We start from the raw sequence: 57,671 nt of genomic DNA on the forward strand, positions 1-57,671 counted from the left end.
TCCCGCTGGCACGACCTGGTTAGAAGCGGCCTGGTAGAAACAGTTATGACCAGTTGGATTGCGGCAGACGACGTGCAACATAAAATTTCACCCTTTCAAAAAGAGTATATCATTTATCCGGTTCCGCAGTCGGAAATGGATGTAAACCAGCCATTGTTCCAACAAAACACCGGTTATTAAAACAGCAGAAAAGCATGGTAAAATTTAGTATCTTTCTTTTAGCAGCTTCACTAACGGTATTTGCTGCCTACGCACAACAGCAAGCAGCTGCCACTAAATGGTTTAAAAGCGGCGGCTGGCGGCAGGGGCTGCAACTACCCGTACACGAAAGCATTGACCAACCGGAATTTATGCGGCAGTACCAGGCGCATCCCGATTGGTGGAACAAGGCGTTTGCCTTTATGCGCGATCACAACATGGACACGCTGCCACCCGGTCATTATGTGATCGATGGCGACAATGTATATGCAGATATAACCGTAAATCCGTCAACCCCGTTTGAGGAAGCGAAGTGGCACTCGCATAAAAAATATTGTGACATTCAATATGTAATTCAGGGAAAGGAACAGGTGGGGGTGGCGCCCATCACAGGAGCGCCAATAATAACCCCTTTCAACGACAAAGGTGATTCGCAGTTTTATTCTCAGGATATGAAAGGGCATTATTATTCAGCCACCCCTGCTTCTTTCTTTATTTTCTTTCCTTCAGATGTGCACCGGCCTTTTATAAAAGTGGAAGGCGCAGGCGCCGTAAAACGGGTCCGGTTCAAAGTAAGATCGGCTTAAAACAAACAACTATAGTAAACACTCAAAACCTAATACATATGGCATCAACCAGGCGCAATTTTTTATCCAACACCATCCTTGGCGGTATGGCCGCCGCCCTGCCTGCTTTCGGTAGTCAGGCACAGACCTCAAAGAAACCAGGCGCAAAAGATCCGAGAGCAACCATCAACGCTAATTACGCCAAATTGGATGCCGTGTTGAAAAAGCCGGTGTTCAAAAAAGAATTGTTCGGCACCCCGGTCATTATCGATACGCTGGAACTGTTGCATTATAATAAAAGTTATATCTGCCGGGTACGCTCCAAAGACGGCGCAGTGGGATATTCATTTGGCCAGGACAGCCAGATGAAATCACTCTATCCCATTTTCGTAAACCGCATGCAACCTTTCTTTATTGGCAAAGACGCCCGCGACCTGGAAGCACTATTGGAGCAGGTATACGTGTATGAAAGTAATTATAAACTGCAGAGCGTGGCCATTTGGGTGCCGCTGGCCACTATTGAATTTGCCATCCTGGATATGATGGGCCGGATTGCCAATAAAACCCTCGGCGACCTGGTGGGCACGGTGCAACGAAACAAGATCTCCGTATACCAGGCAAATAGTGAACGCGACATTACCGCCGAACTCACCATCGAACACCTGAAAGACGAACTGGCAAAAACAAAAGCCAAAGCCATTAAATTCAAACTGGGCGGCAGAATGAGCCATCTTGAATACCCGGTTGGCAGAAGTGAAAAACTGATCCCGCTGGTGCGCAAAACTTTTGGCGACGACATGGTGATCAGTGCAGACGCCAATGGCAGTTACGATGTGGCCGAAGCTATTAAAATCGGCAAGATCATGGAACAATACAAATATAACTTCTATGAAGAACCGGTACCGTTCGACTGGTACGAAGAAACCAAAATGGTAGCGGATGCGGTGAACATACCTATTGCAGGGGGTGAACAGGAACCCAGCATGCATAATTTTCGCTGGCTCATAGCCAATGAAGGTTTACAGATTGTACAGGCCGATATGTTTTATTTTGGCGGTATGATCCGCTCCATGCGGGTAGCGCGAATGGCCGAAGCCCTGGGCAAACTGCATATTCCGCACGTATCGAGCATCGGGTATATTTATATGATGCATTTTATTTCCGCCATACCCAATGCCGGCCCTTATCATGAATACAAATCGTTCAAACTCGATTTCCCGTTTGAATGTAAAACTTCGTCACTGGTACCGGAGGATGGCGTGGTAACCGTACCAACCGGGCCGGGACTGGGCATTGAAATAGATCCGGATTTTATCAAAAAACACGAAGTAGTGAAAGCTTAAAGCTGGCCATGAAGAAGATACTTTTTCTTTGCTGTACCCTTTCGTCGATAATGACTTTTGCGCAACAATCGTTCACCGTGATGGATTGGAGCAGTAGTGGTTCCCTGCACGATTACCTGTTGCAAAAGGCTCACCGGCAGTATGACGAAAGAAGAACCCGGTTTAACAAGGCAACGATCTCAACACAAAGTGTGATTACATATGGCAAAGCAGCAAGGTCGGCCTGCCTTCGTTTATTAGGTCAAATGCCAGTGGGTGGCGCATTGAACCCGGTAATCACCGGGATTGTGAAGCAGGAAGGGTACAGCATTGAAAAAGTAGTATATGAAAGTTTTCCCCAGCACCATGTAACCGCCAATGTATACCGGCCGGAACGCAAAGGCGTTTATCCGGCCATTGTTTTTTTATGCGGCCATGAAGATCCGGCCAAATTCACCCCATCGTATCAGCAAACCGCCAGCCTGCTGGCTAAAAATGGTTTTGTGGTACTGGTGATAGATCCCTTAGGACAGGGTGAACGATTACAGGTAACTACAGCCGAACAAAGCCGGCACGAACGACCGGGCAAAAAAGAACATACATTGTTGAATGAAACCAGTAATCTTTTTGGCACTTCCACTCCGGCTTACCAGGTATGGGACAACAAACGCGGGCTCGATTATTTAATTACGCGGCCTGATGTCGACTCAGCCCGCATCGGTTGTATTGGCAATTCGGGCGGTGGTATGCAGGCCATTTATTTCGCCGCATTTGAAAAAAGAATAAAGGCCATCGCGGTTTGCAGCTACCTGTCGTCGCGCGAAAGAATGTATGATATCGATGGCCCCACTGATGGATGTGTGGAGTTGCCCAACGAAGGCGTTGCCTTGATGGAAATGAGCGATTACCTGGCTGCAGCCGCTCCTACGCCCCTGTTGATCCTGGCCGGGCGGTTTGACAGCATCGACTTCATAGGAACGCTATCTGCCTGTAATGAGCTGAAGCAGTTATATACGGCCATCGGAAGTCCTGAACGGTTTAAACTATTTGCCTACGATGACGGACATGGGCTTTCCTTACCAAAAAGAGAAGCCGCCGCCAGCTGGTTCAAAAAATGGTTGTACCATGATAGCACCTTCCGGCGCGAAACACCCATACCCATTCTCTCCCCGGAACAATTGCAGGCCACTTCAACCGGACAGGTCAGTACCACCTACCCCAATGAGATCAGTGTGGCGCAAAAAAACCAGGCCCTGTTCGAGGAAACCGCCCCCCACCGGAAGCAGTTTCTGCAACAACCCCGCACAAGCATAGTAAAAGGCATACAGGCATTACTGCGCCTACAAACGGTTCATACGCCCGTGCATGTAGAATACAAGCCAGCATATACGCAACAGGGTATTACCTATAATAAAGCCATCCTGAGGCGGGAAGGCCAGCTGCCCCTGCCGGTACTTATTGTACAACCAACCGTACAACCTGTTGGTACACTGATCTGGTTACATGATGGCGGCAAACGGAAAATTGCAGACAGTACCTCCTTACTACAACAATACGCCAGCCAGGGGTACATCACCCTGATATGCGATATCAGTGGCACGGGTGAACTGGAAGACCCTGCCTCCCTGAACGAAACAAGGTATTACAACAAAGAATACCGCAATGCAACCATTGCCCTGCACATTGGGTCTTCCCTGGTAGCGCAGCGGGTAACAGACATGATAAATCTGCTTGACTTTGCAACAGCCGACAGCACCATGCAATCGTTGCCGGTAACCATGCATGCAACCGGGTTGCTCACCCTACCGGCTTTGCATACCCTTGTGTTGGACAATCGCATTAAACAATTGTATCTGTATAACGGGCTGTCTTCTTACAAAGACATTTTACAAAAACCAACAGCACTTAACTGGTATTCCTATGTGATAACAGGCGTACTAAATTATTACGACATTCCAGACTTGATAACCCTGGCGCCACCAGGGACCATTCATATGAATAATTAAAACAAACAACTAACGATGGATAGAAAGAAATTCATACAACAAACAACCGGCGCCGCAGCCAGTGCCTTATTAATTCCCGGTGCGCTAAAAGCAGCCTTCACACCAACTATAAAACCCATGCGCGTAGCCATGATAGGGACCGGTCACCGCGGTACCGGCATGTGGGGCGAACCGGTAGTAGCCGAATTTCCCGAACATGTAAAATTTGTTGGCCTGTGTGATATCAATAAAGGCAGGGTGGAATACGCCAAACAGGCACTCAGGGTAGACTGCCCCACCTATACGGATTTTGATGCCATGATGAAGGAAACAAAACCCGACACGCTGATAGTAACCACGGTAGACGGCACACACAACGAGTTCATCGTAAAAGGCATGGAGTATGGCGCCAATATCATTACCGAAAAACCCATGACCACCGACGAAATGAAATGCCAGCAAATTCTGGATGCCGAAAAAAGGACCGGCAAAAAAGTACGGGTTACCTTTAACTACCGGTATTCGCCACACCGCGTAAAAATTTACGAGTTGCTACGGGCCGGCGCTGTGGGGGACATTAAATCAGTTGACTTTCACTGGTACCTCGATACCAGCCATGGGGCCGATTACTTCCGCCGCTGGCACCGGTTACGTAAAAACAGCGGTTCGCTGCTGGTACACAAGGCATCGCACCATTTCGATTTATTGAACTGGTGGATAGACAGTGACCCCAAACAGGTGTTTGCCTATGGCAACCTGGATGTTTATGGAAAGAATGGCCCCTTCCGCCATACCCATTGCAGGCCCTGCCCACACAAAAGCAAATGCAATTTTTATTTTGATCTTACGGCCAATAAAAGGCTGATGAATATTTACGCCGCCAATGAACAGTACGATGGTTATATGCGTGATGGCTGCGTGTTTAAAGAGGACATCGACATCTTTGATAAAATGGCCGTACAAATTATGTACAGCAACCAGGTGCAGGTAAGTTATTCCCTCACGGCATATTCCCCTTACGAAGGGTATCGCATTTCTTTCAATGGCACCAAAGGTAAACTCGATGCCTGGATCAAGGAAAAACAACCCTGGGAAGAAGAAGCCTTTGATGAGATCCAACTGACACACACTTTCGGTAAAAGAGAAGTATTCCGTATTCCCAATAATGAAGACGGACATGGCGGTGGTGATGTGCGGTTACGCAAACAGATCTTTATGAATGAAAGCGACCCGTTGCATCAATCGGCCGGCAGCCGGGATGGTTCGTTGGCCTGCCTGGTAGGTATTGCCGCCAGGAACAGCATCGATACCGGCAAGCCCATTGATATTGCCAGTTTAACTACGCTGGTGCCACAGGCGCAGAAGGTGGCGAATACATTGTAGAAGACAGGTTCCGGGTTCCGGGTTTCAGACTCAAGACCAATGGCCGCGCTCCCGGCTACCGGTAACCGGCACCCTGGAACCTGGAACCTGAAACTTGCAACAGCTACTTACACAACGAAAACCAAACTTATCCCGTAAACTACTCCTGTATCTCACTCTTCGCTTCCGTAACCACCCGTCTTCCTTCATCGAACATTATCTGGTGTAACACTTTTCCATCACGGTCAAAGGAAGTGGCAGGGCCGGTAGCTGTTAAACCCCACCAGGTAGACACTGATCTTTTCGCGCCGTTTGACCAATAGTTTGTCCATACCGTGGTACCATAAGGTGTATGATCGCGGGTCCATAATAGTTTTCCATCTCGATCCCAATAAGATTCCATTCCTTGCAGCACGCCTTTATTAAAAGTTGCCTCATATTGTTTGACGCCATTGTCGTAATACCAGGCTTCTTTGCCCTGCAGTACAAAACCATTTTTACCCAGGAAGCCGCCTGATGTTATCCGCGTTTTTCCATTGCTGTATTTCTCTTCTATCTGTTTTATGCCACTGCTATCGTTGCCTGGTTGCTGGTTCACTTCACCTGTAAAACCGGAAAGGATCCAGGCTTCATTCAGGGCAAAGTGCATGGAAGGTTTTCCTTTTGAGGTCATCAGGTGAATGACGCCATTGGGCGTTTGTGTAGCGGCACAATACCCCAGGGTACCAAAACCGTGTTGTGGTTTGCTGCCTCTTTTTACCACGCCATGCCAGTCGTTGTGCTCAGGTGCCATTTCGAGTTTTTTGATGGTCCAGGTTTTGCCGTCATCATCAGACAGCGCTACATAAGAACCCCGGTCAGTAATGTCTTTTGGGGGCGGATTATCCATCATTTTTATATCCTGGTAATCACCGGCAAAAAATAACCGGCCGCTTTTTAACCGCATGATCACTGGCCGCTGGTTGCTACCGAGTGCTGCAAAAGCAGATTTTGTATTACCTGACCAGGTTTTACCATTGTCGCTGGAAAAGGTTTGCGGCATATAACCTTCCACGTTGGAGTTCTTTCCGCCCATACCCAGGATGCGGTTGTCTTTCAGCATCACGAACGTGGTGTGCCGCCCTTTGGTTCTGCCCTTTGTATCGTACCAGGTTTTACCATTGTCTTTACTGGCCCATAAAAAGGAGCTGGCATCAATGGCGTCACTGCCAAAGTAGATGGTGCCATCGGGTGCCCGGAATGCGCTGTTGATAGGTTGGGGCGCAAATGGTTCTACCCCACCTTTTATCACTGGCGTTTGCAATGCACTCCACGTAGCACCGTTGTCAGTAGATTTGGTAAATACAAATGGAATGTTACCCAATCCCCTGCCGCCGCCAAAGAACCATAGCGTTCCATTGTCATTCCACAATAAGGCAGACTGGTCATTGATGTTCGATCTGTCATAAAACAACCCGGGCATTTCCCAGCCTTCAGCGCCTGCCCGTAAGCGGGTAACCACCATCGTTGTATTGTAAGCCGATTCGCTTTTTAACCGGGAAGAAGAAAAGCCAACCAGTAAAAGATCGCCATTCGGACAGGCGACAAAACCGCTGCTGTGTACTTTGCCCTGGTTGGCCGGGTGTAGTCCTGCCACTTGATTTTCCCAGGGATACGTAAGATCGGGCGGACTTGCCATCACCTGGCGCGCTTTAAAATAGGGTTGCGTGGCATCAGGACCCAGTTGTGCAAATTGCGTGGTGCTTTGCTTAACACCCTGTAATGGAAAACTGGCTGTAACAGGTAACGGCTGGGTAACTGGCAGGGCACCCTGTACTATTCTGAACCCAACAAAATGCGGCGTTACCTGGTCGGTGCCTGTGGCCGGACAATCAGGTTGCATACTGGCCCGGTTGGCAGCCCGGTAAAAAGCCGCATCGGTTATGGGATGAAAGTCTGGCGAGTTGTCTTCGAGTTCTGAAGTATGCGCTGCCCCACCCCGGATCACTTTTGACAAACCTGCCGTGTAACCAACAGGATCTGTTTGCGCCGCCTCGGAATATTCACCATACCAGTCGTAACACCATTCCGCTACGCCCGAATGCATGTTCTTTATTCCCCATGGATTGGTATCGTCAGTGGGGAGTGAATTGCCCGACCAAAACAGCGTTTGCGTGCCAGCCCGACAGGCATACTCCCATTCCGCCTCTGTGGGCAGGCGATAGGTTTTTCCTTCCTTTTTACTTAACCATTTACAGAATTCACTGGCTTCATTCCAGCTTATGCCAGACACGTACGGTTTAAAATGATCGCTGCCCTTGTATTCTTTTTTAAACCGGCTGAATTGCCCGATGGTAACTTCTGTTTCAGAAATATAAAACGGAGCGGTAATAGTAACGGCGTGCACCGGTGTCTCATCATAATAAGGCGCATCCTTGGAATAAACAGTAACCTCCCCCAACTGAAATTTAGAGGTTTCAGCTCCCATGTTAAAGGTCCCTTTCTGCACACCGATCATTTTCATACCTACACTGTTCGTAAAGGGTTTTACGGTTTGGGCCTGCGCAGTAACTGCCCACATACTTATCCCTATTGCCAATGGCCGCAATGTTGTTTTCAGCATACATCGTTATTTTCAAAAGCGTAAAAAAACAATAGTGAATTTGGCTCTCTGCCTTCTGCCCTTTGCCCTCTGCCTTTGATTACGAATATAAGGGTTAAAAACACCTTTATTAAAATTAAAATTTGATAAAAGACCACACACAGCAGGATGGTTATCATGAGCACACCTAATATATTTGATTGACACGATTCGCTTTTGCTTTCTAATTCTATTGCTGTATGAAAATGAAAACTTCCTTACTGGTAGCTGTATTATTTGCCACATCGCTTTCCGCCTCTTCACAAATTGGTAAAAGATTTCCCTCAGAACGAAAAGTAATAAAAGACCCGGTCACCGGCGTTCAACTTACCTTCCTGACAAGTACGCCCACCGGGGATGCGAAAATTTATCAAACCCATAACCAATGGACGGCCGACGGTCAATGGCTCATTTTCCGAAGCGGTCGTGTAAAGGGTGAGGTACTGGCGGTGAATGAAAAAACAGGCGACCAGGTTCAGGTGACAGAAGGTGGTTATACGGGTATGTTGTGTGTGGCCAGGAAATCGATGAAATTGTACTACATGCACCCAATAGATACCAGCAAAAGAAACGGCGTCCTGCAGGTAGTTGAGACCGACCTGGCCAGGGTATTTGCCGATAGTAAAGCGGGCCATATGCAAAAAGCATCCGTGTACCAACGTGTATGTGGAACCATTTCAGATTCCCTGAATGGCGGTGGAGATATGGGATTAGATGCAGATGAAACCCAGGTGTACTTTCGCGTTAGCCATTCCGAAGCTGCCAAACACCTGGCGCCTGGCACCAAACTGGAAAGTAATTTCGGTCCGCGTAACATGGGTGCCGGCCCATCGGGACTGGCCGGTATGAACCTTACCACCGGTGGCATCAAATATATAGTTTCCGTTCCCTTTCAAATAGGACATATTCAAACAAATCCCTGGGTGCCCGGTGAAATTGTTTTCTGCTGGGAAACCGGTGGTAAATCTCCCCAACGAACCTGGACGGTAATGGCCGACGGTACAGGGCTGCGGCCTTTGTATCCAGAATCGGAATACGAATGGGTAACGCATGAAGCCGTTATTACCAAAGATGAAGTAGCCATGGCGATCATGGGTCACCGCAACATTCCCAAAACGATCAATAACACCACAGCAGGTACAGCGTGGAATGGCGTGAATCCCGGTCAGGAAGCAGCCTGGGGCCCTTCCGGAACACGTGAAAAGCCAACGGGTTTGGCCATTGTGAATTTGAGAACAAGAGAAATGGTAATTGCCGGACAAACAAAAAGCGGCAGTGGTTTATGGCATGTACATGGCTCTGCTGATGGACGCTGGGCAGTAGGCGATGATTTCTCGCGCAGCATTTATTTGATCGACCGGCATACCGGTGAAATGATCATGCTTTCCACGGGCCACAAAGCTACTGCAGGCGATCATCCGCACCCCACGATGAGCTCGGATGGTACGCGGATAGAGATTCAATCGGCCATGTTATCGGCAGATAATAAATCAATGAATATTTGCATTATTCCGGTACCGGAAGAGTGGTTGAAGCGGAAGTATAATTAGGGAATTGAACAACTAAGTGCTTTCTTTTAATAATAGAAATAGGTATTTATATATAATTTAAAATATTTGTATCCCCGCTCAGTACCTCGTATAATTTATTGCGTACTTACGACGTATTGTAATTACTGATCTAAGTACCGAATCCATTATCCGAGATCCATGAAACTGAGTATAAAAAGAAGGATAGCCCTGAGCTTTTATTTCATGGGCTTTTTATTTATTGTCAATGGGGCCATAACCATCATTACCCTCAGGCATAACCATAAATTATCGAAAAGGATCATTGATGAGGTATTGCCATCTGTAGAAGGCATAGATGATCTTAATGCGCTGGTACTGGAATCGAAAATGTGCACTACCAACTGGGTGTTTTTGCGCTCGAATGAAAAAGACAAAGCGCTGCTCAGGAAAATCCACGATTTTAAATACATTTCTCTAAAGAAAAGGATAATTAGTCATACCACAGTTTGGGGAGAACAAGGTATAACAGACAGCCTGCAAAAGGTGTTTGTAAGATATGAACAGCTGGAGCGGGCAGAAAAGGAGATCATGAATTCCTTACAGACGTTCAAAGACTATAATGACCCGGTTGTAAAAATGGAAGCTCAACGAAAGCTGGAAGCCGAAGTGCTGCCGCAAACGGTTGCTATCATAAACTCCTTGCAGAACATACATAATCATGGCTGGAGGATTTATTTTCGCGCCAGCGAGAACCTGGAAAAAGCCAGAACAAGGCTGCGAACATTTATCATTACGCTGATCGCAACCTTTATCCTGATTGGATGGCTGCAATCTGTATACCTGATCAAAAAGATCATTTCTCCTATAAATCGCATCCGTGACATTGTGAATGACATGGGAAAAGGCATCACCTGCAAATTAACCCATCACACTACCACTGATGAAATTGGTGAAATGGTTATAGCGGTAAACAATTTATCGGAAAAACTGCAAGTGACCAGTTTATTTGCCCATGAAATAGGAAAAAGAAATTTTGAAATTCCATTCCACCCCCTTGGAGAAGAAGATACGCTGGGAAAAGCACTTATCGCTATGCGCGATAAACTGAAAACCAGTGAAGAGGAATTGACGACGGCATCTGCCAACCTGTATAAAAAAGACCAGTTGATGCAGGCAGTCACCGAGGCTACCCATGAACTTATTTCCAATGACCGCTTAGACGAAGCCGTTGGCAAAACAATTCGTTCACTGGGCAAAGGCATCGATGTTGACCAGGTTAATATTTATAAAATGCGCCACAATGAAAAAGACGGACTTATCTATGCCGACACTTTTATGCGGTGGTCGAGCTGTACCGACAGAATAGAGGCGCAGCCGCCGGTTTATTACAGTTTCAATATGATGCCTCATGTCTACAACGTGTTAAAAAATAACGGCATTTATTTTCGTTTTACCAGGCATGTAGAAGACATTACATTGAAACGGATATTTGAAAACAGGAACATTGGTTCAGTGGCAGCCATTCCCATTTTTATAAAAGACCGGTTCTGGGGGTTTGTTGCTTTAAGTAATTGTTACGAAAGATCATGGACAGAAACGGAATTCTCGATCCTTAAATCATTTGCCATTACCTTCGGAGCCGCCATCGAGCGCATTCAAATGGAGCAGCAGTTGATTTTAGCAAAAGACAATGCGGAGGCAGCCAGCAAAGCAAAAAGTGATTTCATGGCCAATATGAGCCACGAATTGCGTACGCCCATGAATGGCATTATTGGCTTCACCGAACTGGTATTGACCACAAATATGCCCAAAACACAACGTGATTATTTAAAGAACGTAAGCAAATCGGCGTACAACCTGCTGAACATCATTAACGACATTCTTGATTTTTCAAAAATTGAAGCCGGTAAGATGTTGATCGATGAATTACCTTTTGATTTGTCGGGGCTGGTAGAAGAGACCGTAGAGATGTTATCCATTAAAGCAGCAGAAAAAGAACTGGAAGTAGTCTGTTCAATAAACCCGGCACTTCCCTCGCAATTGATTGGCGATCCACTTCGCACAAAACAGGTATTGACGAATTTAATAGGTAATGCCGTTAAATTTACTTCACAAGGTGAGGTATTGATAATGGTGCAGCCGAACTATATCTACAACAGCCATGGAAATACGTATATAGACATCGATATCACCGTAAAAGATACCGGCATTGGCATTCCTGAAAACAAACTCCATGCAATTTTTGACAGCTTTACCCAGGCAGATAACTCAACTACCCGCAAGTATGGAGGCACCGGTTTGGGGCTTACTATTTCAAAACGGCTGGTAGAATTAATGGGCGGCCGTTTAACGGTAGATAGTGTTCCCGGTAAAGGCAGCAGCTTTACATTCAGTATGGCCTTCAAAGTAGCCAATACAACCTCCCCTGTTGCCTTTGAAAGCGGATATAAAGATCCTTTTCCAATGTTTGAAACCATACCAGATATAACCAGGATATTGGTGGTGGAAGATGAACCAATGAATATGTTATTGATCTCCGAAGTGCTGCGAAAAATGGGACTGGAAGTAATAAAGGCCGGAAATGGTAAAGAGGCTATTGACATGGTAACAAAGCATATGCCCGCCATGGTGTTTATGGATGTTAATTTGCCTGTAATGGACGGCTTTACTGCCACGAGGCATATCCGGGCACTAAAAACAACCCATAATAATATTCCTATTATAGCATTAACAGCCGACGCCATGGACGAAGACAAGCAGCGATGCCTGGAATCGGGCATGAATGATTATATCTCCAAGCCATTTAAGCTGGAAGAGATCCACGCAATTATCGGTAAATATGCAGGAAGTTTAGCAAAGATCAGGTAGCTATTCTATCACCAGCTCAAAAGCATCATTCAAAATCAATTTCCCTTCCTGCTCAGCGCCGGCAACTTTCCACCCTTTCGCCTTACCTGTTTTCCCCTTCGTTAACAGATCGGCGATTTGTTTATCGGTGAGTTTTTTACCAAACACTTCAAAAGGAACTTTAAAACCACAGACCTTGAAGTTGGCGCAGCCGTAAGCGGTATTGCCTTTCTTCAACGGATGCGATTTGCATTTGGGGCATTGCTGTTCATCAATGGTCACTGCTTTTTTCGGCTCCTTGGGTTTGGGTTCTTTTTTAGGTTTGTCGGCAGATTCCTTTTCCTTTTTCTCCGGCTGCGCTTCCACAACAGTAATCGATCTGTACGTAGCCGTTTTTACTTCTACCGTAAGGTCGATCACCATTTGGATCAGCTCCTGTTTGAACGTGTCTTTTGGATATTCGCCTTTTTCTATGAGGCGTAATTTACGTTCCCAGATCCCTGTGAGTTCGGGACTCTTGAGCAATTCAGTCTGGATGGTATCTATCAAATCGATACCGGTTTGCGTAGCGTAAATATTTTTCTTCTTTTTCTCTATATACTTGCGACGGAAGAGCGTTTCTATAATATTCGCGCGGGTAGAAGGACGGCCAATGCCATTGTCTTTCATCAGTTCGCGCATTTCTTCATCATCTACCTGTTTACCGGCTGTTTCCATAGCGCGCAACAGCGTAGCTTCGGTATAAGCTTTGGGTGGAGATGTTTTTCCTTTATGGATCCGCGGCGTATGCGGACCACTCTCCCCTACCACAAACAGGGGCAACACCTTTTCTTCCTCTTCTTCTTTTTCTTTCTCTGTTTTTACATCATTGGCATACACTTCCCGCCAGCCTAATTCCAGAATTTGTTTACCGGTTACTTTAAAAGGCACCTGTCCTACTTTGCCCAATACGGTGGTGTTGCTGATCTTACATTCAGGGTAGAACGCTGCAATGAACCGGCGTGCCACCAGGTCATAAATACGTTTCTCCTCAGGGGAAAGATTGGAAGGATATACGCCTGTAGGAATGATGGCATGGTGATCGGTCACCTTCTTATCGTCGAAAACTGTTTTTAATTTGGGAATGGGATTAGCCAGAATGGGCGCCGTTAAAGCCGCATAAGGCGTCAGGTCGCGCATGATGCCTTCTATTTTGGGATGCAGGTCTTCCGAGAGATAGGTGGTATCAACCCTGGGGTATGTGACCATTTTCTTCTCGTACAGGCTCTGAATATATTTCAGGGTATCATCTGCAGAATAAGCAAATTTTTTGTTGGCTTCCACCTGCAGGGCCGTCAGGTCGAACAAACGGGGATTGCCTTCTTTCCCTTCTTTCTTTTCAAATGAGGTGATCTCGAAGGGGTGTTCTTTCAAATAGGCCAGGCCTTTCTCTGCCCGGTCAAGCACCTTGATGCGGTCTATGGTAGCCGTGAATTCCACCTCGCGGTAGATTGTTTTTAACTCCCAGTATTCTTCTGAAACAAAGGCGTTGATCTCTTTCTGCCGCGCCACAATCATCGCCAGTGTGGGCGTTTGCACCCTGCCAATAGACAGAACGGTTTTACCGGAGGCAAATTTCTTGGTGAACAGGCGGGTGGCGTTCATGCCCAGCAACCAGTCGCCAATAGCACGGGCGCTGCCTGCTGCGTATAAATTATCGTATTGAGTGGAATCTTTTAGCTTATTGAAACCTTCGCGGATGGCATCTTCTGTCAGGGAGGAGATCCATAGCCTTTTAACGGGCGCATTGCATTGGGCTTTGAGCAAAACCCAGCGTTGGATCAGTTCCCCTTCCTGGCCGGCGTCACCACAGTTGATCACTTCTTCACATCCCTGTACCAGTTGTTCTATGACCTTGAATTGCTTTTGTACGCCATCGTTGGGAATGAGTTTGATGCCAAAGTTTGACGGGATCATGGGCAGGTCTTCCAGGCGCCAGTATTTCCACTGATCGGTATAATCATGGGGTTCCTTCAGGGTACAAAAATGCCCAAAGGTCCAGGTTACCTGGTACCCGTTGCCCTCTAAATAACCATCCTTTTTCTGTTTGGCGCCAATAACTGCTGCAATGTCTCTGGCCACGCTTGGCTTTTCAGCAATGCATACCTTCATAGTAATTGAAAAGGGCAAATGTCGTAAAAATTACGACAAATGACGAGCTATAACTGCCGGATCTATAGCATGATGCGAAGAGGTGTACACCACTTGTTTGTCTTTCAACACAATGATCTGGGGCGACTGATGGGTAACCTTTAACTCCTTGGCTATCAGGTTAGAAATAGGCCGAAAGCTCAGTAAATCGAGGTAATTGAAGTCAACCTTGCCTTCCAGTTGCCCGTAACCCTCTTTCAAGCGGTGTTTTGCATGGGCGCTGATGCCACAGGTAGTGCTGTCTTTGAAGATGATCTGAGGTTTTGTTGCCGAATTTTCCAAAAGGGTATAGAAATCTTCTATCTCCTCCACTCTTTTCCAACTATTCATGCTGTAAAATAAATATTTAAATTAATATGACTATGTATATAACACCCTGGGAAGCCTTTTGTTCGATGGCGCCGCCTGGCGTATTTCTTGAAGCAAAATAGGAAAAAGCTTATGAACAGCCAGCAGGAAAAACTCCCTAAAACCATTGTGATCACGGGCGCATCCAGCGGTGTTGGCAAGGCGATGGCCTGGGAACTGGCACAACAGAAGAACCGGCTGGTACTGGCGGCACCATCGAGCAGCCATTTTCTTAGCAGAATTGGAAGCCTGTATCAAATTGGCTCACGAAGAATAAAGGCATTATTATAGAAGAAAGAGGGCTCCCGCCAGTTGGCAGGGGCCCTCTTTCTTTTACTTAAAGTAGCTGTTGTGTTTTGACCATTTCAGACAAGCAAATTGACCACCCTGGTCTAACAACAGGATTGGCAGAAATGGAAATTTGCTGAAAAAAATGCATGGAAAATTTAACTAACAAGGTTATTGTAATTACAGGCGCAAGCAGCGGAATAGGAGCGGCAGCTGCAAAAAAACTATCCGGAACGGACGGGAAGAGATTAACCTCGTAGTTTCAGGCGCCATCAACCAATTTGGAAAGGTTGATGTGTTATGGAACAATGCAGCCATTATGCCTTTGTCATTTTTTGAAGAAGGAAAGGTAGATGAATGGGAACGCATGATCGACATTAATATCAAAGGAGTGCTTTATGGCATCCATGCTGTATTGCCAACCATGCTGTCAAATGGTTCTGGTCACATCGTTACAACCTCGTCAGTTGGTGGACTGAAAACATTTCCTTCCGGCGGAGTATACGGATGCACTAAATTTGCAGTAAGGGCAATAATGGATACCCTGCGACAGGAAGTAGCAGGCAAGGTCAAAGTAACGACGATCTATCCCGGATCAGTTACAACAGAACTTGGACATGACATTACCAGCGAAAAAGTATTTTCCATGCTCAGCAGCTACGGTAAATGGACAAGGCTCGATGCAGACGCCATTGCAGATGCTTTTATTTATGCCATCAGTCAGCCAGGAAACGTTGCGGTAAATGATCTGATCATCAGGCCATCAGATCAGCCCTTGTAAATAAAACAGGTATGTTGAAGTTGGACGGAGCAATAACCTATCATTCAGACACCGAATCACATCATTCGCAAGAGGAATGCATTCACGCACATGTCCTTTGTCACATCATTGACGGTGAACTGAAAATGCAGGACATCGAAGGCGAAAAAATTTATGTTAAAGGAGATACGTTTTTGATCCGAAAGAACTACCTGGTTAAGTGCGAAAAACGGCCTTCTAATAAAGGAGGCCGTTATCAAATTATCTTTGTGGTGCTTTCTCCTGAACTGTTGCAGGATTATTTAGTGTCAAAGGATCTACCCTCTTTTGTAAATGACACAGACAACCATCCATCCGTTATTGTGCTTCAACCCAAACCTGCCATGCAGGGCTTACTGGAATCATTGCTAAGCTATCACACAAACAATTATCAGCCAGGTCCTGCGCTGTTAAGAAGTAAATTAAACGAAACAATATAAGCGATTATTGAACAGGATCCGTATCATTTTAAATGGATGTTTCAGCCAGATCAATATATCAAACTTGATCTGGTTGTTTTCATGGAAAGGAATTTTAGATTCAATATTCCCATCAGTAAGTTCGCAGAATTATCGGGTCGCAGCCTCTCCACTTTCCAAAGAGATTTTAAAAAGGAATTCGGCATGACAGCCAATACCTGGCTCCGTAAAAGAAGGTTGCAGGCCGCCAGTCAATTACTGAAAGAAAATAAAAAACCCTCAGACATCTATCTCTCGCTGGGCTTCGAAGATCTGAGCCATTTTTCCAGAAGCTACAAACAGGAATTTAATGTGTCCCCCTCAAAAACCGGTTCCGGGGAAGGGCTATAAAAGAAAAAAGTCCTCTGTAGAAACAGACGACCTCTAACGATTGCTTGCCATATGAAAAAAAAGATAGATCTAATTCGTGTGAAGCTTTAAGCTTCGTGGTAGCTGCTCATTTTCTTCTTCTCTTTACTCTGCTACCGTTGTTGATGATGTAAAAGTACAGCGAGACCGGGCGCGTTCCTAACCAGCTTTTTGCCGGTTTTATGATGGCAAAGACTGCAAAAAATTTGCAAAACCGTGTCCAACAAGGGTTTAAACCCATTTTCCTATTGGTAGCCAACGCGTTTTAGCAACTAAAAAAACGCAGATTTTCACCAGTTTTCTATAATTGTCCATCCCATTCAGGTGCATCGGCCAGTTTATCGAGCAAATTTTCGGGTAAAAAGGGCCGGCCATTGGCGCCTACGCAGGTTCCGGAGAATACAGCCTTTGTTACCACTTTATTATTCAACAGAATGGTTTGTTTAAAATGCAGGACCGATTTATTGGTTTTATCTACCATGGGGCTGCAGGTAACAATGAATTCATCGCCCTTTTTCAATGACCGTACGAACTGCAGGGTGTATTTCGATAACACCATATTCACCCCGTTCTCTGCTTCCTTTATAAAATCAAAACCGAGTACTTCTTTAATGTAATCGTGCCGGCACCACTCCATATAAAATGGATAATATAATCCATCCATGATATTCTGAAAATCGATGTGTTCGTCTTTCGCCGTGTAGGTCTTTGAAAATTCCATAAGATAGTATTGTAATTAATGGCGGCAAAAGTAAATGATTCCCTGTTTACCAACATTGTTGGATTGTTAAATGAGGCAATGATGTTCAACAAACCCCGGCCTGGATAATTGATTCCACGAATTGTTGCGCCTGCAAGGCAATACCGGCTGGCATAATTAATGTGCGAAATAGCGTATAAAAATCAATATTATGGCAGGACGTGGAGATAAAAACAAACAAGGTGGACAGGCATTCGCCGACAACCGCCCAACGGAAAAGAAACCAGCAAATCGCAAATCATACGATCTGGTGGTAGATGATGTTCCCTACCTGGTAAGTGCAGAAGCATTTACATATAATGATGAACAGAGATATTACGTAACCGTTAATGGCGGGCCTCAACATGTATTTATCTGGGACACTGACTTAAAGCGACTGACTGCATTAGACACCGATGAAGATTCCGCTACCTTACCGGAAGCGCTCGAAGAGGCCCTCAGCAAAAAGCTACAACAGGAAACCGCTTGAGGATATTTAAATAAACCTGTTAAAAAAGAAACCGGCCCTTAATGTTGTAAACGACGCTTCTTTGGAAGTAGAAAAATAGGCAGTGAACGCCATCATATTGTATGGGAGATAATAAATACCTCCCCGGTAACCCGTATGTATGGTAAATATATGAGTGTGGCCATCACCAAAAATTATATGCTGGTGGCCGATGATGCCGCCAATACTATCTGGTGTGTAATACCGGCTTCAAAATAAGAAAGTGTTTAACTTGTTTTACTTTTACCTATATTCGTCATAACCCGAAGCAAGTTATATTATGAAAGCACCCGTATTTCTGATGCTGGCATTATTTACCGTAACCGCCCATGCACAAAATAATCTCAACAATTACAAATATGTAATTGTACCTGAAAAGTTCTCCTTTTCCAAGTCTGAAAATCAATATGGTTTGAACTCTTTAGTAAGAGACCTGCTGGAAGAAAAAGGCTTTACTGCGTTTATGAGCAATGGCCAGATCCCGCAGGATGTGGCTGCCAACAAGTGCAGTGCACTGATGGCCGATGTAGCCGAGAAAAAAGGGCTTTTTGTTACCAATCTTACCCTCCTGTTAAAGGATTGCCAGGGTAATGTGATTTTCAAAAGCAAAGAAGGCAAAAGCCGCGAAAAGGAATTTCCGGTTGCCTACGACGGCGCATTGAGAGATGCCTATACTACTTTGAAAGCAGCGCCCTATCAATATGATGGTACTATATTCGCACAAGCCCCCGCACAAACTGCCACAGCCATTCCGGTAGCGGTTGCTCCTGCGGCAGCAGTAGCCACTTCAGCTGCCATTACGGATGCCACGGGCACCTTATATGCCCAGGTCACCCCAAATGGATTTCAGTTGATAGATACAACGCCCAAAAAAGTGATGTCATTGCTCAAAACTTCACAACCCGATTATTACATTGCACAAAATGGTGCCGTAGCCGGTGTTGTTTTCAAGAAAAACGAAGAGTGGCTGTATGAGTATTACAAAGATGACAAACTGGTAAGCCAGAAATTGCAGATCAAGTTTTAAGCTATTCAACAATAATTGAAAAGAAAAGTCTCCCGATGCATCGGGAGACTTTTCTTTTTTTGATAACATAAACACCGTTTTAAAACGGTATTTTCTTCTTTGGGATTTACCTACCTTAGGAATATCATCTCCCCTTAAAATTTACCATTATGCCAATCGAAAAAATCGATAACCGGCTGCGCAAGCTCCTTGCCAGCATCGAAAACAACGACCAGCAACTTTCCAAAGAACTTAAAAGCAAACGAAAGGATGCCAACATACTGACCAAAGCCCGATCGCTTGCTCCCCAGATACTTGAAACTGTAAATGAATCATTTGTAGAATCAATGCCGCTGGATGATTTTACGGAAGCCGTCATCCTTCCGGTCGGGCGTCCGGTTCTAACCATCTTTCATAATGATGCAGAATTGACGTTCACGGATCCTGAAAGCGAAATATGGCGAGAACGGCTTATTAATGCCAGAAGTACACTGGCCGGAGTAATCCCTTCCGTTGGCCGCGTGGAAGTGGCCAATCACCCTATATATGACTGGCTGGGCACCGGCTGGCTGGTTGACAAAAATATTATTGTAACCAACCGGCATGTGGCAGAAATATTTGGCAAAAGCACTGGCTTTGAATTTGATTTTCGCCTGAATGCAACCGGTCAAAAGATGGGCAGCTCCATCGATCTGCTGCAAGAAGACAACAACCCGGCTAAGGCGCTTTTTAAAGTACAAAAGATATTACACATCGAGCCTGAGCCAGGGCCAGACATTGCTTTTTTGCTGGTGGATCAAACACAGGGCATTTTACCATCCGAGTTATTGCTCAGCACCGATACCATTTCTGCAGATTCGAATGTGGCGGTAATAGGCTATCCCGCAAAAGACAGCCGGATGCCCGATGTGGCACTAATGGAAAGGCTTTTTGGCAATGTTTATGATAAGAAACGGCTTGCTCCGGGCAAGATCACTGGTGTACAGCCAGCCAGGCTATTGCACGATTGTTCCACTTTAGGCGGATGTTCAGGCGGTGCAGTGGTTGACCTGGGAACAGGCGGTATTGTAGGCCTTCACTTTGCAGGGCGTTTCATGGAATCGAATTTTGCGGTACCGGCAAAAATTGTCAGGGAGGTGCTGAGCAGGGTCACCAAACTGCCGGGCAGTAACGGCAATGGAAAGCTGGCCGCCGCTTCCAATGGCAAACCGGTTAAACCTAACCAAAGCCCGGCTTCCGAAACAACTGTATCAAAAACTGATCTGCAAGCTGCCCCACCAACAAACAATAAACAGGACAACCAATGTACGTTCACGATACCCCTTCAGATCACGGTTTCCATTGGACAACCGTCCATCGTTGCCCAAACGCAGGCACCCGTTAATACAGCATCTGCAGCAACGCATGTAAAGTCGGCTGATGAAATAGACAACGATGAATTGATCATGGAAGGCCGGGCAGAAGATTTTGACGACCGGGAAGGTTATAAAGAAGATTTCCTTGGCGATGGCTTTGAAGTGCCATTACCCGAAGCTAATAGCGAACGCAGGAAAAACGATCTGCTTACCTATACCAATAAGGGTAATGAAGACCATGTGTTACGGTACGAACATTTCTCCGTTTCCATGAGCAAGGCCCGTCGCATGTGTATTTTCAGTGCCTGCAACGTAGATGGCCGTACTGCAACGGGTGGACTTGACCGGGTGCCCTGGCGACTGGACCCAAGAATTCCAAAAGAGGCGCAAATCATCAAGGAATGTTATGGAGCGCCCCCGAAGTTCAGCCGGGGACATATGACCCGCCGCGAAGACCCTGTATGGGGTAATACAACCGCAAAATCACTCGGCAATGCGGATTCCATGACGGTCACTAACGTTACCCCTCAAATGCAAACTTTCAATGCACCCGTTTGGCTGGCACTTGAAAATTATGCTTTGCAACATGCACGTGATGATAAAATGCGTATTTCTGTATTCACCGGGCCTATTCTTAAATCAAACGATCCCGTAAAATTCGGCGTGAAAGTGCCTGTTGAATTCTGGAAGGTAATTGCATTTATTCATGATGAAACCGGAGAACTGAGCGCCACCGGTTACAGGATGTCGCAGAAAGACCATTTACCAGAAGAGGAATTCGTATTTGGTGAGTTCGAAACGGCCCAGCTGTCGATAAAAAAGATCGAAAACCTGACCGGACTGTCTTTCGGGTTCCTTTCTGACCATGACCCGTTGAATAATGCCAATGAAGCATTCGAAGGAGTTGATATAAAAGATCCGCCACTGACAGACGTGCGGGAAATAAAATTCAAATAAGATCTGCCGCTTAACTAAGCGCTTTAATAAGTTAGCCTCCCATACTCCGGGAGGCTTTTTTGTTGCCGGTTAGCGCCGGGGAGTGGCTCCTGATGGACACTTCCCGATGACCCACGCAGAAACATCCCCGGCAATAACCGGCGCCAATTCATTTTTCTTTTTGGTGGTACTTAATATCAACGTGCGCAGCCATAATTATATTATTAAAACACAAAAATGTCGTATGCCCCTATTCGGTATCCCGGATTTGGAAACAACGAGCAGTAATTGAGCCACATTCCCGCCTGTGCACCGCCCTTATTTTGAGTCATCAGGCACAATGGGTTACCAACTGTTCAGTATTTTGCAGACCACCTGCATATTTCGGCTAATTATTTGAGTGATATGCTGCGCATTTCAACCAAACAAAGCGCACAGAACCATATTCAAAATAAGGTGATCGAAATGGCCAGGGCCCTGCTCAGTACCTCGAATTTGTCTGTAGCGGAGATTGCCTGCCAATTGGGGTTTGAACGCCCGCAATCGTTAAACAGGTTATTTAAAAAGAAGACGACCATTTCGCCGTTGGAGTACAGGGACTCGTTTAATTAAGGTTTCGTCTATAAAAACATCCATTTTATCTAATCTGCCAAATATTTCCAGGAAATTTTTATTTTTACAGCACACCACCCAGAAAAAACTTCCGACCAGAAACTAATGCCTTTTAAATCAGGCAAGAATGATGCGTATTAAAATTTTTCGTGGAAATATATTATTGCTTTTTTTGATCCTGCTTTGCCGCCTTTCCGTTGCCCAGGTAGTGATCAAAGGTACCGTGTATGATAAACAGGCCCGTTTTGGCGTACCCAACGTAAGCGTGCTGAGCACTTCCGGCATCGGCACCATTACTGATACACTTGGGCACTACTCGCTAAAAGTGCCCAATAGCGACTCCATTTACTTTTCGTACCTCGGGAAAAGTACCGAAAAGTTCCTGGTGAACAGATTGCAGCCCGATCAGCCGCTGGACATCAGTTTGCCCGTTTCGGTTGACATGTTGCCCTCCGTATATGTTAAACCGCCCAGTTACCACATGGACTCACTGGCCAACCGCCTGGAAAATAAAAAGATCTTTGACTATGAGTCTGAGTATCTTACCACACCTGGCGGTTTTGGCGTTGGAGTTAGTTTTGAAGCCATATTCAATGCCAAAAGGATCAAAAGACTGGAGCGTTTCCGGGGTTTCCTGATCAGACAGGAACAGGATAAATATGTTGACCATCGCTTCAACAAGGCCCTGGTAAGGCGCATAACCGGACTTACCTCACCCGCGCTGGATTCATTTATGGTGGAATACCGGCCCACGTATGAAACGATCCAGAGTTTTGAAACAGACTACGATTATTATTCTTACATCAAGTCATGTGGGCAGTCCTTTATTGCCATGTGGAAGCAGGATCACCCATTTGAAGTAAGTGATTCCACCCGTTCCGCTGTCAACACCAGTAATTGAGGAAAGAAAGGGTACCCTCACCCTATTCTTTTGTACATCCAATACGGGAGTCTTTTCATAATGAAAGCAATAAGCGCCCAGCGTTTGGTAATGTAGGCTACCCGCTTTTTTACCGCTATGGCCGCCCTGATCTGTTGTGCCGCGGTAGGAACTTCTGCCACCCAGAACTGTCCATTTCCTTTAGCCATTTTGGTTTTTACAAAACCCGGCCTGATATCCGTTACCACAATATTGGACTGTAGCTTTTGCGCTTTTATATTCAGTCCTTCGGCATAATTACTTACATAGGCTTTGCTGGCACTGTAGGCGGGCGTCCAGCTATTACCCCTAAGCGCTGCAACGGAGGAGATCACCGCCAGCTGGCCATGGCCCTGTTTCAGGAAATAATTAAACGTATAGGCGGCTGTTTTTACAAAACCCATCACATTGGTGGTGGTGGAATCTATTTCGGTTTGTGCTATCAATTCGGTGGAAGGATCACCATAACCTGCACTATAGATCAACAGATCGAGACCACCCAGCTGGTTTATCATCGATTGCAGCCTTTCTTCTATATGAGCGGTCTGTACATCAAAACAATCGGTATGCAGTGTTGGATATTGCTTTTTCAATTCCAGTAACAATTCGGCCCGCCTGCCGGTAATGGCTACGGCATGGCCCAATGACAGGTATTGCTGAGCCAGTTCCCGGCCCATGCCGGAAGTAGCGCCGATAATGATGATCTTCATATTTACACAAAGTACTACAGATCGTTTATATTTGTTTCAATGCACGAAACACTACTTTCCTATATCAGGGAACATTCCGCAACGCCGCTCACCGATACCGAGATCGAAGTGATCAAAGCAGTATTTGTTCCCAGGCAAATAAAAAAGCGGCAGTTCTTTTTGAAGGAAGGGGAAGTGTGCAAATATTCTGCCTTCATCGTAAAAGGTGCCATGCGGCAATACCGCGTTGATGACAAAGGGGTAGAACATATTTTACGCCTCTCTATTGAAAACTGGTGGGTATCTGACCGGGAAAGCTATATTATGCTTACACCTTCCCGCTACTATATAGATGCATGGGAAGATTGCGAATTGTTAACACTTACCAGGGCCGATTTCCTGGACAAATTAAGCCTGATACCTGCCATCAATGAAATGGCCAAAAAGATGGACGAAAATTTCGCCATCGCCGCCCAACGAAGGGTTTCTTCCATCAGCCTGTCGGCTGAAGAACGTTATGCAGAACTGGTTCAAACCTACCCGGAATTCCTGCAACGCTTTCCCCAGCACCTCATTGCCTCCTACCTGGGCATTACCCGGGAAACGCTCAGCCGCCTGCGCAGTCACGCTGCCAGGAAATAGCACCCCACATATTTTGTGACATAGATCATCGTTTCCCGGGCCCGTACGGTTGCAACTTTGTGGTGTAAAGAAGTTATACAATGAAAAAGAAGATCATTTTTACATCGCAAGGCCACCGGGCCGATATAGGCGAATACAAGATCAATCGCATTTTACCTAACCGCTATGCAGATGCTGTAGGGCCGTTTGTTTTTCTCGATCACCTGATGCCCGCCACGCATTCCCCCAACGCAGCTGTTAAGAAAGTAGATGGAACCGGGGCGCATCCGCACCGGGGGATCGCTACGCTTACCTATATCATTAATGGGGAAGCCGATCATTTTGACAGCGCAGGCCATCACGCCAAAGTAAGATCGGGCGGTGCGCAATGGATGAAAGCCGGTAATGGCATTATCCACGACGAAGCTGTAAATGTGGACGTGGAAGCCAATGACCTGTTAACGCATGCCATGCAATTCTGGATCAATTTGCCCGCCGCTCAAAAAGCAACAGGGCCTGCTTATTTACCAGTACAGGCAGGCGATGTACCCAAACAACTATTACCCGCCCATGCAGGCTGGATAAAAGTGATTGCCGGGGAATATGAAAACCTGGTATCAGCGATCCCTTCTTATTCCGGGCAATTATTATATCATATTCAACTGAACGCAGGCAGTCATTTTACAATTGATACAAAATCTGAATGGGAATATGCTGCTTTCTTCCCTTTACAGGGCGCCGTAGTAAATAATACGGAATATGTAGGGGGCGATTTTCTATTGTTTGATAATGAGGAAGGAGAAATTGAACTCAGCAATATGGGTCAGTCCCCTGCCGATATCATTTTATTTGGGGGTGAACCCTATCAAGAACCCATTGTTTCCTATGGCCCTTTTGTAATGAATACCCAACAAGAGATTGCAGCGGCCTACCGGGATTTTCATGCCGGGAAATATGGTGAAATAAAATATCAATAAAAAAAGAGAAGAGGTTAAAGTGTTAACGAGGCAGGAAGTAAGAAGTAGGAAGTAAGAGGTAAGAAGTAAGAAGCTCGCGAATTTCCTACTTCCTACCTCTTACTTCGTAAAGTTTTAAAAGAAGAAGGTAGTCGTTACTTAGAAGCCACCTTCTTCAAAATATAGTCACTCTTTATTTCTTACCGGCAGCTGCTTTTTCAGCTTTTACCTTAGCCACATAAGCTTTGAACAGGTCGTGCCAGTTACGGCCATTGCTGTTCAGGTACTGCTCGCATTTAGTTTTGTAGATCTCGAAAATGGCAGACACCTGTTTGATACTTTTATAGTCGATCGCCTGCTCACGGGCCTGTTTCAAATACTCCAGAATTTTGCTTTCCTCTTCTGGTTTCAGGTCGGTCACGATCGCCTTGTACCCTTTCATGGTAAAGGCCACTTTGCCAATGGTGTATTGATCTAATATGTATTCCACCTGCTCAGGAGTAAGGTCCTTGTTCAGGGCATCCATCAGGTCTTTATGCACCGAAGCAGGCAGGGCAGAATTGGCAATGATCTGGCGGTCCATATCGGACAACTTATTACCAGTGGCAGGGTTAATACCGGCAGGTACCGTACTGGCCGGATGCGAATTGTTCCAGTCGCGAATGGTTTTCAAATGGGTGGTAACTGCGGCTGTTACGCGTTTTTCTTTTTCGGCATCAGACAGTTTTAAACCGGCCGACCATTCTGCCGCTTTTTTCTCCACTTCTGTATTGGATTTGGCTAAAGCAGCTGCAGCCTTTGCGCTACTATCGGCCTGTGCCAAACAAAGGACAGGCAAGGCAAATGTCAATAAAACAATAAATGGCAGGCGTTTCATCATTTTGTAAGATTGTTTGCTAAAATAATGCATAATAGAGGGCTGGAAAAATAAAAAGGTTGCATCAGGACACCTATATTTTGAACTGTAAATGAAGGCATTAGCTTTCGTTAACCTGAACCGGCTTTTCAAAAAATACAAAGGGCTCATTCCCCACTGCATTCCCAATTGTCGTGCACGCTTTCCATGAATATTCAGGATATAAATCTGTACAAATTGCCCCGGAGGACCCAACAAATGTTAAAATGTGTGAAATTTTGGTTCCATCTTTGTGCCCTCAATCATCTATGACCAATCCATCTCTTCAGGCAGGCTCTATTCTCATCAGCGCTCCTTCGCTGGAAGACCCATATTTTGATAAAGTAGTTATTTATATAACTGAATACAACGAAAAAGGCGCGCTGGGCTTTGTGATGAACCAGGTATTTGAGCGGAAGTTTAATGAGTTGACGGAGTTTCGGCACAGCAGGTCCTTTCCCCTGTATGAAGGCGGGCCGGTAGAAAGAGAAAAGCTTTTTTTCATTCACCGCCTGCCTGGTATTATCGGGGAAGGCACCCCGGTGGCCGATGGTGTTATTATGGGGGGAAATTTTAAACAGGCCGTTCAATACCTCAACACCGCCGCCAATGCAGAAAATAATATCAGGTTGTTTATTGGTTACAGCGGCTGGGATGCGCATGAACTGGAAGCTGAAATGGAAGAAGGAAGCTGGTTACTGGTGCAGGCATCTGTGACTACCCTTTTCGAGGCATCAGAACAATCGCTTTGGGAAGAACTGCATAAAAGGAAAGTCCCCTAGCTATGCTTTTTTAAATATTTCAACAACCTCATACGCGCCCATTTCAAATTTTGCGAAGCTGAGCGCCTCTTCCAGATAGGGTGAGGCAGTCGCATTCCGCCGCATGGCTTCATACTTTTCCCGGCTTTCCCATTGGGCATACATGGTAACTTTTGTTCCGTCGATACTCCTGTGCAGCGTTGATGTAATAAACCCGTCCATGTGTTTTATCGTTTCACCTGTTGCTTTGGTAAGCAGGTCGATCAGGCGTCGCTGATCATCAGGAGTAACTGTAAAAATATTAATGAGCACAAATGGATTTTTCATGGCTTATTCTTTATGGTTACAATAAAGATAGAAAGATATATAGACTTCAAAGGTTTGCTGAAACACATTATATTTGTATCCCAGCTCCAAAATATTGGCCAATGGACCATTTAGACTAACTTACTTTCCTCTTGAAGCCGCCTTTCGTGTAAATACACGCCCACCCTATATACATAATTCTCCAACCTAAAATATTAAATGCTATGGATACATTTAATACAAGGGCTTTCGCGCACTATGGTAGCTATAAAGCAGCGCGAACCGGGATCCTGCTGATTGATCCTTATAATGATTTTTTACACCCTGATGGTAAGTCCTATAACAAATCAAAAGAGGTTATAGAGGGCGTAAAACTGCTCGAAAATATGGCCCGCATCATTCGAACAGCACGCGAGTTGCAAATAAAGATCTTCTACGTTCCGCACCATCGTTCAGAACCTACTGATTTCAACAAATGGAAATACCCTACTATGTTGCAGCTCTCCACCAAAGAGCGGCAGGTTTTTGCCAAAGACAGCTGGGGTGGACAATTCCATGAAAGCTTTCAACCGCAGCCCGATGATATCATCATCAAGGAACACTGGTCATCGAGCGGGTTTGCCAATACCGACCTCGACGAACAATTAAAACAGCTCGACATTGACCGGATCATTCTCATAGGCATGATTGCCAATACCTGTATTGAAGCTACCGGTCGGTTCGGGATGGAGCTGGGTTATCATGTGACCCTGGTGAAAGACGCTACTGCTGCCAACAACTGGGAAAACATGCATGCAGCGCATGACATCAATGGCCCTGCTTATGCGCATGCTATTCTTACCTCCGAAGAATTGATTGGCATGCTGAAGGAAACAGTATTGAAAGTTCATGAAGCCGATTACAAATAATCAAAAACTCATTATATGAAAATTGCAGATCAGTTAGTTGATTCCAGCTTTACCGCTGTTATCAATGCACCTATTGAAAGTATCAATATACCCGAATGGGCATTCAACCTGTCGGAAGCGGAATACCAGAGTTGTTCACCGGCGCATATTTCCGCAGCAAAAACAGTAGGTGCCGATGGCCGCCGGATGTCGATCAATGTAGAAGTGATCGGCGGCAGCCCTATGGTGCAGCATTACCAGGAAGAGCTTTCGGAACCACATCATCTTATACTCACGTCTTTTTCAGATGTGTTCAGTCCAACAGGCCGGCTAACCTTACATGTTCATTGGGAACTTAGTGTAAAGGCCATCGGTTCCAATCAATGCGAATTTACCAACCGGGTGATCTCTCATGCAACTGATGAAATGATGAAGGGCCTCGATCGCCAGGGTATTTCTTATGAGGCATTCAAAGCGCAGCGGCAGCCACATTCCATCAACCATAACCGCTCAGAAACACCGCTCTTTGCAGCCAGCATTGAACGGGCCGCATTAGGTGTAGGCATGGCGGAAATGGTGCATTAATAAACTCAAAAAGGAAAGGGCCCAGCCAAACGGGTCCTTTTTTCACTGTCTGAACAACGCGGCAAGAAATAAGATCAATCCAAATACGAGTATCAATACACTCAATACCGATGAAAGCGATTTTTGGATCTGGGGATATTCTGCCTTTAATTTTTTATACGCAATGTTGTGTTGGATCTGGGCAAACAATAAACCTATAAACCCGAATAGGATCATCAGCATTCCCACCTTGCGGGGTGACAGCAGACGCGGATGCGTTTCATCTTTATACAACTCCTCAAAAACCTTATAGATGGTGAAGCCAAAAGAGATCAATGAGATAGCCGTTCTTATCCACGACATCAGTGTACGTTCATAAGAAAGAGCAGTTCTTTGGTAAGACAGGTCGGTTCTTGTGTCTGACAAATCGGTACGATGTTCAGACAATTCAGTCCGATGTTCTGATAGCCCTGTACGGTGTTCCGACATCCGGGTCCTGTGTTCTGACATGTGTGTCCTGTCCTTCGACAGTTCACCGGATAATGCCTCTCCGCCCAATGACTCGTCTTCTGTTATCTTTTCCTCTATCTTCTTTTGGATATCGGTGACCTTGTCGTTTTCGAGATTACCCGATTTGGGAATGTCTTTATTCTGATCTTCTTCCATTTCAATATTTTTAAAAATGACTGATCAAGCCATTAAGGTTTCATTTGAAATACAATTTATCTTTTTCGAATTGCCCCAGTGAACAACGGTTGTATCTACATCAGAAAAATCGGAGTTGTGAAGGTTTGAGCGGGAGAAATTAGCATCGGCCAGGTGGGAGTTTCTAAATGAGGTGCCAAATTTCCGGGTTATATATCCGGCAACCCTTCTTAACGACTCAAATCCGGGCGCCCCTTTTAATGCTTTTTTGCTGATCATGGCGCACCCAATGGCCATGAGCGTGGTACCAATACCGCCCCCTATACTTTTGCCAAAAAAGGCGCCAGACAAGGCCACTATCCAAAACAATATACCCGATAACGAACCCGCGGTTGCCCTTGCCACGGTTCCCACCACAAACATTACTGCCACCAGGATCAATGCAAGAATAAGATACAACATACCCTTTCCGGTTCCAAGCCCTGAAGAAATGGCGATAAAACCAACTATCAACGCAGCAATAGTTGTTGGGATAACAAGCTGCCTGATGGCATGGCCCACTCCTTTCCACCACGAGTACACGATAAACAGCAGGGCAATAACAATGGTAGTAATACCGGCGGTCCTTATATTTTCTTCATTTGAATTAAGCATTCGCTGAATGGTGCTTCCTGCCAGCATTGCTATATATCCTGAAAATAAAGACACAATAAGCGCGGCAAGAAAGATCAAGACCATATTCACTGGAGTTATCCCGGTTTTTACGTGGGTAAAATCGGCCCCATCCAAATTGGAGCCGCTGAAATCGGCCCCACGCAAATCGCTGTCAGCAAACCGTGCGTGCGTCAGGTCTTTATTCCTGAACGACGCGCCCTGCAGGTTTTTGTGCGAGAAGTCTTTTTCCATATTCCGGTTCTTCTTTAAGTTCTTTACTCAGGAAATAGTTCAGGAACGTTCGTATCACCGCAATAGCGCCCAGTTCAATTAAATGTGCATTGGTAGGTGAAACAATGGTGCCTACAATATCCGCCGCCAGTTGAATTTCCAGCGCAACCACCAACCAGCCGCCAAATACCTTTCTGAAATAAGAATGCATGGGATGCACGCCGGGCTGGTGTTTCCGTTGTTGTATGCTACGGCTCAATGAAATGATAATACCCACGATAATACATATTAACGAAATGGCATTCAGCAATACTTCTGTCAACTCGCCCCATGCATCCAGGGTTCCCTTTATATTTTCAATCAGTTCCCGCATGTTACACTTTCTCTATATCCGGCAGTTTCCATGTTTTATTGAACAATGCTTCTTCGGGTCCATAAAAACGGAACAACACTTCAAATTGATTTTGCCTGTTGGTAGGAATCCAATTCGATTCTTTGCCTGCCGGCGCTTCGGGACCGAAATAAATGTCAATAGAGTCATTCGTATTCTTCTGCAAACCGGGTGTATTGGAAGAACGGCTGAACCATTTCATTTCCCGTAAAAAGGCATGTGTTGTACGATCGTATACGACTGCCGACCAATATAGTTTAACCGGCGGACTGGCTGGTATGTTCAATTTATAAGTACTGCCACCATCGAGGGCTTTGTCGTTTTTGTCTTTTATCGCCATCAGGTAAAATTGCCCCTGGCCCAAATGCTTTGCGCTGAAATAAGCCATCGAATAAGTCATGCCGCGCGCATCGAGCGGATAACTGTCGGCCCTGGCGAATGAAGTTGACATTCCCTGAACGAGCTCCTGGGTAGTTGGAAGTGCCCAATGATATTCCGCATTGTAACGATTGTTAAATACCAGCTCATATTGCATATCCAACCAAATATGCGCTTCGGCAATGGCTGCGTTCAGAATCTCCTGGGTTCGATTGTCGGGAATGAAAGCCTTACCTTTTTCGATGCCAATTGTTTTAAGAATATCGATCATTGCTTTATCCCGGTCCAGCCACGGTTCATATTGAACAAACAGGCTGAGCATTTGAAAGAACCGGATATCATATGGAATGGTATTGTCGTACAACGTATCTATTACGTCGGTAAACTTTACCTGGATGCGCGAATCGACAGCTGAAAGTGGATAGATCCTGATCTGCCGGCCGTATTCAACTGCATTGGCCACCTCGGCATCGCTGCCGCCTGATAAATTTGACCGCAATACCGCGAAACCGCGGTAAGTGCTACACGGCAGAACAATATAACCATCCGGTACTTTGTCGTTGAAATCGGGCGGAAGCAGCAGGTATTTCCCTCCCTTGCCTTCATCATAACCAGCCGGTCCAACATCCTCGAGTGCAGTCTGCCAGCCATCGTCTATACTGCCCGTAATGGAACCGCCATTGGCAGGTGGAATTTCAATGACAACCGGCCCTGCCTTTTTGGTATCGAAAAATGGAAAGAAATAAATGGTATCCGGATTAGGTGTAAGCGTTTGATTTTTCCATCCGGGCAAACGTGACCAATATACGATCTCATTGGCGGCACTTTTTGCCTGAATGGTTGCCTGGCATAACAACCCAAAGTTTACTGCAGGCATGCCCCAGATCACAGCTTCTACGGCACGGTTAAATAGTAAATGCTCCTGTATGCTGGCAGGCTTAAAAGTTGTATCCTTTTTTGTTTTTGTTGTACTGGCTACCTTTCCCATTGTTGTTGTTGTTTTTAAAGTTTTCGTACCATACACCGGAAACCAAGATGGCTCATACCTGTATCTATCATCTGTGGTTGCCGGGCAGCCGGGCGATACCGCAAACAATAATTCGGTGCACAGAGGTGTGAGCCTCCCTTCACCACTTTGCGGGGGATCTTTATAGTTGGCTGACAGGGGTCGTAACTTGCTTCGGCCGACACCACCCTTGGATTAACATGGGTAGTGCAACAGGTTTTAACCTTATTGGCAGATTCATCCAAATGCGCCACATACCAGTCGCTTGTCCATTCCCATACATTACCGGCCATATCATATAAGCCATATCCGTTTGGTGCAAACGAACCTACCGGCGAAGTGCCTTCATATTTATCTATCAGTAAATTCTGATACGGGAATACGCCCTGCCAGGTGTTGGCCATCGGTTTGGTTTGTTGTGTGTCTTCGTTGCCCCAAGTGAAATCCATCCCTTCAAGCCCACCCCTGGCAGCGTACTCCCATTCTGCTTCTGACGGCAGTTCTTTTTCCGCCCAGTGTGCATAAGCTGCTGCATCTTCATAAGCAACATGCACAACCGGGTGTTTCTCTATGCCCCTGATATCTGTTTTTGGTCCTTTCGGATGCTGCCAGCTGGCGCCGGGCATCCATTCCCACCAATTGAAATAATCATTCAGGTTAACCGCTGCTTTTGCCTTTTTAAATACCAATGCACCCGGCACCAGCATTTCTGGTTTTGCACCGGGATAATCTTCCGGCTTTAGTGGTCTTTCTGCTACGGTAACATAACCGGTTTCGGTCACGAATTTTTTAAATTCTTCATTGGTAACGGTATACCTGTCGATCCAGAATCCATCTACGGTTACCTCATGCACCGGTTTCTCTTCCGGATAGAATTTATCGGAGCCCATCATAAACTTTCCACCCGGAATAAGAACCATGTTTGTTTTATCCTTTTCTTTCGTGTCTGTATGAACCGTCTTTGATTGCGTTTCCATTTCCATCATTTTCATTTTTATATTTAATCCCTTGCAAGTGCCCCTGCTGCTTCTTTTTCCAGATCTAGGTATACTTTTTCGCTTACATCAATCACAACACCGAGAATGGTACCGCCGGTAAACCTTCCCGGGTTCTTATATTCCTGACTTACGTTATCGCCACTATCGAACCCAACACAAAGACCATCACCGGATAAGGTAAATTTACCTGCCTGGGTTTTCATTGGGCCTTCAGCCACTACCTTATCATCAACGTATAACCTGGTTGTACCCAATGATTCGCCATATTGTCCGGCCTTCTCGCGCATGAATTCCATACCCAATGTATGCTTACCGGCATTAATTACTTTTGACACGAATTTCTGTTCACTGATACCCAGGAAATTGTATACGTAAAACAACATTCGATCTTTGATGAAAAGCGCATGACCGCCAAAGCGGGAGCCATGAGCAAAGATGACGCCGGATACCTGGTGGGTAATGTCAACATCGGCAATGATCTTGTAAGAACGGCCGCGGATACTCACGGCGACGCCCTCCGGTACCGGTTCAGTACCTGAATAATAAACATACCGTGTTCTGGCCGGTTCTGCTTTCGGCCGGTCTACACCCAGGATTTCCATAGCTGTACGATCATCCAGCGGCAATACGAAATTCTTTTCGGCTTCCTCGAACCAGGCATCAATTAGCGCTTTAAGTTTATCGGGATACTTATCGGCCAGGTTAGTTGATTCGGAATAATCTTCATCAATGTGATAAAGCTCCCATTTGTCTTTATCGAAATTCCCTTTTCCAGTGAGAGGTGCATGAATAGCTGCTGCTTTCCAGCCGTCCATCCACATGCCCCTTGTTCCAAGCATGGAATAATACTGACGCTGTTTGGTAGTGGGCGCCTTGGCATTGTCGAAAGTATATTTCATGGATACCCCATTCAATGGGTATTGCTCTGCGCCCCGATACACCTTTGGCATTTCAAGCCCTGTAATTTCCAGGATCGTGGGAACAATATCAACTGAATGATGATACTGGGTACGTACCTCGCCTTTTGCTTTAATTCCATTGGGCCAGTGAATAACCAACGGGCAGCAAGTGCCACCGGAATATTGAGAGTATCGCTTGAACATCTGGAAAGGTGTGCTGAATGCAACCGCCCAGCCTGTTGGATAGTGATTGTATGTATCGGCACCGCCCAGGGTTTCCAGATATTTCATATTTTCAGCCAGTTCATCCGGATAATTATTGAAAAATTTGTTCTCGTTCACTGAACCGTTTGGTGATCCTTCACCCGAAGCGCCATTATCGGAACAATAAAAGATAACGGTGTTATCCAGCTGCCCTGACTTTTCGAGATATTCCACAATGCGACCCACCTGAACATCTGTATACTCAGAAAAACCTGCATACACTTCCGCCATCCGGGCAAATAATTTCTTTTCATCTGCATTAAGGGTATTCCACGGTCTTACTGCATCAGCGGGGTTGGCTGCATCTTCAGGTACAGGATTGATGGGGGTTAGCTGGGTCCCTTTTGGCGCTATTCCTTTTGCGATCATTTTTTCGAGCACCCATTCGCGATAAGCTTCGTAACCATCGTCAAATTTTCCTTTATACTTGTCGGCATATTCCTTCGGGCTGTGATGCGGGGCGTGATTGGCACCAGGACAAAACCACATGAACCAGGGCTTGGAAGGATTGCCTGATTTCTGATCACGGATCATTCTGATAGCCTGATCGGCAAGATCCTTTGATAAATGATACCCTTCTTCGGGACTATATGGTTGTTCAATAAATCTATTGTCTTCTACCAGATCGGGGTACCAGTTGTTTGTTTCACCACCCAGGAAGCCATAAAAACGGTCGAAGCCTTTTGACAGCGGCCATTCGGAGCGGCTGCCGCCACTGGAAATATCTTCTTCAGGTATATTATGTTCTTTCCCCAGCCAGAATGTACTAAAACCATTATCCTGAAGTACCTGGCCAATAGTAGCGCACTCAGCCGGCAAACGGCCTGCCCAGCCGGGAAAACCCTGTGAACCCTCTGTAATACAGGAACACCTGTTCACATGGTGATTGCGGCCTGTAAGGAATGTTGAACGGGTAGGTGAGCACAGCGCCGTGGTATGCCATTGCGAATACATTAATCCGTTATCGGCCAGCCGTTGCAGCGTGGGCATATTGATACGCCCGCCAAATGGCGACCAGGCTGCCAATCCTGTATCGTCGTATAGAACGATCAAAATATTGGGAGCTCCTTTGGGAGCCTGCTTTAATTCAAATGGTTTCCAATCGGGTGTTGAATCCCGCACATCGAGTTTTATCACTCCTTTGAATTGTTCATTCGCGGTTGCCATGATTGTTATTTATTTACGGTTATACATCCAGTGAAATTGTTTACAGCAAAGGGGCTGGTTCGGCTTTTATTGGGGCAGTTTTTTTAATTAGTTCTGTACCTGTATCCTTCGGCATTAATTTTTCCATAACCTGTTCAATGCTAAAACTGGCAGCTTTGGCCCTTGGCGGAAATTCTTCAAAGGTTTTTAGAAACTCAGTAACAATTGCCTGTGCCGGCACCAGCAAAAACATATGATCTGCCTTCCATTTACCATAGAAAATAGTCGCATCTATAGAAGCCCGTTCAAACGGATCACTTCTCAGGTTGAAAAGATTTGGCAACCGCAATGAAACAAACGGTTCTTCCCATACCTTCATACCATGAGCCCGGGTTTCCACGAAATGCATTTTCCAGTTTTCGACCCGGAGCGCCATCAGATCACCGTCATCACTCCAGTACATAAAACCTTTGCGGGGTGATTCTTTTTCTTTGCCGCTTAAAAAAGGCAACAGGTTAAAACCATCCAAATGCACTTTGAAAGTTTTTCCAGCTATGGCATATCCTTTTTTGACTTTCTCTACGAGGTTGGGTTCACCTGCAGCGGCTGCAAATGTGGGGATCATATCCTGTAGCGAACAGATATCGTTTATAATCCGGCCGGGATCTACCACGCCGGGCCAGCGCATCACAAACGGCACACGCCAACCGCCTTCCCAATTGGTATCTTTTTCTCCATGGAATGGTGTGGACCCACCATCGGGCCATGAACATACTTCCGCCCCATTATCAGTGGTAAACACTACCATGGTATTGTCGGCAATACCCAGTTCGTCGAGCTTTGCCAACAACTCGCCTATATACCCATCCAGTTCTACCATACCATCAGGATATACACCCAAACCGGTTTTACCGGCAGAGGACGGTTTAAGATGTGTCCACACATGCATACGGGTAGTATTAAAGTAGCAGAACCAGGGTTTGTTTTCTTTGGTTTTGCGATCTATAAAATCCTTAGCGGCAGCCAAAAACTCTTCATCCACTGTTTCCATACGTTTTGTATCCAGCGAGCCTGTATTCTCTATAACCTGTTTACCAACCCTGCCAAATTGCGGATCAACTGTGTTGTCGTCTTTGTCGCTTGCTTTGCATTTCAGTACACCCCGCGGACCAAATTTTTTACGAAAGTTAGGATCTTTGGGATAGTCTGGATTTTCTGGTTCTTCTTCAGCATTCAGGTGATAGAGGTTGCCAAAAAATTCATCAAAGCCGTGAACAGTAGGCAGATGTTCATTGCGGTCGCCCAGGTGGTTCTTTCCAAACTGACCGGTGGCATAACCAAAGTTCTTCATAAAGTCACCCACAGAAGGATCATCGGGTCCCAGGCCTAACGCAGCACCTGGTAACCCTACTTTTGTTAATCCGGTTCTTATTGGTGACTGACCTGTAATAAATGCAGCCCTGCCGGCTGTACAACTTTGCTGGCCATAAAAATCAGTAAACAGCGCGCCTTCTTTGGCAATACGGTCCAGGTTGGGTGTTTTGTAACCCATTATTCCAAGATTATAACAACTTAGATTGAACCAGCCTATGTCATCTGACATAATGAACAGGATGTTTGGTTTTTTGTCTGCCATTTGCTTTGATTTAAAAGTTTTTAATAATTTAATTACACTTCAACAGGCGTGCATTTTAACACGTTTAACCCGGCCAGGGAGGGCTGCATTAACTGTTTGATGCATACATCCACTTCCGCTATTATCATCCGTTGGCCAGGAGCCATGACCATTGATTGACCGGGCGCCACCACAGGATATAATCCCGGTTCTCCTGCTGCCTGCTTCCTTCTTTTTTTCAACTGCCCATACAACCACGCCCAACAAAAGCAATGCACCCATGGCCATTCCATTAATTCTATTCATACAAATAGTTACCGTTTCAATAATGAATTCGCTTTCTTTAACTCCTCTTCTTTTTTATTAAGTTCCAGCGCCAGATCGGCTATTATCTTTTTAAGCCGCATGTTTTCTTCATTCAGGTGTTTCAGTTCTGACCTGGCCTTGCTGTACGATTGGTCAGACGGCTCCACTTTTATCAACTGTTGTTTCCACCGGGCAAATACGCTGTAAGAAAGATTGTGTTCCCGTAATACTGCCGTAATGCCCTTCTTCATTGCCTGATCCAGAATGGCAATCTTTTGTTCCTCTGTGAATCTTCTGCGGCTAGTCATGGAAAAATAGTTTATACCATCCACGATGGTATTCCTCTATTTAAAAGACACTTCAGCGCCCTGTATTCCGCCAACTGTTTAAAAAAATGGCGAATCGTACCCTTCATCAGTGTCCAATGAATATGATCCGGCTATATGCTTTCATAACTTTTCTGGCATTTATAAATTTGGGCAGTGCTGTTTTTGCCCAGGTAAAAGACACCATCGTACTGTACAATGGGCAGGTGCTGATCGGTGAAGTAAAGGGCGCTCAATATGGGGAGATCACCATTGATGATGTAGACCTTAAGATCATACATGTAAAACAATACAAAACAAAGTCGCTTACCACAAACAGGAAATTCAAAATAGAAACAAATGATAAAAGGATCCTGATAGGCATAATAAAGCCCTCCGCTAAAAACGGCTTTGTAAATCTGATGCAGGATACCGGCACCCTGTTCGATTACGAGATCATGAGCTTTAACACCATCTTTTCGCTGGACCAAAGTTTCTTTTCTCAACTAAACGGCTCAATTTCCGCCGGTTTCTCCTATACCAAATCAAGCCGCATAGGCCAGTTCAGCCTAAGTTCCACCGTATTCTATATGACCAGGTATTGGGATTATCAACTTTCAGTTTCTTTGAATGGCACATTGGATTCTACCGGTTATTCAAGGGACAGGGAAGATGCTTCCTTTTTTACAGCCTATACATTCAGTCCTACCTGGTTTGCAGCCATTAACCTGGGTTACCAGCGAAACCTTGAACTGGATATTGCCCGCAGGTATCAGCAAATGATCGGAGGCGGCAACAAGCTAATGGTTCGCAAATATTCACAGCTATATGCAGTAACCGGACTTGTTTTTAACCAGGAAAAAAGTACCGAAGGAGAACACAGCGGGCTATTGCTTGAAATTCCCATTGTACTGAAATTCAATTTTTTTAAGTATTCCCAGCCAAACATCCAGATCAGTTCCTCACAAACTGTTTTCTTCGGCGTCACTCAAAAAGGCCGCATCCGTTTTTCAGGCAACACAAGTTTCTCCTGGCAGATCATCAGAGATTTCTATTTAACCATAAACCCATATACCAATTTTGACAATCAATCATCTGAAACCAGTGATTTCGATTACGGCGTTTCTGTAAGCGTATCGTACAAGTTCTAATGGAGAGATATCTTACAACTATCTTATAACGATTTATTCTCAAACCGTCATTTCATCCATAACCAATTGGTCACGCAGCATATATACAGCTTTACGCAATTGTTTTTCAACTGTATTAACCGGCCGGTTCAGGACCTCTGAGATCTTTTTTACGGTAAAATGGTTCTTGTCGTGCAATAAATAAACAGTCCGGTATTTCTCAGGCATACGGCACAGGGTATCGTTTATTTTCTTTTGTACATCCATGAAATTAATGGCCTGTTCAACATTGTTATGCGAGGCCATACTTCTTTTACAGGCCATAGTAATATGCTTTTTATACAAAGCCCGGTTTCGCAAATAATTATAGATCCTGTTCCTGATGGCCACAAAAAGATAAGAGGAAAGCGAGGAGTTAATTTTTAACCGCGCGCCCGAGGTGTGCAACTGCACAAATAATTCCTGCACAATTTCCTGGGATGCATATCCATCTTTAACGTATCGGAAAGCAAAATGCAAGAGGCGGTTCCAGTATTTCTTATATAACAGGTCGAAAGCGATGCTGTCGTTTTGCCTGATCAGTTGAATGATATCTTCCTCGGGTATCAGTGAACATTGGATGCTTTTTTGCAACATAGCGGATGGTTTACATGTCAAATAATGGCATTTCAACCAGTAAGGGTGATGAAAGTAATCTCAAAGAAAAGTGATTACTATAACAAAGATATCCGTATGCATTTGCAAACTGTTAACTAAGACATGGCTATTGGCCAAGTTTTAGAAATGTTGGCCAACCAACAAAAAAGCCATCCCGGCTTACCAGAATGACTTTGCTTCAAACTATAGTACGTACGTATTAAAATGTATTACTGGCCACTCCATACTTTGCTACATAAGTGGCCAGGTGTTTAAGTGCTTTTTTCGATGCTGTAGCATTGATGTCCATAAAAGGCCATACGTGCTGTTCTCCTTCAAAAACAATACACTCCGCAGAAACGCCTGCTTTACCAAATTGCTGATGCAGCAACACGCTGTCATCTTTTAATATTTCAACGCTGCCGCACATGATCAGCGCAGGCGGCAGACCGGCAAGCGCTGCATTAACCGGTGAAATAAGACTGTCTGACAAATTATACTCACCTGCATACATACGTGCACAGATCTGTAAATACCCCTGGGTTAATATCACATCGGTATCTTTGTTTACAATATAACTGAAGTTTTTACACTCCAGGTCTACCCAGGGAGAGATCATAATGCTGTATCGTGGCATTGGCGCTTTCATTTTAATTAGCTTTAGCTGCGTAGCCATAACCAGGTTACCACCGGCACTATCGCCTATTATACCATATGTAATATGGGGGTGCTCCCTGCACAATGTTTCAATCACCTTTACGCAATCATTCAGGCCACCGGGAAAACTATGTTCCGGCGCAAGCCGGTATTCGATCAGCAGGACCTTTCTGCCTAAGGTTTGCGCCATGTAGCTTACCATGGCAATATGCGATTTAACGGAACCATAAATAAAACCGCCGCCATGAATATAAACCACCACATCTTCGTCAACCGTTGTTGGCGGAATTACCCATGCGCAGGGAATACTGGCTATAGATGTATTTTCGACAACAACATTTTTCGCTATTGGATATTGCCTGCCTAACAACTCAAAACCGGCGCGTCCCTCGATCAAATTCACCATCTTATTGATTTATAGCAACAAAATTCAGGACCGGACCCTTTAAAAAAAATTAAGGTATCTTAGTTTTTTTAAAGCAGACATAGAGCAAATTTGTAATCTTATGCCTTTTAATAACATTTTACAAAACATCAGGCGCTTTACTTCATTAAGTACACAGGAAGAAAAGGCCTTTTGCGCTTTATTAAGCATCAGGAAAGTGAAACGGAAAGAATTTCTTCTGCGGGAAGGGACCGTGTGTAATTTTGAATGGTATGTAAACTCGGGCTGCTTCAGAAGCTTTTATATAGACAAAAAGGGCCTGGAACATAATATATATTTCGCCATTGAAGACTGGTGGACATCCGATCTATATAGTCGAACCACCCAGGAGCCTTCCAACTGTAACATCATAGCCCTTGAAGAGTCAGAAGTGGTGCAGATCAAACATGCCGAGCTGGAAGCGTTTATGGTTGAGGTACCTGCCATGGAACGATTTTTTCGTATTTCCTACCAGCAATCCTTAGTGAATCAGCATTTAAAAAATCTCCGGTTATTGTCTATGAATGGCGAGGAGCGCTATATTCATTTCAGAGAAAAATACCCTCAGCTGGCCAAACGCATTCCCCAAAAGCACATAGCAACGTTCTTAGGGCTTACCCCCGAATTCTTCAACACCATACATGCCCGGGTATTACGCCTGCGATAGTGTTTTGCGGGTTTGTAAAAACCTGTTTGCATAAATCAACCCAATACAGGTGATCACGGTAAGAAGGGAGATCATTTGGGAGGGAGACAGTGTGTGTTGATTGAAAATTATTCCCCTGTTGTCAGATCTTAAAAATTCAACCAGGAACCTGAATATGGCATAAGAGATGAGGTACCCATAAAAGGGGTTCCGGTACTTTGTTTGTAGAAGAAATACAAACAAGGCAAGCACAAAAAAGCTTTCATACAATTGTGTGGGATGTATTTTAATCAGTTCGTGAAAGTGATCATAGGGTAAACTTCCCCTGGGAAATACAACGCCAAACACCCCATTTGTTGGACTGCCATAACAACAACCAGCCATAAAACAACCCAATCTGCCAAAAAAATGACCTATACAAAACGGGAGCGATAAAATGTTCAGCGTTTCTAACAAGGGCAATTTAAAAAGTTTCAGGCTTATCATTAAGATCGACAACCCGCTTATCAGACCACCGAAGAAGGTAAGCCCAACCTGACTGATATTTTCAAATGTCAGGTCAATACCCTGTGAATAAGCATCAAAAAGAAAGGCACCTGCAAACCCACCGATGATCGAAACCAACAGGCTTAGATGGACCTTATATTTTTCGTTGTCGCTCTTTTCTTTGAACAACGGCTGGTATTGTAAGTAAAGCATGGCCAGCGCAATGCCAATACCTACAAAAAGATTGTAGGCAGGAATAAAAGCACCCGAACCAATAGGTAAATATCGTAGCATAAAAAAGGTGGGGCAAAGCCCCACTTCTTTTTATTTAGTTTGCCAATACAGGCTTCTTTTGGGTCAATGAAATAACGCCGCCAATGAGGAATAAAATACAAACGATCAATGACAGGATATTAAATGTTACCAGGGTGATCATAGACAAAACACCAGCCAGGATCATCACGCCGCCCCAGGTTTTTGAATTCTTCTTATAAAGAAAAGCGCTTATCAATCCGAGTATGGCAGCAAGTAAACCGATCCACAAAAACGTACTGCCGGCAGCGCTTGTAGTTTGTTCTGTTGCTCCTTCAGCAAGCGTAGACATTCCTGCCGCGCAGGCGCCAGAACAAATGGCAGCCGGAAGTCCTAATATGCCACCGATGATACCCAGGATCATAGGTACATTTGAAATTTTGTTTTGAGTACTCATTTTCTTTTGGTTTAAATTTTTGGGAAGTAAATAATTGAGTTTCTCTTAAAGAAATTTACTGTTCACGCTGGAGGTTACCTGTCATGTATACCGGCGCCTATCTATACCATTTAGTGGAGTGTAAGAAAATGTGTCTTGAACACAGAGTAGGTGTTCATGGGAGTTAAATAGTCTAGACGTTAGGGCTTTCATCAGGATAACTTTTTCATAAACAAGCAAAAGACTCAAGCAATTCTGAAAACGAGGGAATATCGATTTTATTGGCCTACCCGGTTATTTTCAGGAATTAATTGATCAGATTCAACTAACCGTTACTAACGCCGAATGCAGCCCTAAAAATAAAAAAGCCCTGCAAATCAATAGTTTGCAGAGCTTCCCATCTACACATATAAATTAATTCAACGCTAAAACCTGCGGACCAAATTCTTCAAAATAGATCCGCTGTTTGTTTACGCCGGCGGCTACGAGGTCTTTGTACTGTTTTTGAATAAAGGCAGTAGGCCCGCATATAAAATAATGGGCATCTGCTTCCAGGTCAAGTTCCGGCACTTTGTTGATATCCAGGTGGCCTTCCAGAATGCCGGCTTCTTTTTCCTGGCCGGAAAGCTGGTTATAAAATACACGTTGTTTTACCTGCGGATTATCTGCAACAATAGCTGTAAGCTGATCCTTAAAAGCATGCACCGATTCATTACGGCAGCCATGCAGCCAGGTAATGGGATGGGCATGATTTTGTTCGATCAAACTGTGTAACATGCTCATGAGCGGTGTTAAGCCTACTCCCCCGCTGATAAGCACAACCGGTGCATTCATCTCTTCGGTCAATGTAAAATTACCTGCAGGCGCGGTAAGGTCAACCTGGTCAGCTTCATTCACAAACTCATGCAGGTGATTACTGATCAGGCCGTCGGTATGCAGTTCCACTCCTTTTTCCTTTTTAACAGAAATACGGTAGTACTCATTATTAGGCGCACTGGAAATGCTGTACTGCCGGGCCTGTTTCAATTTAAGCTGTGGCAAAAAAATACGTAAGCTAATGAACTGACCGGGCAGATGCGGGGCAACCTTGCCACCATCGGCAGGGTACAAATAAAAGGAGGTGATCTCAGCAGACTCGGCCACTTTTTTCTTCACCAGGAATGGGCGCCAGCCTGTCCAGCCATGGGTTCGTTCAGTTTGCTGTGCATAGATGCCGGCTTCGTGCCCCATCATTATTTGCGCCAACTGGTTATACGCAACCGTCCAGGCGTCAATGATGGCCGGAGTTGCCGCATCGCCCAACACCTCCTGTATTGAAGCCAACAGGTGTTTGCCAACAATACTGTAATGTTCAGGGCGAATATCAAGACTGGTATGTTTATGGCCTATTCTGTCTATTACTGGCATCAGTACGCCCGGGTTGGCAATATTCTCTGCATACGCAAGTACAGCCAGCGCCAGCGCTGTTTGCTGCCGGTCGTTTTTCTGATTGCCCATATTGAACAGGTTCTTCAACTCCGGATGGTGCGTAAACATGCGATTATAGAAATGCTTTGTCAATAAAACCCCGTTTTCTCTCAGTACCGGCACAGTGGCCAGTACCAAAGCTTTTTGCTCACTTGTCATATATAATATATTAATACCTTCTTGTCTTTTTTTAAATGAGAGATCGGGCGCCTGATCTTTGAAAGCACAAAATTAGGCAATGATAATAAAAGACAAAAATATCTTTTTCTATTTTTATAAAAAAAACGTCCCGGGTAAAACCGGGACGCTCCTATTTAAATACGCTTTATCGTTTACCGTTTTATTCGCTCCAGGGTGATTGGAGAATAGCATCGCAAAAATTCAGCCGGTGAAAGTTCGGGATCATATATGCACAGATATCGGCATTCATGTTGCCAAAAGTAGTGTGTGTTTTATGTTTAAAGCCGTCGAAAAAAGTGGGTATTATTGTTTTCTTAAAATCAGACCGCGGGAATTGTTGGAGGATATCTTCCCGTTCCTTTTCAGTGAGTGTACTATAGTCTCTTCCCACTACATCCAACGCCACGCCATAGTTTAACAAAGCTACCTCCGATTCTTTATGTTCAGCTATTCCGGGGCTCGTATGTAAAGCAATGGCATCCCAAACCAACTGCAGCACCTGTTGCGAAAGCCCATGGCTTTTAAGGAAATCACGTGCTGCGTTGGCGCCATCTACCTCAAATCTCAGGTCCTGGCTGCTGTAATGTGGGGTAAGCCCCAGGTCGTGAAATACAGCGCTGACGTACAGCAATTCAGGGTCATACTTTACCTTTTTCTGCATGCCGCCCAATGAGGCAAAAATAAACGTACGTAAGGAATGGTTGTACAGAAACTCCGTGCCATGCTCCAATAACAATGCTGTAGCCTGTTTCGCAATAGTGCTGTCTGGTATTACAATACCAGCAACAGACTGCGGTTTATTTATCGGCATAATGTTACGTTTAGTGGCGAAGTTCCGAATCAATAATCCGGGAGTCCTTAAACAGGTTTAAGAAATATTCTTTTTCCTGATCTCGCTCAAATATTCAGGGGTAAAGCCAAGAAACGAAGCAAGCAGGTACTGCGGGATACGTTGTATAAATTCCGGGAATAGCTGATTGAAATGGCGGTAGAGATCTTCTTTGGATAACTCGAACATGAGCCGGAACCGCACCTGAGAGGCTGCACAGGCCCGTTGAAAAACCAGGTGGAAATAGGCATTCAGCTCGGGAAACTGGTTCAGTAATTCGCGCTGATTGTCGGCAGAAATACACAACACCTCCGTTTTTTCAACAGCCCGGATCGAGAACTGGGCGATGGAACTGTTTTGAAAAGCCATAAAATCTGAGATCCACCAGTGCTCCAATGCAAAATCGGTCGTTTGTTCTATGCCATTCTGCTTCAGGTAATATAAATGCACGCAGCCTTTTACGATGAAAAACTTCTCATAACACCGGTTGCCTTCGTTCAGCAGGATCTCTTTTTTTCTGTAGGTCCTGTGCTCAAAGAAAGACTCCAGTATACTCAGCCTTTCCAAATCAATAGTACAGAACTTCCTTATATGGGAGATAAGGGGCTCCGTTACCAGGGTTTTATTTGCATTATTTGCTGCCATTCTAATGCAAATGTAAAAAAGCCTGTCAATCAATGAAATATTACCCCTTAATTATTCTGTTACATAGAACTCGATATTGTATTCGGTTTCACCCAGGTAACCATATTTGCCAAAAACAATGGTCTTGCTTTCTTCGTTGTTGTCATCGGCATGTCGGTTATTGAGTAATAACTTCTTACCGGCATATACAGCTTTGACGGTATATTTTCCAATGGGCACATCTTTCACCATAAAAGTCCCGGCCACATCCTCTACAGGTCTTTCAAATGAAGCGGCAGCAGTACCATCCATTAAACTGGTTTCACCAGGAAAAGGGGTAAATGACAATCTTACTTTTGTCATATCCACATCTGCACCAAACTGGTACAGATCAACATGCGCACCATAGTAGCCGGTACCACCCGGTCGCGGGCCACTTAGCTTCCATTTAAAGTTTCGTACGGCACCACTTGCTTTATTAAAAGCATCGGTTTTATCAGGCTCCAGGTCAAACTTATAGGTTTGTCCGTAGGCAGTTTTAGTAAGCTGGGCCTTGGCCGTCCAATCGCCTGCAGGATCATCCGGCAACGACACCTGGTATTTGCCTTCCTCATCACTGGAAGCGGAGAGATAACTGTTATACCACACCGTGTGCTCGATAGTTATCCGGGCTTCTTTCACCGGAACGTTTCTGGCATCGGTGACACTGCCACTCACGGTGCTTTTTTTCGTTTCGGGCTTTTCAGATAACACCTTATCATTATTATTTTTACTACACGCTGTCACAACAACGCTGATTAGAAATGGCATAAGCATACCGCACCTGTTATATTTCATTTTTATAATTTTTTGAACTTTACCGGATACTTTCAGGCAACTTTTGAGAGCTGCACTTTCTGTTCGGGAATCATCTCAGCCTCATAATCTTCTGGCATGATAAGCTGTTTCTTAAAAATAGATCTGACCCAGTAAGCGACAACAAGCCCGGCAGGACTGCTGATCGATAGCCAGGTGGCCAGGTCCTTCGCAATTCCCTGCAGGTCCTTATACCAAAGCAGGTGTGCGCCCAGGCCTATGACAATACCAGTTATGGCTGCCAGCAGGTAGACCAGGATGCATTGTCTTACCCATTTGGTAGGAAATTTAACCAGCGGTTTTAACTGGATGGCATTGATCAAACCAATTGACAGGAACATAAACAGGATATCGAAAGGAATAAATAAGGTATAATAACCAAGCCAGAACACACCGGGTGTAATGATTAAAAACGGCCAGATGCCAGCCAGGGTTTTCCGCTCCTCCACCAGCTGGAATGTTTTGTTCCGCGTTATTACAAGAAGGAAAACAAAGACAACAAGCGACAGGGTATGCATTATAAACTGCGGGGTTGTCAACAGCCTGTCGTGATCGCCGGTAAAACCGTGCGCTATAAGCGGATGAAAAAGACCTAAGGCACCGGTATAAACCACCAGGTTGCCAGCTACCCATTTTTTTAAAAATATGTTTTTACCTGATTTCATATATTTTCGATTTACAATGCAAAGCACCGCTATTTTACAGGCAGGAAAAGAGGTATTTTCTGCCTAAAATGATATATTTTACGTCATGGGTTTACCAGGAACGACCATTCGCACTATTTTTCAGACTGCCACTTCAATGGGTGCAGCTTTTGGTACACTTTGCCAGATGTCGGGCGTTAATCCTGAGGAAATTAGCGACTCGGAACACATGGTTGAATGGGAAAAGGGGGCGCTTATTTGGGTACCTCTATTGAAACTATCGGGCGACCCGTTGATTGGGCTGCATATAGGTATGAGCGCAAAAAGGGTTCTTTATGGAATGTTTGGCTTTTTAATCCAAAGCAGCAAAGACGTTGATCAGGCCCTTCAGATGGTACACCGGTATGGTCATATGCAGGCGCCTATGATTGAATACAGGTATACAGTTAAGGAAATGGCTGTGCTGGAAATTGAGCAAAACCCAATATGGGTAATGAAATATCCGGAACCTTCCAGACAAGCCAAAGATTTTTTAATAGCAATCATAGTCACTACACTCAGCTCCCTCACAGGAAAAAATATTGTTCCGGTAAGAATAGAACTAACGGGCGAAATGCGGGAGATTTCGGAATACAGAAAGCACTTCGGTTGTGAGGTGCTTTTCAACAAGGATGTTAACCGGATTATTTTGAGCAAAGAAGATATCTCAACCCCCATACTCACAAGCGATCAATCCATGTTTCAGACATTCAGCTCCATCGTTGCCGATAAACAGGCATTGCTGGAAACCAATAGTACCAGTGAGAATTTGAAGCAGGTTTTATTTATGCAGTTCAAAGGGAGGATCCCAACGATTGAAGAAGCAGCCTCCGCCCTGAATATGACCCCACGCAATTTGCAACGTAAACTGCTGCAGGAACAAACCACCTTCCGCGATATTGCCGGTGAAATAAGAAAAGAAATTGCTTTCCAGCTCATGCAAAACCCGGCCATAAAAATAACCGAGGTTTCCGACATCTTAGGTTATTCAGACCTGACTGCATTCAGGAAAGCATTCAAATCCTGGACGAATGCAACGCCAAGGGAAGTAAGAAAAGGACGGGCGTAAAGAATAGGTGTTTTCCCCGTTGACTTGCCCTCGTTCGGGTCCTAACTTAGAGGAAGGTAATAACCAAGCATATGTCAAAAATTGTAGTACAACTCAACGCCGACAGAACCCTGGGTGGCCAGTTAAAAGTTGTCAATAGCTCAGGCGCTCAACAAGGTTTTGGCTTTGCTGCTCTTGGAAAGGCAGCCAATAATGATGCTGCGGCTCACGGAAATCCCGGTGCTAATCAACTGTTCCTTTTTGGAGACACGCCCACAGGTACCTATTCAATTAAAACGATCACAGACGGGCCATATAAAGGGAACACAAAAAGTTATGGTCCCAATGGCGTATTCAAACTTGATCCGGTATCAGGCAATGCAGCGCTTGCAGAGACAAATGGCCGGATAGGAATATTAATTCACGGTGGAGATTTAGGTCCTAATGCACAGCTTAGGCGAACGAATGGATGCCTGCGTATGCGCAATGACGAATTCCTTGCGTTGAAAACGCTGGTACAGAATCTGTCTATTAGTGATCCTGTTGATGTTCTCGAAGTTTTCGAAAATGGAACTTCTGCTGATCCTTCTTTCAATAATGATACCTGTGGTGATGGAGATCCTCCTCCTGACTTTTAATTAAAGGGATCCCCAGACTAAGTTTGTTTATCTAAATTGACTAATATAACTTCTCCATCGAGGTTTGGTATTTCATTCACATTACCTGACAGTATGATTTCAGTATTGTCATCCTTTTTCAACTTTCCCTTCCAGGTAGCAGTAATCTTTTTATATATTTCCCGATCATATTCTTTTGCTACAAAATCGAAATTAGATCCATCTTCCGGCGTGGCGGGTATCTCCTTCTTGTTATCGAGGGACATTAATTTAACAACAGAAGTTCTGAAACCTTCACCTGACCCGGAGATAAATTTCTTTTCATCCTCATTTAAAGTATTCCCTGCAGCCAGTTTAATTCTTGCCACCTTAGCGGGAATTACATTTTCCCGGGATTTAAATAATAAATAGGTAGCACTGCTAATACCACTTAATGCCAGTATGGTACCATCCAGCTCGGGTAACTCGTTTAGATTTTTTGGATTATTGTAACGATATATGTAAATAATTATGGCAACGAGGGTCCAAATAACATTCTGATATCTGTGAATTGAAATGGCACCGCTTTTATCTGACAAGATATCCCTGAAAAAACCTTGTGAAGGCTGATTTTGACCGCGCTGAACATTATTCTCGATCTCTGTAACGTCCATTATAGCCCCAACCGTAAATGTACCGGCTGAAATACCCATTAATATTAATGCGGTCTGATTAATTCCACTTATATCCCGCTTATCCCACAGGATGGCATACAGGTATACGCTACTTACTATAAAAGTCCAGACAGCCAGTTGGGTTCTTGCCAAAGAATAGGGTTGTTTAACGATAGGGGTTGTTCCATTTAGTGACAACAATTCAACGTTTACCTGATTAATTGTTTTCCAGTTGCCAACAATATCCCTTAACAAATCCTGGTATTGGGCCAGATAAAGAAATAATATAAAAACACCCGCTATGAAAACCAAAGTAAGTCCCTGGTTTACACGTAAATTATTATGTTTAAAGCTAACTTTATAAAATTCCAGGGTTAAAGACTGACTTAATGTTAGCGAATCCGAAGGTGAGTTGTTACCTGTTTTCTGGATTGCCAGCCTAAAATCATTCCAATATTTTTTAATATCCTCGCCGATATATTTATTATTATTTATCTCATAATTCATCTGCGCTATAGTCTCTATATTGTCTTTATAGTAATTCTTCTTTGTGGACCGACTTATTGCTTTTGACACTTCCGTTTTAATGCCATCAATTGATGCAACCGCATTGTAATTATCCCAATAAATGAAGCAAACAACCACAAAGACAATAGAAATTAAAATTGTCCCATAATGCTTCTTCATAATCTTTTAAGTTAAAACGGTCAGTTTATTTTTATGTATAGATACAGTGAGATATTTCGGGGACGGGTTTCCAGCCCTCCGTATTCGGAGCTGGACATTACACTTCTTCCATACCTAACATCGTGTCCGCCTTCACAGCCATTGGTCCCCAAATCATTGTCCATAACCGCATGAGCAGGTGAAATTTGATGAGCATGACTTTTAAATGCATCGGCCTGATAATTTCCAATGGCTCTATTGCCGTCTGCATCGCCCTGGTTTACATCCCTGCCTTCATTCATACTTCTTAAGAAAAGCCCGCGTGCATCTGGAAGAATGGTCAGACCGCTTAATCTGAATAATTCCGAATCCTGAATATTCCGACCATCCATCAATACCCATCCTTCTCCATTTACCTGCCTGAAAACAGCAGGTTCCAACACAGAATACTGTACATTGCCCAAATCAGCATTTTTTTGCATAAAGTGTCATTTTATTATTTACGATTGAAAGAAAAAGACCTCTTTGTAAATACTTTGTTGATCGGTTGATAATTTTTGAAAAAAACCAATGTCAATAAGTGCCGTTATTATTTTTTCTTTAGCTTCCAATAGCGACGAAAGGGCACTGGTTTGCAGCATTTGCCCTTCCTCTATTATTGTTAAGTCAGGTACTGGTAGCCGAATTTTCTCAGCAGCTGGTGATCTTTTAAAGAAAAGACAAAGTATCGGGTTTGCAGGGTTGAGATCATCAAAGCCAAATTCAAGTTTTCCCTGCCCATACTTTAGCAGGGTGTTTAAATCATTTAATTTAGTGTGATTGTTGTTTACCTCGTAATACAAGTATGAAAATACATTTAGATCGCCTTTATCTATTTTAGTATTAATAAAATAGGCAGCTAAATTCTTCCCCAGTAATTCATTTGTTTTTAAAGCTTCTATCGTTAGCTGATAGTTTGAATCATCATTCCCATAAAGCGCATTGTTAATGAACGGTATCATTACCGTACCGGCCAGGATGGACTGTTGGATTATGCTATAATTGACGGCATCCAGCAAATTGGTAAGGCTCCCTTTTGAACTCCCTAATTTATCTTTAATATCCGACTGATGTACTATTAATTCATCGTATGTAGAATAGGGTTCAAATTGATTATTTTTACTAAGGATAAAAAAGGGCTGCAATTCAATATACTGTTGTACTAGCTTGGCAATAAAATAGGCATTAAAATAATTTTCTGTTGCCGTATCAAAATTATAAGTTGCTTTATCTAATGACAGGTCATAACCTTGTTGATAAGTATTGAATTTATTTTTTTGTGGCGGGAGTAATAACAGATTTTTTGTCTTGGTATCATTGGTTATTTTAGGAAATATGTTTTTAAAAAGGGCAAGTGAATTTTTATAGCTTTGAGATTCAAAAAAAGCAAGGTCTTTAAATTTCTTTCCCTGCAATCCCGGAATGAGGAAATCCTGCCTTATTACATTTTGTAAATTTTTTGAACTCGAAGTGATCCCCAGCAATTCCTTTAACGCATCGATAGTTAATTGATATGCCGCATACCATCTTCTGTATAATTCCAATCCTGTTAACTCTTTGAACTGCTCTTTTCCTTCGATTACCACCTCAACCAGGTTATACTGGTTGTAAATTAAATAATCCAGCATCTGGGTATTCAAATCCAGCTGTTCGGCTATGTTTTTTAACTGGTTGGAAATTAGTTGAAGGGATTGCATAATGTTCTTATAGGACTCCTGAATCATTTCTGCAAGCTTATCAATCTTCATTTCGATTTGATCCAACCGTTCATTCAACTGATTAAAGCCTTTTTGCATTTCTTCGAACATTTGCTCTTCCAGTGAAGGACCACCTCCGCCGAATAGTCCGCCCAGGCTTCCCAATGCGCCAATAATACCAATAGGGTTTGGAGGCATCAAAGAGGTTGCTATACCAATGGCAATTTTCGTATATCCAACAAACTTGCCGACTGATTTAGCAGCATTCTTAAAGACACCAAACTTTTCCATGGCACCTGAAATCGCATCCAGCCCTGCAAGGGTTTCTGTGGCAAAATGTACAACACTTGAAAATGTTGGCTTTTTAAGTTCCTCAAGCTTGTTTTTAAAATCATTGAGATATTCCCCTGAAAAGATCTTGCCGGCTTTATCTTTATAAGAGTCGATAGAATCAATAAACTTTATTCCTTGTTTTATATAATTATTTAAGCAATTAATATGAAATAAATTTTCCGCAATAAGCCTGGCATGTTCTATTTGCTTTTGTCCTAACGCATGCAAATCAACGGTCCCATTTTTTAAAAAGTCATTAATTTCACCTTCCAATTCTTTTATTTGTTGCTCACGCTTACCCACATCATTTTTGAACTTATCTATCACGTCATTGACAACACCTTCATTTTCCGTCAGTTTCTTTACACTATCACCCAGCTCTTTAAAAGATTTTTTTGCAGCAGCTTCTGCTTCCTGTCGAACATTTAGGAACTTTTGGGAAAACCTTTTCTTAACATCCCCTTCTAACGATATAATGATCTCATTGGGATTATTTTTGATTAAGTTATTTGCCTGATTGATCACTTCGTTTATAAGGGCATCACTCAAATTGTAACCGGGCAATTGCGCTTTAATTTGCGAAAGCTTTTTTGCCAGTTCTACCTCGCCTATTTCTTTAACCTTAACACCTTGTTTCGACAGGTATGACAATGAAGCATTCACCAATTCATTCAGATCGTTCTTTTTTGAATCAAGGTATTCTTTCAATGAATTTACTGCGTAGTCATTGATGCTTGTTGCCAATGCGGGAGCCAGTACCTTGTCTACATATTTCCCGCCTGTACTAACGGTAAATTTTCTAAAACCGTCATTTATATACTCACTTAAATTAGTTTTATTTACCTGTAATATTATTTCTTTGGGCAAGAGGCTGGCAAAGGTATTATTTAGCTGTTCTTCATACTGGTGCAGGTATTTCTTTCTATCATCTGCATTTTGCAGCAGCTGCTTCAATCCTTTGCCCACTTCACCTTTTCCCAGTCCTTTTTTTCTGATTTCGCCTTTTATTATCCCGGATATTTCTCCAGAAAAGTTGCTTATGTCAATTCTGGAAATAATTGTTTGCAGTGTATCTGGCATATCTCATATTTTGAATGGATGCTAATTCATCTTGATGTAAATATAAACGGCAATGTTTCGTGGTCTTGTTTCTAAACCGCCACGTTCCGTGGTAACATCGCCTACAACCACTTGTGTTAAACCATCGCTTTTAGCAGCAGGTGGAAAATCACTGGAGTCAAAATTTAAATCGGCGTGAAATTTAAGTCTTACCTGATGATTGTGGGCCTTAAAGTCATCAACCTGCAATGATCCGATGGAGCGATTGCCATCCGGATCGCCGGTTTGCAGATCCCGCCCCTCATTCATTCCTCTTAAGAAAACACCTCGTGCATCCGGCAACTTATTGAACCCTAATTTTCCAAGTTCTGAATCTACCCCTATCTCCTGCCCTGCTAACAATTCCCAACCAGGATACAGGCGGGTAAAAATACCTGGCTCTAAAATTGAATATTTAATTTCCCCAATTAAGCCATTATCGGTTGACATATGCTTTTATTTTAGGTAAAGTATTTACCGATTAATTGGGTTTCCATATACGGAGTGTTTAACGCGTGCAGATCTATATATCGAACCTTGTAGATGGTTAGTTCGATCACTTAATCAAATGTCAGCAATAAAACCATTTAGAACATACCGTTTTTTCACCGTATTTTACAAAGAGCGTAAAATTAAATACCGTGAAAACACCTGGGGAAATCAAGAATAATATTCCTATTTTTTATTCAACCGGCTTCAACATTCTCTTCTCCAACATCTGCAAGGTAACCGGTCCCAATAATCCGGATGGCCGTAAGTATTTATCTGCATCTGGTTGATCGAATTTCTTCACATTTGTTTTTGTCCTTCTTTGCCACTCCGGTAATTTGCTATCCCCTATTAAACGGTTGGGCCAGAGATTTACAACTGTTACCTCCATTTCATTTTCTCCCGCATGAATATAGCCGGTAACCTCATATTGAAATGGTGCACACCAGCGAACTGGTAATTTTTTCCCATTTATAGTCAATGATGCCATCTCAAGCACATTCCCCAAATCAAGCATCACTTTGGCATCCTTTACATGCTCATTACTAATTGTAAACTTCTTATTGTATACAGCAGTCCCGGAATAGTACTTTACTCCCGGATCAAAAAAGACAGTCCATGATTGTAACGTATCAACCTTTATTTGTGCAGGCCCACCCCATGCAGTATCAAACCTGATTTGCCAGGGGCCTGTAACAGGGACAATAGTGACGGGTTGTGTTGCATCGATCGTATTCACAGTTCCATTCGACCAGGTCACCCTATAATTACCCGGTTTTGTTACAACAGCAGCCATAGCACTACCTGCTATATTAAAGTCAATGGATGGTTGATTGCTCTCCTGCTGCTGATTTCCCGGAAAGAAAGATTTACCGTCTATAGCTATGCTTACGACATGCGGTGCGGTAACTTTCTTACGAAAGATGATGAATTTAGATCCTTCCGGTTCAAAAAACAGGGGAATAACAGTGCGGCCTTTTTCTTCCCGCCAGACTTCGATCTCTTTTATTTCACCAGTAACCGGATCCCATACTTCAGGTACCATCCCACTTACCCTGAAAGCGCATTCGACCTGCTCAAACCGGTCAGGAAGTGTAGACGTGTACCGGAACTCGAAGTCATTGATCCCTTTTTGAGCAAAGCGGTTCGACAAAAAATAAATATCAGCCTCTTTCCCCTTCCGGTGAATGTAATCGATCGCCGTTTCTGAGCGGGTACCGGCAAATGAAAAATCGGGCAACACCTGCATTTCTTTAAGCACCGTATTTACATCTTTGCCAAAGATCACCTTCCCGTTGCCATATTTATTTTCCGTGATTTGCATGCCATCGATCTTCCCCCACATGCGGGCAGCAATAGCAGCGATCTCTTTATCGGCAAGCGGAAAGTCTGTCATCGAATTCGACTTCACCGGCCGTGGAGCTATTATAGTAAGTCCTGCTTTCACGAGCAGCTCCAGTTTACGCAACAAAGCGAGGTCGATACTCTTTTCATTGGGCAGCACTAACAGGCGATAACTCGTACCGTCCCGGAACAGCAATGTATGATCCCGCACCGTAACATTTTTTAGCAAGGCGTCTTTTGAGCATTTGTCCCAGTCGTACCCCAACGCAAGGTCTTTGATATCTTCTTTGGTAAATACAAAGGAAGGCACGTCGTCGCCATAATAATAAAGCACGTCGCCTACAAACAGGCCCTGAGCCAGCAGGTAACTGCAGCGGTTGAGGTAGTTGATGAAATCACCAGCCTGCTTCCACCAGGTAACATTGGGGTTCAGGTGTGTGCCTGCGAAATACTCGTTACCCGGTAATCCAAACTCCTTTGGCGAAGAAGTAAATGTATGCCATACGATCCTGTTCACGCCTGAACAAAATACGCGATCTATATTGGCCTTTAATTCCCGGGGCGCCCGTTCCCACTGTGGCCCGATGGTGGTTGGCCCCTCGGCGCCTACATATCTTTTTGCATTGGTGTGGGCTACACTGGCACTTTGTTTTACAACAAGCCGTTCATCGTCTTTAACCCTATGTGTATTGGAAGTGGCCCAAAACTCACCCTGTGGAAAGTCATTGATGGCCATTACCTTCAACGCATCTACCGGTGCAGAATGCGGCCCGCCCGATTCAGGATGAATACCCAGCCCCCTGGCATGCGCCAGGTCACTGAATAGCTGGTAATGATAGGTCGCAACACAGTCCCCTATCGTTTGCCGGTAATCGTGGAGGAAACGGTTACTTTGTTCAACGGTGCCTACCACATAACCGGCCAAAACAGGCAGGTAGGGAAACAGGTTATAGCCCCTGAATTTCTTAAACTCGGCAGGAAAGTTATTTGTCCAACCCACATTGCCCATCTCCCAACTGTCGGTCTGCAAAAAATGAAGACTATTGCCGGCTGATTTTGCCGTTTCAATCAATGGAACAATCACGTCAGCACTGAATTTCTTAAACGCCTGCGGGTTCAGGTGGTCTAATGAAAGCCCCTCCCAACCATCACTATTTGTGGAGGTGCTTGCACCGGTACAGGTCCAGCCATATCGAATAATTGTCCATTTTCCTGCAGGTACATCCCAGTTTAAAACACCATCCTTACAGGTAGCGGTGAGGTCCACAATACCGGTGGTGGCTATCCCCTTTGTATTTTCTTTTTCTACATCTTCTTCACGCAATTTGTACAACGGGTAGGTACCCCGAAAACCAAATGACTGGTTGAATGACTTTATACCCCAGTTTTTGATAGCACTGTCTTTTAAAAGAAAACCGGCAGGCTCTTTAAAAGCCTGCACGGCTATATCTTTATAAAGTAATTTATAAGCGGGCTGCGGCAATGTTATTTCCACTTTCTTGCCACCTTCTATGGTTGTGACGGAGAAAACGATCCGCTTCAAAGCCAGTTCAGGCGTGATCATAGGCCCACCGGGGTTCCATCCGCTTTGCACATTCACGCTCAATTCTATTCCAAGCCGCTGTGCTTCGCTTACGGCATGTTTATAAAGGTCCATCCATTCCGGGCTCATAAACACCGGCCCTGCCTGGGTTTTATTAGCAACGGCATAATTCGAACTGCCGGCATCAACGATCGAGGCCCCGCCATAGCCGTTCGCCTTCATTTCTTCCAGGTCCCGGGTAATGGAGGCTTTGGTGGCCATACTGTTTAGCCACCACCAATAACATCTTAATTTCGCTTCCTGCGGCGGTTGTATAAATCCTTTCCGAATTTCTGTATATGATATGGAATCTGAGGTACGTAATGAATAACCAGCTTGTTGAGCGGTTAATGAGGCATATACCAGCAAGACAGCAACAAGAACAATAAACCTTCTCATTTAATAATATTATTATTGAACAATTACCAGCCTGGATTTTGATCGAGCTTTACATCTTTGTTTGCATCTATCACTAACTGCGGTATTGGCCATAGATTGTATGGCGTATTTAATGTTGCGCCTGCTTCCGGCCAGAAGGCATACTTCTTTATCCGGTCTACGGCAATGGTGCCACCCATGCGCAGCAGGGTATTCCACCGGCATTCTTCGTAAACCAGTTCACGTGTCCGCTCGTCGAGTATTAAATTGAATTTATCATCTACATCTGCTGCGGTTACCTTATAGGTACAGTTGGCCCGTTCGCGCAGCAAATTAATATCAGCCGCAGCACCGGCCTTATCGCCGCTGCGTTGTTTGGCTTCTGCACGCAACAGGATTGTTTCCGGCAGCCTGATGAAGTAGTCGTCCCTAAACAGGTTACTCATATTCTCTCCATCGGCTACGCCTGTATATTTATCCGTGGCAATTTTGCAACTGATGGGATAGTCGAGGCTCTGGTTGTCTTTGTTGTTGTATAATTCAGACCAGGGTACCGGTTTGCCAAAATAAGGCGACGAAGATACATTCCCCAGAATGATCCGGCGGAATACGATATCGGTATTGCGCATGTCATCAGACCACTTATCTGCATAAACACTGTCCCGGGTATACAAGGTAGGGTTAATTTGTGAAATGCCACGACCACCCACGTCTTCTGCCGTTCCCTGCAGATGTGCAGGCGCGCCGTTTCGAAACACAGGTCCATACGTGCGGGAATAGGGCAGCTTGGAGCGGGTATCTTCAGCGCGATAAGCGGCATAATCAATTTGAATGGCCCAAATACATTCCTTGTTACCATCCTGGTAGTTCACATTATTTTCCTGGAACAGGTCCCAGTACACGTTTCCCTTTGCTTCGGTTTTGCGGGCGCCGAAACGGGTTTTCATCAATGAATAAGTTCCACCGT

At 44.5% G+C, this 57,671-nt stretch carries 56 protein-coding genes (2 of these 56 cut by a window edge); 25 read left to right on the plus strand and 31 right to left on the minus strand.

Going from position 1 to position 57,671, the window contains the following annotated elements:
* The 5 genes in view from BMX95_RS13585 to BMX95_RS13605 are tightly spaced (at most 38 nt apart) and all read left to right on the plus strand, a layout consistent with a single transcriptional unit that may run on beyond the window.
* Positions 1-180, plus strand: the final stretch of a protein-coding gene (locus BMX95_RS13585) for a RagB/SusD family nutrient uptake outer membrane protein (RefSeq protein ID WP_081204667.1). It extends 1,323 nt beyond the left edge of the window; the window shows 180 of its 1,503 coding nt (coding positions 1,324-1,503); its start codon lies beyond the left edge, outside the window; its stop codon occupies positions 178-180.
* A 14-nt stretch (positions 181-194) separates the two neighbouring features.
* Positions 195-785, plus strand: coding sequence for a NanQ anomerase/TabA/YiaL family protein (locus BMX95_RS13590; RefSeq protein ID WP_081204666.1), 591 nt, complete (start codon positions 195-197; stop codon positions 783-785).
* A 38-nt stretch (positions 786-823) separates the two neighbouring features.
* Entirely contained in the window at positions 824-2,107 is a 1,284-nt protein-coding gene (locus BMX95_RS13595; RefSeq protein ID WP_081204665.1) for a mandelate racemase/muconate lactonizing enzyme family protein, read from the plus strand.
* Between the two features lie 8 nt (positions 2,108-2,115).
* Positions 2,116-4,092 carry an alpha/beta hydrolase family protein gene (locus BMX95_RS13600; RefSeq protein ID WP_081204664.1) on the plus strand — a complete coding sequence of 659 codons (1,977 nt, stop codon included), beginning with the start codon at positions 2,116-2,118 and terminating at the stop codon, positions 4,090-4,092.
* 15 nt (positions 4,093-4,107) lie between these two features.
* Positions 4,108-5,454 (plus strand): Gfo/Idh/MocA family protein, encoded by a 1,347-nt coding sequence (locus BMX95_RS13605; protein WP_081204663.1) that lies wholly within the window; start codon positions 4,108-4,110, stop codon positions 5,452-5,454.
* Positions 5,455-5,593: 139 nt separating this feature from the next.
* On the opposite strand, the gene BMX95_RS13610 is transcribed toward BMX95_RS13605, so the two are convergent.
* Complete coding sequence (locus BMX95_RS13610) at positions 5,594-8,035, minus strand: SUMF1/EgtB/PvdO family nonheme iron enzyme (RefSeq protein WP_081204662.1); 2,442 nt, start codon at positions 8,033-8,035, stop codon at positions 5,594-5,596.
* 218 nt (positions 8,036-8,253) lie between these two features.
* Between BMX95_RS13610 and BMX95_RS13615 the strand changes: the two genes are divergently transcribed.
* Positions 8,254-9,603: a TolB-like translocation protein gene (locus BMX95_RS13615; RefSeq protein WP_081204661.1), complete on the plus strand. Its 1,350-nt coding sequence runs from the start codon at positions 8,254-8,256 to the stop codon at positions 9,601-9,603.
* Between the two features lie 159 nt (positions 9,604-9,762).
* The gene (locus BMX95_RS13620) at positions 9,763-12,432 is read left to right on the plus strand and encodes a response regulator (protein ID WP_081204660.1); all 2,670 of its coding nucleotides are present in this window, start codon (positions 9,763-9,765) and stop codon (positions 12,430-12,432) included.
* Here BMX95_RS13620 and BMX95_RS13625 read toward each other — a convergent pair whose 3' ends face one another.
* Together BMX95_RS13625 and ytxJ are read right to left on the minus strand one after the other, a co-directional pair.
* Positions 12,433-14,562, minus strand: a complete 2,130-nt coding sequence (locus BMX95_RS13625; RefSeq protein ID WP_081204659.1) for a type IA DNA topoisomerase — start codon at positions 14,560-14,562, stop codon at positions 12,433-12,435.
* A gap of 30 nt (positions 14,563-14,592) precedes the next feature.
* The gene (ytxJ, locus tag BMX95_RS13630; RefSeq protein ID WP_081204658.1) at positions 14,593-14,931 is read right to left on the minus strand and encodes a bacillithiol system redox-active protein YtxJ; all 339 of its coding nucleotides are present in this window, start codon (positions 14,929-14,931) and stop codon (positions 14,593-14,595) included.
* A gap of 111 nt (positions 14,932-15,042) precedes the next feature.
* Here ytxJ and BMX95_RS13635 point away from each other — a divergent pair, with 111 nt between their 5' ends.
* The 4 genes from BMX95_RS13635 to BMX95_RS13650 all read left to right on the plus strand — a co-directional run bounded on the left by BMX95_RS13635 (position 15,043) and on the right by BMX95_RS13650 (position 16,845).
* Positions 15,043-15,240 (plus strand): hypothetical protein, encoded by a 198-nt coding sequence (locus tag BMX95_RS13635; protein ID WP_081204657.1) that lies wholly within the window; start codon positions 15,043-15,045, stop codon positions 15,238-15,240.
* A gap of 292 nt (positions 15,241-15,532) precedes the next feature.
* Positions 15,533-16,018, plus strand: a complete 486-nt coding sequence (locus BMX95_RS13640) for an SDR family oxidoreductase (RefSeq protein ID WP_242673271.1) — start codon at positions 15,533-15,535, stop codon at positions 16,016-16,018.
* Positions 16,019-16,029: 11 nt separating this feature from the next.
* Positions 16,030-16,476 (plus strand): cupin domain-containing protein, encoded by a 447-nt coding sequence (locus tag BMX95_RS13645; RefSeq protein WP_081204656.1) that lies wholly within the window; start codon positions 16,030-16,032, stop codon positions 16,474-16,476.
* An 81-nt stretch (positions 16,477-16,557) separates the two neighbouring features.
* Complete coding sequence (locus BMX95_RS13650; protein ID WP_165759116.1) at positions 16,558-16,845, plus strand: helix-turn-helix domain-containing protein; 288 nt, start codon at positions 16,558-16,560, stop codon at positions 16,843-16,845.
* Positions 16,846-17,164: 319 nt separating this feature from the next.
* On the opposite strand, the gene BMX95_RS13655 is transcribed toward BMX95_RS13650, so the two are convergent.
* Entirely contained in the window at positions 17,165-17,584 is a 420-nt protein-coding gene (locus BMX95_RS13655; protein ID WP_081204654.1) for an acyl-CoA thioesterase, read from the minus strand.
* A gap of 190 nt (positions 17,585-17,774) precedes the next feature.
* On the opposite strand from BMX95_RS13655, the gene BMX95_RS13660 reads away from it, so the two are divergent.
* From BMX95_RS13660 to BMX95_RS13680, 5 genes are all read left to right on the plus strand, one after another.
* Entirely contained in the window at positions 17,775-18,092 is a 318-nt protein-coding gene (locus tag BMX95_RS13660; RefSeq protein ID WP_081204653.1) for a hypothetical protein, read from the plus strand.
* Positions 18,093-18,390: 298 nt separating this feature from the next.
* Positions 18,391-19,137 carry a hypothetical protein gene (locus BMX95_RS13665; protein ID WP_081204652.1) on the plus strand — a complete coding sequence of 249 codons (747 nt, stop codon included), beginning with the start codon at positions 18,391-18,393 and terminating at the stop codon, positions 19,135-19,137.
* 149 nt (positions 19,138-19,286) lie between these two features.
* Positions 19,287-21,428, plus strand: coding sequence for a DNA/RNA non-specific endonuclease (locus tag BMX95_RS13670; protein ID WP_081204651.1), 2,142 nt, complete (start codon positions 19,287-19,289; stop codon positions 21,426-21,428).
* A gap of 354 nt (positions 21,429-21,782) precedes the next feature.
* Complete coding sequence (locus BMX95_RS13675; protein ID WP_342342284.1) at positions 21,783-22,019, plus strand: helix-turn-helix domain-containing protein; 237 nt, start codon at positions 21,783-21,785, stop codon at positions 22,017-22,019.
* Between the two features lie 127 nt (positions 22,020-22,146).
* Complete coding sequence (locus BMX95_RS13680) at positions 22,147-22,920, plus strand: carboxypeptidase-like regulatory domain-containing protein (RefSeq protein ID WP_081204650.1); 774 nt, start codon at positions 22,147-22,149, stop codon at positions 22,918-22,920.
* A gap of 17 nt (positions 22,921-22,937) precedes the next feature.
* On the opposite strand, the gene BMX95_RS13685 is transcribed toward BMX95_RS13680, so the two are convergent.
* Positions 22,938-23,648 (minus strand): SDR family NAD(P)-dependent oxidoreductase, encoded by a 711-nt coding sequence (locus BMX95_RS13685; RefSeq protein ID WP_081204649.1) that lies wholly within the window; start codon positions 23,646-23,648, stop codon positions 22,938-22,940.
* A gap of 39 nt (positions 23,649-23,687) precedes the next feature.
* Between BMX95_RS13685 and BMX95_RS13690 the strand changes: the two genes are divergently transcribed.
* Positions 23,688-24,269 (plus strand): Crp/Fnr family transcriptional regulator, encoded by a 582-nt coding sequence (locus BMX95_RS13690; RefSeq protein WP_081204648.1) that lies wholly within the window; start codon positions 23,688-23,690, stop codon positions 24,267-24,269.
* Positions 24,270-24,349: 80 nt separating this feature from the next.
* Positions 24,350-25,225: a pirin family protein gene (locus BMX95_RS13695; protein ID WP_081204647.1), complete on the plus strand. Its 876-nt coding sequence runs from the start codon at positions 24,350-24,352 to the stop codon at positions 25,223-25,225.
* Between the two features lie 172 nt (positions 25,226-25,397).
* On the opposite strand, the gene BMX95_RS13700 is transcribed toward BMX95_RS13695, so the two are convergent.
* A complete protein-coding gene (locus BMX95_RS13700) occupies positions 25,398-26,084 on the minus strand; it encodes a DUF3826 domain-containing protein (RefSeq protein ID WP_081204927.1) in 687 nt (228 codons plus the stop codon).
* A 284-nt stretch (positions 26,085-26,368) separates the two neighbouring features.
* Between BMX95_RS13700 and BMX95_RS13705 the strand changes: the two genes are divergently transcribed.
* A complete protein-coding gene (locus BMX95_RS13705; RefSeq protein WP_081204646.1) occupies positions 26,369-26,881 on the plus strand; it encodes a YqgE/AlgH family protein in 513 nt (170 codons plus the stop codon).
* On the opposite strand, the gene BMX95_RS13710 is transcribed toward BMX95_RS13705, so the two are convergent.
* Complete coding sequence (locus BMX95_RS13710; protein ID WP_081204645.1) at positions 26,882-27,187, minus strand: antibiotic biosynthesis monooxygenase family protein; 306 nt, start codon at positions 27,185-27,187, stop codon at positions 26,882-26,884. It lies immediately after the preceding gene.
* Positions 27,188-27,390: 203 nt separating this feature from the next.
* On the opposite strand from BMX95_RS13710, the gene BMX95_RS13715 reads away from it, so the two are divergent.
* Positions 27,391-28,074 (plus strand): cysteine hydrolase family protein, encoded by a 684-nt coding sequence (locus BMX95_RS13715; RefSeq protein WP_081204644.1) that lies wholly within the window; start codon positions 27,391-27,393, stop codon positions 28,072-28,074.
* Positions 28,075-28,089: 15 nt separating this feature from the next.
* Positions 28,090-28,638 (plus strand): hypothetical protein, encoded by a 549-nt coding sequence (locus BMX95_RS13720; protein WP_090519410.1) that lies wholly within the window; start codon positions 28,090-28,092, stop codon positions 28,636-28,638.
* A 42-nt stretch (positions 28,639-28,680) separates the two neighbouring features.
* Here BMX95_RS13720 and BMX95_RS13725 read toward each other — a convergent pair whose 3' ends face one another.
* The 9 genes from BMX95_RS13725 to BMX95_RS13765 are packed head-to-tail and all read right to left on the minus strand — an operon-like array spanning position 28,681 to position 37,458.
* Entirely contained in the window at positions 28,681-29,283 is a 603-nt protein-coding gene (locus BMX95_RS13725; protein ID WP_081204643.1) for a YidH family protein, read from the minus strand.
* 24 nt (positions 29,284-29,307) lie between these two features.
* Positions 29,308-30,168, minus strand: coding sequence for a pentapeptide repeat-containing protein (locus BMX95_RS13730; protein ID WP_081204642.1), 861 nt, complete (start codon positions 30,166-30,168; stop codon positions 29,308-29,310).
* Positions 30,116-30,520, minus strand: coding sequence for a DUF1622 domain-containing protein (locus BMX95_RS13735; protein WP_081204641.1), 405 nt, complete (start codon positions 30,518-30,520; stop codon positions 30,116-30,118). Before BMX95_RS13735 ends, BMX95_RS13730 begins: the two co-directional genes overlap by 53 nt.
* A 1-nt stretch (position 30,521) precedes the next feature.
* Positions 30,522-31,904: a DUF1254 domain-containing protein gene (locus BMX95_RS13740; RefSeq protein ID WP_081204640.1), complete on the minus strand. Its 1,383-nt coding sequence runs from the start codon at positions 31,902-31,904 to the stop codon at positions 30,522-30,524.
* Between the two features lie 14 nt (positions 31,905-31,918).
* Complete coding sequence (locus tag BMX95_RS13745; RefSeq protein ID WP_081204925.1) at positions 31,919-32,899, minus strand: formylglycine-generating enzyme family protein; 981 nt, start codon at positions 32,897-32,899, stop codon at positions 31,919-31,921.
* A gap of 23 nt (positions 32,900-32,922) precedes the next feature.
* On the minus strand, positions 32,923-35,250 hold the full coding sequence (locus tag BMX95_RS13750) for an arylsulfatase (RefSeq protein ID WP_081204639.1): 2,328 nt from the start codon (positions 35,248-35,250) through the stop codon (positions 32,923-32,925).
* A 40-nt stretch (positions 35,251-35,290) separates the two neighbouring features.
* Positions 35,291-36,865 (minus strand): arylsulfatase, encoded by a 1,575-nt coding sequence (locus tag BMX95_RS13755; protein WP_081204638.1) that lies wholly within the window; start codon positions 36,863-36,865, stop codon positions 35,291-35,293.
* A 39-nt stretch (positions 36,866-36,904) separates the two neighbouring features.
* Positions 36,905-37,150, minus strand: coding sequence for a hypothetical protein (locus tag BMX95_RS13760; protein ID WP_133054090.1), 246 nt, complete (start codon positions 37,148-37,150; stop codon positions 36,905-36,907).
* Positions 37,151-37,158: 8 nt separating this feature from the next.
* On the minus strand, positions 37,159-37,458 hold the full coding sequence (locus BMX95_RS13765; RefSeq protein ID WP_081204636.1) for a transposase: 300 nt from the start codon (positions 37,456-37,458) through the stop codon (positions 37,159-37,161).
* 116 nt (positions 37,459-37,574) lie between these two features.
* Here BMX95_RS13765 and BMX95_RS13770 point away from each other — a divergent pair, with 116 nt between their 5' ends.
* Positions 37,575-38,606, plus strand: a complete 1,032-nt coding sequence (locus tag BMX95_RS13770) for a DUF481 domain-containing protein (protein WP_165759115.1) — start codon at positions 37,575-37,577, stop codon at positions 38,604-38,606.
* Between the two features lie 39 nt (positions 38,607-38,645).
* Here BMX95_RS13770 and BMX95_RS13775 read toward each other — a convergent pair whose 3' ends face one another.
* Positions 38,646-39,221 carry an RNA polymerase sigma factor gene (locus tag BMX95_RS13775; RefSeq protein ID WP_081204634.1) on the minus strand — a complete coding sequence of 192 codons (576 nt, stop codon included), beginning with the start codon at positions 39,219-39,221 and terminating at the stop codon, positions 38,646-38,648.
* 220 nt (positions 39,222-39,441) lie between these two features.
* On the minus strand, positions 39,442-40,284 hold the full coding sequence (locus BMX95_RS13780) for an alpha/beta hydrolase (RefSeq protein WP_081204633.1): 843 nt from the start codon (positions 40,282-40,284) through the stop codon (positions 39,442-39,444).
* A gap of 100 nt (positions 40,285-40,384) precedes the next feature.
* On the opposite strand from BMX95_RS13780, the gene BMX95_RS13785 reads away from it, so the two are divergent.
* Complete coding sequence (locus tag BMX95_RS13785) at positions 40,385-40,969, plus strand: Crp/Fnr family transcriptional regulator (RefSeq protein ID WP_081204632.1); 585 nt, start codon at positions 40,385-40,387, stop codon at positions 40,967-40,969.
* Here the strand turns inward: BMX95_RS13785 and BMX95_RS13790 are convergent.
* The 7 genes from BMX95_RS13790 to BMX95_RS13820 all read right to left on the minus strand — a co-directional run bounded on the left by BMX95_RS13790 (position 40,955) and on the right by BMX95_RS13820 (position 46,742).
* A complete protein-coding gene (locus tag BMX95_RS13790) occupies positions 40,955-41,728 on the minus strand; it encodes a prolipoprotein diacylglyceryl transferase (protein WP_081204631.1) in 774 nt (257 codons plus the stop codon). The genes BMX95_RS13785 and BMX95_RS13790 overlap by 15 nt on opposite strands.
* A gap of 34 nt (positions 41,729-41,762) precedes the next feature.
* Positions 41,763-42,143, minus strand: a complete 381-nt coding sequence (locus tag BMX95_RS13795) for a DUF4064 domain-containing protein (protein WP_081204630.1) — start codon at positions 42,141-42,143, stop codon at positions 41,763-41,765.
* A gap of 393 nt (positions 42,144-42,536) precedes the next feature.
* Complete coding sequence (gene hmpA, locus BMX95_RS13800; protein WP_081204629.1) at positions 42,537-43,748, minus strand: NO-inducible flavohemoprotein; 1,212 nt, start codon at positions 43,746-43,748, stop codon at positions 42,537-42,539.
* A 181-nt stretch (positions 43,749-43,929) separates the two neighbouring features.
* Entirely contained in the window at positions 43,930-44,580 is a 651-nt protein-coding gene (locus BMX95_RS13805; RefSeq protein ID WP_081204628.1) for an HD domain-containing protein, read from the minus strand.
* A gap of 57 nt (positions 44,581-44,637) precedes the next feature.
* Positions 44,638-45,243, minus strand: a complete 606-nt coding sequence (locus BMX95_RS13810; protein ID WP_081204627.1) for a Crp/Fnr family transcriptional regulator — start codon at positions 45,241-45,243, stop codon at positions 44,638-44,640.
* Between the two features lie 51 nt (positions 45,244-45,294).
* Positions 45,295-46,059: a carboxypeptidase-like regulatory domain-containing protein gene (locus tag BMX95_RS13815; protein WP_081204626.1), complete on the minus strand. Its 765-nt coding sequence runs from the start codon at positions 46,057-46,059 to the stop codon at positions 45,295-45,297.
* A 32-nt stretch (positions 46,060-46,091) separates the two neighbouring features.
* On the minus strand, positions 46,092-46,742 hold the full coding sequence (locus tag BMX95_RS13820; RefSeq protein ID WP_242673270.1) for a hypothetical protein: 651 nt from the start codon (positions 46,740-46,742) through the stop codon (positions 46,092-46,094).
* An 85-nt stretch (positions 46,743-46,827) separates the two neighbouring features.
* On the opposite strand from BMX95_RS13820, the gene BMX95_RS13825 reads away from it, so the two are divergent.
* Positions 46,828-47,829 carry an AraC family transcriptional regulator gene (locus tag BMX95_RS13825; protein WP_081204625.1) on the plus strand — a complete coding sequence of 334 codons (1,002 nt, stop codon included), beginning with the start codon at positions 46,828-46,830 and terminating at the stop codon, positions 47,827-47,829.
* Between the two features lie 71 nt (positions 47,830-47,900).
* Positions 47,901-48,446, plus strand: a complete 546-nt coding sequence (locus BMX95_RS13830; protein ID WP_081204624.1) for a L,D-transpeptidase — start codon at positions 47,901-47,903, stop codon at positions 48,444-48,446.
* A 17-nt stretch (positions 48,447-48,463) separates the two neighbouring features.
* Here BMX95_RS13830 and BMX95_RS13835 read toward each other — a convergent pair whose 3' ends face one another.
* The 6 genes from BMX95_RS13835 to BMX95_RS13860 all read right to left on the minus strand — a co-directional run.
* Positions 48,464-49,765, minus strand: coding sequence for a hypothetical protein (locus BMX95_RS13835; RefSeq protein ID WP_081204623.1), 1,302 nt, complete (start codon positions 49,763-49,765; stop codon positions 48,464-48,466).
* A 20-nt stretch (positions 49,766-49,785) separates the two neighbouring features.
* Positions 49,786-50,226 carry a hypothetical protein gene (locus BMX95_RS13840; RefSeq protein WP_081204622.1) on the minus strand — a complete coding sequence of 147 codons (441 nt, stop codon included), beginning with the start codon at positions 50,224-50,226 and terminating at the stop codon, positions 49,786-49,788.
* 18 nt (positions 50,227-50,244) lie between these two features.
* Positions 50,245-52,893, minus strand: a complete 2,649-nt coding sequence (locus BMX95_RS13845) for a hypothetical protein (RefSeq protein WP_081204621.1) — start codon at positions 52,891-52,893, stop codon at positions 50,245-50,247.
* Positions 52,894-52,914: 21 nt separating this feature from the next.
* A complete protein-coding gene (locus tag BMX95_RS13850; RefSeq protein WP_081204620.1) occupies positions 52,915-53,361 on the minus strand; it encodes a hypothetical protein in 447 nt (148 codons plus the stop codon).
* 232 nt (positions 53,362-53,593) lie between these two features.
* Positions 53,594-56,725, minus strand: coding sequence for a glycosyl hydrolase (locus tag BMX95_RS13855; RefSeq protein ID WP_081204619.1), 3,132 nt, complete (start codon positions 56,723-56,725; stop codon positions 53,594-53,596).
* Between the two features lie 23 nt (positions 56,726-56,748).
* Positions 56,749-57,671, minus strand: partial view of a RagB/SusD family nutrient uptake outer membrane protein gene (locus tag BMX95_RS13860; RefSeq protein ID WP_081204618.1) — the 3' portion only. It continues 778 nt past the right edge of the window; the window shows 923 of its 1,701 coding nt (coding positions 779-1,701); its start codon lies beyond the right edge, outside the window — the gene reads right to left on this strand; its stop codon occupies positions 56,749-56,751.

The sequence above is a fragment of the Niastella yeongjuensis genome (assembly GCF_900110245.1).
Lineage (GTDB): Bacteria > Bacteroidota > Bacteroidia > Chitinophagales > Chitinophagaceae > Niastella > Niastella yeongjuensis.

Excerpts from the sequence above, each read along its gene's own strand:
- BMX95_RS13700 (WP_081204927.1), bottom strand. The coding sequence starts at position 26,084 with ATGATGAAACGCCTGCCATTTATTGTTTTATTGACATTTGCCTTGCCT.
- BMX95_RS13795 (WP_081204630.1), bottom strand. The coding sequence starts at position 42,143 with ATGAGTACTCAAAACAAAATTTCAAATGTACCTATGATCCTGGGTATC.
- BMX95_RS13830 (WP_081204624.1), top strand. The coding sequence starts at position 47,901 with ATGTCAAAAATTGTAGTACAACTCAACGCCGACAGAACCCTGGGTGGC.
- BMX95_RS13720 (WP_090519410.1), top strand. The coding sequence starts at position 28,090 with ATGAAAATTGCAGATCAGTTAGTTGATTCCAGCTTTACCGCTGTTATC.
- BMX95_RS13645 (WP_081204656.1), top strand. The coding sequence starts at position 16,030 with ATGTTGAAGTTGGACGGAGCAATAACCTATCATTCAGACACCGAATCA.
- BMX95_RS13740 (WP_081204640.1), bottom strand. The coding sequence starts at position 31,904 with ATGGGAAAGGTAGCCAGTACAACAAAAACAAAAAAGGATACAACTTTT.
- BMX95_RS13850 (WP_081204620.1), bottom strand. The coding sequence starts at position 53,361 with ATGTCAACCGATAATGGCTTAATTGGGGAAATTAAATATTCAATTTTA.
- BMX95_RS13745 (WP_081204925.1), bottom strand. The coding sequence starts at position 32,899 with ATGGAAACGCAATCAAAGACGGTTCATACAGACACGAAAGAAAAGGAT.
- BMX95_RS13660 (WP_081204653.1), top strand. The coding sequence starts at position 17,775 with ATGGCAGGACGTGGAGATAAAAACAAACAAGGTGGACAGGCATTCGCC.
- BMX95_RS13690 (WP_081204648.1), top strand. The coding sequence starts at position 23,688 with ATGCACGAAACACTACTTTCCTATATCAGGGAACATTCCGCAACGCCG.
- BMX95_RS13775 (WP_081204634.1), bottom strand. The coding sequence starts at position 39,221 with ATGTTGCAAAAAAGCATCCAATGTTCACTGATACCCGAGGAAGATATC.
- BMX95_RS13770 (WP_165759115.1), top strand. The coding sequence starts at position 37,575 with ATGAATATGATCCGGCTATATGCTTTCATAACTTTTCTGGCATTTATA.
- BMX95_RS13695 (WP_081204647.1), top strand. The coding sequence starts at position 24,350 with ATGAAAAAGAAGATCATTTTTACATCGCAAGGCCACCGGGCCGATATA.
- BMX95_RS13790 (WP_081204631.1), bottom strand. The coding sequence starts at position 41,728 with ATGCTACGATATTTACCTATTGGTTCGGGTGCTTTTATTCCTGCCTAC.
- BMX95_RS13760 (WP_133054090.1), bottom strand. The coding sequence starts at position 37,150 with ATGAATAGAATTAATGGAATGGCCATGGGTGCATTGCTTTTGTTGGGC.
- BMX95_RS13750 (WP_081204639.1), bottom strand. The coding sequence starts at position 35,250 with ATGGCAACCGCGAATGAACAATTCAAAGGAGTGATAAAACTCGATGTG.
- BMX95_RS13705 (WP_081204646.1), top strand. The coding sequence starts at position 26,369 with ATGACCAATCCATCTCTTCAGGCAGGCTCTATTCTCATCAGCGCTCCT.
- BMX95_RS13835 (WP_081204623.1), bottom strand. The coding sequence starts at position 49,765 with ATGAAGAAGCATTATGGGACAATTTTAATTTCTATTGTCTTTGTGGTT.
- BMX95_RS13735 (WP_081204641.1), bottom strand. The coding sequence starts at position 30,520 with ATGCGGGAACTGATTGAAAATATAAAGGGAACCCTGGATGCATGGGGC.
- BMX95_RS13815 (WP_081204626.1), bottom strand. The coding sequence starts at position 46,059 with ATGAAATATAACAGGTGCGGTATGCTTATGCCATTTCTAATCAGCGTT.
- BMX95_RS13780 (WP_081204633.1), bottom strand. The coding sequence starts at position 40,284 with ATGGTGAATTTGATCGAGGGACGCGCCGGTTTTGAGTTGTTAGGCAGG.
- BMX95_RS13665 (WP_081204652.1), top strand. The coding sequence starts at position 18,391 with ATGAAAGCACCCGTATTTCTGATGCTGGCATTATTTACCGTAACCGCC.
- BMX95_RS13725 (WP_081204643.1), bottom strand. The coding sequence starts at position 29,283 with ATGGAAGAAGATCAGAATAAAGACATTCCCAAATCGGGTAATCTCGAA.
- BMX95_RS13595 (WP_081204665.1), top strand. The coding sequence starts at position 824 with ATGGCATCAACCAGGCGCAATTTTTTATCCAACACCATCCTTGGCGGT.
- BMX95_RS13785 (WP_081204632.1), top strand. The coding sequence starts at position 40,385 with ATGCCTTTTAATAACATTTTACAAAACATCAGGCGCTTTACTTCATTA.
- BMX95_RS13855 (WP_081204619.1), bottom strand. The coding sequence starts at position 56,725 with ATGAGAAGGTTTATTGTTCTTGTTGCTGTCTTGCTGGTATATGCCTCA.
- BMX95_RS13590 (WP_081204666.1), top strand. The coding sequence starts at position 195 with ATGGTAAAATTTAGTATCTTTCTTTTAGCAGCTTCACTAACGGTATTT.
- BMX95_RS13715 (WP_081204644.1), top strand. The coding sequence starts at position 27,391 with ATGGATACATTTAATACAAGGGCTTTCGCGCACTATGGTAGCTATAAA.
- BMX95_RS13600 (WP_081204664.1), top strand. The coding sequence starts at position 2,116 with ATGAAGAAGATACTTTTTCTTTGCTGTACCCTTTCGTCGATAATGACT.
- BMX95_RS13805 (WP_081204628.1), bottom strand. The coding sequence starts at position 44,580 with ATGCCGATAAATAAACCGCAGTCTGTTGCTGGTATTGTAATACCAGAC.
- BMX95_RS13810 (WP_081204627.1), bottom strand. The coding sequence starts at position 45,243 with ATGGCAGCAAATAATGCAAATAAAACCCTGGTAACGGAGCCCCTTATC.
- BMX95_RS13825 (WP_081204625.1), top strand. The coding sequence starts at position 46,828 with ATGGGTTTACCAGGAACGACCATTCGCACTATTTTTCAGACTGCCACT.
- BMX95_RS13610 (WP_081204662.1), bottom strand. The coding sequence starts at position 8,035 with ATGCTGAAAACAACATTGCGGCCATTGGCAATAGGGATAAGTATGTGG.
- BMX95_RS13625 (WP_081204659.1), bottom strand. The coding sequence starts at position 14,562 with ATGAAGGTATGCATTGCTGAAAAGCCAAGCGTGGCCAGAGACATTGCA.
- BMX95_RS13655 (WP_081204654.1), bottom strand. The coding sequence starts at position 17,584 with ATGGAATTTTCAAAGACCTACACGGCGAAAGACGAACACATCGATTTT.
- BMX95_RS13755 (WP_081204638.1), bottom strand. The coding sequence starts at position 36,865 with ATGGCAGACAAAAAACCAAACATCCTGTTCATTATGTCAGATGACATA.
- BMX95_RS13845 (WP_081204621.1), bottom strand. The coding sequence starts at position 52,893 with ATGCCAGATACACTGCAAACAATTATTTCCAGAATTGACATAAGCAAC.
- BMX95_RS13670 (WP_081204651.1), top strand. The coding sequence starts at position 19,287 with ATGCCAATCGAAAAAATCGATAACCGGCTGCGCAAGCTCCTTGCCAGC.
- BMX95_RS13730 (WP_081204642.1), bottom strand. The coding sequence starts at position 30,168 with ATGGAAAAAGACTTCTCGCACAAAAACCTGCAGGGCGCGTCGTTCAGG.
- BMX95_RS13620 (WP_081204660.1), top strand. The coding sequence starts at position 9,763 with ATGAAACTGAGTATAAAAAGAAGGATAGCCCTGAGCTTTTATTTCATG.
- BMX95_RS13685 (WP_081204649.1), bottom strand. The coding sequence starts at position 23,648 with ATGAAGATCATCATTATCGGCGCTACTTCCGGCATGGGCCGGGAACTG.
- ytxJ (WP_081204658.1), bottom strand. The coding sequence starts at position 14,931 with ATGAATAGTTGGAAAAGAGTGGAGGAGATAGAAGATTTCTATACCCTT.
- BMX95_RS13635 (WP_081204657.1), top strand. The coding sequence starts at position 15,043 with ATGAACAGCCAGCAGGAAAAACTCCCTAAAACCATTGTGATCACGGGC.
- BMX95_RS13615 (WP_081204661.1), top strand. The coding sequence starts at position 8,254 with ATGAAAATGAAAACTTCCTTACTGGTAGCTGTATTATTTGCCACATCG.
- BMX95_RS13765 (WP_081204636.1), bottom strand. The coding sequence starts at position 37,458 with ATGACTAGCCGCAGAAGATTCACAGAGGAACAAAAGATTGCCATTCTG.
- BMX95_RS13680 (WP_081204650.1), top strand. The coding sequence starts at position 22,147 with ATGATGCGTATTAAAATTTTTCGTGGAAATATATTATTGCTTTTTTTG.
- BMX95_RS13710 (WP_081204645.1), bottom strand. The coding sequence starts at position 27,187 with ATGAAAAATCCATTTGTGCTCATTAATATTTTTACAGTTACTCCTGAT.
- BMX95_RS13820 (WP_242673270.1), bottom strand. The coding sequence starts at position 46,742 with ATGAAATCAGGTAAAAACATATTTTTAAAAAAATGGGTAGCTGGCAAC.
- hmpA (WP_081204629.1), bottom strand. The coding sequence starts at position 43,748 with ATGACAAGTGAGCAAAAAGCTTTGGTACTGGCCACTGTGCCGGTACTG.
- BMX95_RS13605 (WP_081204663.1), top strand. The coding sequence starts at position 4,108 with ATGGATAGAAAGAAATTCATACAACAAACAACCGGCGCCGCAGCCAGT.
- BMX95_RS13650 (WP_165759116.1), top strand. The coding sequence starts at position 16,558 with ATGGAAAGGAATTTTAGATTCAATATTCCCATCAGTAAGTTCGCAGAA.
- BMX95_RS13840 (WP_081204622.1), bottom strand. The coding sequence starts at position 50,226 with ATGCAAAAAAATGCTGATTTGGGCAATGTACAGTATTCTGTGTTGGAA.